The sequence below is a fragment of the Listeria sp. ILCC797 genome (assembly GCF_900186185.1).
GTDB lineage: Bacteria > Bacillota > Bacilli > Lactobacillales > Listeriaceae > Listeria > Listeria goaensis.
In genome coordinates this window covers 57,672-115,342 of sequence record NZ_FYBS01000008.1, presented here as the reverse complement: position 1 = coordinate 115,342, position 57,671 = coordinate 57,672, and the positions used below count along the sequence as shown (strand labels likewise).

Below are 57,671 nucleotides of genomic sequence, written 5' to 3'. Positions count from 1 at the left end.
AATTGATTCTGGTAAATTTATTCACGAAAAGCTAAACGTGGAACTTACTAAATTTATCCAAAAATATCGTTATAAAAGAGTAATTGCGTTTGGTTCGAGTAAAGGCGGGACTGGTGCGCTGCTCTATGGCTTATTGAATCCACTGGTCACGGATGTTTTTTCGCTCGTGCCCCAAATCCACGTGGCGGACTATATTAATATTCTTTGCCCGACAGAGAAAAGCCTATTTTTTGCGGATAATACGATTTTTGAGGAGCAAGTCAACGAGGTATTTTATTCAGCGCCACTTTATGCCGAAATTTCACCAACAACGCTTTATTTTTATACGGGGCTAGAAGATATTCAGTTTTCCGCACTTTTAACTTATCGCCATTTTTTACAAGAAAAAGGCATTAAGAGCCAACTTTTTTTAAATAGGAGTAACGAACGGCATACACGGCTTGTTAATCAATATACCCCGTTTATTTTTGGTGTTTTAGAAGATATGATTTACCGTGAGACGAAAAGAACAAGTGAGCATGCTGTTCAAATTGGAGTGGACAGCTACATTTTGAAGGCGGATTAGAAAGGTGGGTGCTTGAAAATTGGAAATTAAGATGAGCGAACTGAAGTATGAGCAGGACGAGCTGCGATTGACATTCAAAATGAAGAAGCGAGAATTAGGAAAAAATTATGAGTATGCCTATTACATTTATCAAGACGGCCAAGTCATTGAACGGATTTGGTACGCGGATTTTGAGCAACAAGAGCAGCTCACATTTAAACCGATATATAGCGGCGGCTATCAAGTTCGTTTATTTATTCGGGAAAACGAGACGGTTATTTTTAATCAATTATCGAACATTTTATGGATTGATACGCTGCATAAGAAGCAAATTGAAACCACGCTAGCGGCGGAAAAAGTGTTCTTTAGCGACCACCCTGTTAAATATCTTTTTCAAGCTGGCAATAATGATGCGCACTACTTAGTACTTTCTTTTTCAGGACTCTATTCCACCGAGTTTCAAGGCGGGCCGCCCGTCTATAATCACATGCGCACACTTAAACCAGTCGCAGCACATAAATTATTTATTTTAGATTCCTATCAAAATCAATTTTGCTATTATGTCGGTTTTGGCGGCGAACAACAATTTGAACGGAGCGTCATAGCGCTCATTATGATGGTTGCTAACAAGTACGGCATACCGGCTGAAAATATTATTGCGACAGGCTCAAGTAAAGGCGGCGCCGCAGCGCTTTATTATAGCTTCAAATACCATTTCGGCAAGGCGATAATTGGTGCCCCGCAAGTCTATATCGCGAAATATTTGGAGCAGCGTGCGACTTCTGCATCTATGCAGGAACGGTTTAACCGTTTCCTCGGGCAAGACCCATTTTTTGGCAAACGTTTTTGGAATGGGCTAATTTTAAATCAAGCGCTTAAACAGCAATCGTTTCCCGAACTTCACTTCCATGTAGGAAAAGGCGATTTTCATTACTCCAAACACCTTCAGCCACTACTTAAACGGCTAGATGAGAAATCGGTTCCGTATAAGCTCGACCTCGGAGAGTACGAGAAACACAGCGATACCGGCATTTATTTCACGCCATTTTTGCTCAGGAAAGTTCAGGAAATCGTCATGAGGGAAGAGGAAAAACATTGAAATCTTTATTATCCTGGGGAAAAATTCAAGTTTCAAATTTAGACAAAGTCATTCTGATTGCCCGCTTTGACCAGAAAGCGACCCACCAAAATCACGTTTTCGGACTTCTTTGGGAATTTTTAAGTCCAGCCATTCAAATTATTATCTACTACCTAGTTTTTGGGATTCGTTTAAATGGTCAAACCGTCATACATTCAGATATTCCTTATATTTATTGGATGCTGACGGGGCTTATTCCGTGGTTTTACATAAGCTCAAGTATTGTTTCTGGTGCAGGATCGATTACACGAAATTTAAATTTAATTGCTAAAACGCATTTTCCGGTCGAAATTTTGCCAACAATTGCAGTTGTAAAAGGTTTAAATGGCTTTTTTGTCATGCAAAGTCTGTTTTTAGTTTTATTCATTAGCCAAGGTTTCTTGCCAACGCTTGAATGGCTCCAGCTCATTTATTATTTTCCTTGCATGTTGTTGTTTTTACTTGCGCTTTCCGTATTAACATCAGCAGTTACGGTCATTTTTCGCGATTTACAACTTTTTATTACGTCTGCTATGCGCTTATTATTTTTCATTTCAGGAGCAGTGGTCAATGTAGCCGCGCACCCAGACTCACTTTTTACCAAAATATTAACGTTGAATCCATTTGTTTACATTATCGAAGGTTTTCGCGATGCACTTCTTTCAAGAGGCTGGTTTTTTGATGAGCCTTTTCGGGCGGTGTACTTTTTTTCATTCGTACTCATTATTCTGCTGACGGGAATTTATATCACAAACAAATACCGAGCCAATTTTGTCGAGTACATGTAACAGAAGGAGGACGCCATGCGCAAGAGAAGAAAAACAAGAACTAAACGCTATCACTACCACTTTCCGCCAGATATTGCGGTTCAAGTTGACAATGTCTCCAAGCTATTTTCGTTAGACCAAAAAAAATGGTACCACTTCTCACTCCCGTTTTCCAAAAAAGAGGAAGTTTCCTATTTTCAAGCTTTAGAAAAAATCTCTTTTGAAATTAAAAAGGGAGAGTGCATAGGGCTAATTGGATTAAATGGATCTGGGAAATCAACATTAGCGAGCCTTATAGCCGGCCATTTAGCGCCAACAAATGGAACCATCAGACGAAACGGGGCTGTTTCCCTTTTAGCCATCAATTCTGGACTAAAACCCAATTTAACTGGCATTGAAAACATTCAATTAAAGTTGCTTTTGATGGATTTTAAGCAAGCTGAAATTAAAAAACGAATGCGGCAAATTACCGAGTTTGCCGAGCTGCACGATTTTATTCACCGTCCGTTAAAACAATATTCAAGTGGCATGCGTGCCAAACTAGGTTTCGCTATCGCCATTCAAACGAATCCTGAAATACTAATCATTGATGAGGCGCTCTCAGTTGGAGACCAAACGTTTTACCAAAAGTGTCTTAAAGAAATTGACCGCTTTAAAGAGGACGGTAAAACCATTTTTTTCGTGAGCCATGCAATCAGTCAAGTAAAGGAAATTTCGGACCGAGTGGCGTGGCTCCATTATGGTCAATTGAAAATGTTTGGAGAAAGCGAAGAAACCTGTTTAGAATACAGCAAATTTATTCATCATTTCAATAAAAAAACGCAATCTGAACGTCAAAAAGAGCAGCAAACAATGATGGCAGAGCAAAAGCGGAATATGAAACGGAAAAATGATGTTCAAGCGAATACTAAAATCTGGCACCGCATTGCAACTTTCACCATACTATTTATCATCTTAATTGGAAGTGCATGGAAAATTGTAACGGGATAAATGCCAATCTGCTTTTAAGTGAGTTTATTATAAGTTAAAGCGATAGAACCAAACTGGTTTTATCGCTTTTTTTAGCTCTTAAAGAAGCAAATAGAAAATTGGGGATAAGGGGACAAAAAATGTGAAAGTTTTCATAAAATCTTTACAGTATTTTAGTGGGATTTTTTCTACAATTGTAGAGGTAATGGAAAGGAGGGGGAAAAATGGCGAGTATTTGGGAATGGCTTACTAGCACGAAGCTTTTTGAAAATGGAGAGCTTAACTGGTCTGTACTTAAGGAATTATTCAATTTTCTTTTTTAAAGGAATTGAAACTTTGTTAAAGGAGGTGTAAGGACATGCAATTTTTTCTAGATCTTATTAAAGCTATTCAACAATTTAAAGTGGATGTTTTAAATTATATTGATAGTTTGTTCCAATAGTACAAAACAAGTACAATGTCAAGCGTTTTTTTTGGTTTTTGTATCTGTAAAACGTAAAATTGTTCACTTTCCTTCTACAGATTTACAGTACACAACAGTATAGAATGTTAATGTACAGGAGGTGAGCACGTATGCTTTGGTTACAAATGTTACAAGAAGTTTTAGCATATTTGAAAAAATTTGCTGATATGAATGCATAATTAAAAAAAAGGAAAAATTTTAAGGAGGTGAAAAAACATGGGATTCATTCAAGGATTTGTTGCTTGGGTTGGTTTAGCCGTTATGGGCATTAAATATGCTGTCGAAGGCATCTGGAATATTTTAGTATAATTTTAGCGGAGAGATAAGTGCAAATTGTGTACTTATCTCTTTCATTAATCAAAAGGGAGAAATGATATGTTATCGTTTTTTATTGCTTGGCTTGGTCTAGGAGTTGCAGGAATTAAAGAAACTCTAATTGCGTTAATCAACATTTTACTATAATTCTTACTAGAAATTGCACTTTTAAATATTAAACTCGAAGAAACTGTATACAAATTAATTTGTATACAGTTCTTTATCAGGGAGGAAAAATGAAGAGTCAAGAAAGTCATTACAGCTGGAAAAAATTTGGAAGTTTAATTTCACAAAAGACGGTTTCTAAGCCGCTGTTCGCTACTGCGATTGTTTTCTCTGTAATCTCAACAATTGTTTCGCTATTTGTACCACTTTTTGCTAAAAATTTTATTGATGGTTTCATGGGTAAAGATTTCGATTATAATATTGTTTTTTACTTACTTATTTTATTTGCTGTACAAGTAGTTTTAAGTGGTTTTGCGATTTATATGCTAAATTTAATCGGCTTGAAATTAGTTCTTGCGATACGAGATAAATTATGGAACAAAATTCTTTATTTACCCATTCGTTTTTTTGATAATACAAACTCTGGTGAATTTGTTAGTCGAATGATTAACGATACAGGGCTAATTAAGTCGCTTGTGTCCGACCAGTTTCCACAAATTATTAACGGCACAATTACGTTAGCCGGTACAATAACAATCTTACTTGTTATGGATGCAAAATTAACAGTTATTTTATTTATTGCTATCCCAGTTCTCATTTTGTTTGTAGCACCTTTAGGGAAGAAACTATTCGTTATTTCAAAAGGATTGCAAAAAGAGACGGCAGCATTCAGTTCGAAAATTTCGCAGGTTGTGGGCAATGTTCGTCTAGTGAAAGCAACGACTTCTGAAAATTTGGAAGTTAAAAATGGACATAATGACCTTATGAAACTATTTCATTTTGGGAATCGAGAAGCCAAAATTAATGCGATTATTAGTCCGATAACCGTGTTTGTCGTTATGGGAATTTTAATCGGTATTATTATTTATGGTGGTATTCGTGTCAATGCTGGAACACTAACGATTGGGACATTGATCGCCTTTTTAATATATGTTTTTCAACTTTTATCTCCAATTACTTCATTCGTGACATTTTTCTCTCAACTTCAAAAAGCAAAAGGGGCTACGGAGCGAATTTATGAGATTTTAAATGAAACGTCGGAAAACTTGACGATAGGAGACAGTGTTTCATTTTCTAATAAAAGCATCTCAGCTAAAAATTTATCATTCTCTTATGACGATGAAAATAAAGTGATTGACGATGTTTCTTTTGAAAGTAACCCGGGCGAAATGATTGCATTTGTTGGCCCAAGTGGCGCTGGTAAATCGACTATTTTTTCACTGCTTGAACGATTTTATCATCCGACTGAAGGCAATATTTTTATAGGTGAACATTCAATGAAGCACATTTCATTAGAATCTTGGCGTTCACAGTTTAGCTATGTTTTACAAGATAACTTATTGCTATCTGGTACGATTCGGGAAAATTTAGTTTATGGCTTAAAACATCAAGTAACAGATGGAGATTTGTGGCAGGCGCTTGAACTTGCTTACGCAGACAGTTTTGTTGATGCGTTGCCTAAAAAATTAGATGCTGAGGTCGGCGAAAATGGCGTGAAACTTTCAGGCGGGCAAAAGCAACGTATTACAATTGCAAGGGCATTTTTAAGTAAAGCACAAATTTTACTTTTAGATGAAGCTACCGCTAGCCTAGATGTGAGGACGGAGCAATATGTACAGAAATCATTACTGCAATTAATGAAGCGCAAAACGATTTTTGTTATTGCCCATCGCATTGATACAATTAAGCATTCCAATAAAATTATTTTTGTAGATAAAGGACGGGTAACTGGGCAGGGCACGCATGATGAGCTGATTAAAAGTCATGAGTTGTATGCTTCTTTTATTCAAACGCGCTTTATCAATGACGAAATAGATGAGGAGAAGGCATGAAAAAGAAATTATTTTGGACGCTTGGAATTATTGTTGTAATTATTATCGTCGTACTGGTAATAGGTGTTTATTTAAGCGGCAATAATTCAACCGATTTAGCCAAAAACAGTGATGTAACAACGAAAGTGAAAGAAAGTACGGTAGAAGTGAACGCAAACGGAACGGGTACGATTGTGCCGAAAAACGAACAATATCCGGATTATAACGATTTAGAGTTGAACCTGCAAATTGATGAGATGGATATTCCGCAAGTGAAAAAAGGACAAGAGGTGGAGATTGATGTTACGGCTTTTCCTGACGAAACTTATAACGGAACGGTCGAATCGATTTCTGAAAAAGGAAATGTAGAAAATAATGTGGCTGTGTTTACGGTGATGGTTACCTTGAAAGATACTACTAAGTTAAAGGCGGGGATGACGGTGTCGGGCTCGATTCTCGTGAACAAAAAAGAAAATGTGCTAAATATCCCGATTGAAGCGGTGCAAAAAAACAGTGCCGGAAAATATTATGTGTTAGTGCCGAAAAAAAATAAAGAAAACCAAACGAAAAAAGTGAAGCAAGTTATCGAAACTGGTATCCGTAATGATAATATCATTGAAGTTAGGAAAGGCTTGCAAAAAGGCGAAGAAATATTATTACCTTCAACGTCTTCAAATTCTGAGTAAGCAGAGGGGAGAAATTGTTGTGTTAATTGATTTAAAACATATTTCTAAGTCCTATCAAATGGGAAATGAAACTTTGCAAGTGTTAGATGATATTACTTTTAGTGTAAAAAGTGGTGAATTTTTGACGATCACGGGGCAATCGGGTTCCGGAAAGTCGACACTCCTTAATATTATCGGCTGTCTAGATTTACCGGATAGTGGTGATTATTATTTGTCAGGTGAAAAACTTTTAGGTATGTCTGATAACAAATTGGCGGCAGTACGAAATAAGCAACTCGGCTTTATTTTCCAGCAATTTAATTTGCTTACGAATTTATCTGTTTTGGAAAATGTCGAGCTTCCTTTAATTTACCGGGGAATTGGGCGTTCTGAACGGATAGAAAGAGCGAAGCATTATATTTCGCAAGTTGGCCTGGCAGATAAATTTCATCATTTGCCTAATCAATTGTCTGGCGGACAACAACAGCGGGTGGCGATTGCACGAGCTCTAGTAGGTTCACCAGCAATTTTACTTGCCGACGAGCCCACTGGTTCCTTAGACTCTAAAAACGGTTGGGAAGTATTAAAGATGCTACAAACAATTAATCAAGAAGGTCGGACAATTATTATGATTACCCATGATAAAGAAATTGCAGATGAAGGTACAAGAACTTTAAAAATGCAGGACGGCAAGCTCATACAGGAGGTAGACGTATGCTGATTTTTCAAAGCTTGCAGATGGCTTTAAAACAAATTTTTGCTAGAAAGATGCGTTCTTTTCTGACGATGTTAGGAATAATTATTGGCGTAGCTTCTATTATTTTACTTGTTTCTCTTGGGAAAAGTGTTAGTTACGGAGTGAATCAGCAACTAGGTGATTTAGGTTCGAACTTAATTACGGTTTATAATAACTCCACAAGTAAAACTAACCAACTTGATTTAGAAGATGTTTCATCGTATGAGCAAATTGATGGTGTTTCGCATATTTCACCTGAAATTGATGGCAGTGCTAATGTATTAACTGATCAGGGGGGGGAAGTATTTAGTGTTGTCGGGACAAACGAACAATTTCAGCAAGTTCATAGCGTTAAGCTCGCTGAAGGAAGATTCCTGTCTGCGGTAGATATAGATAATAGCCAAAAAATCGCAGTAATTGGTCATGATATTGCCTCTGAAATATTTGGATTCGCTAACCCAATTAATCAAACGATAAAAATAAATGGTTTTAATTATCGTGTAGTGGGCGTTACTGAGAAAAGTGGTGAATCTTTGCTAGGTTCAACTGACAAAAAGATTATTATTCCTATTTCATCGGCGGAACGGCTTCTTAAAACACAAACGATAAATACGATTTATTTACAAGCGAATTCGCCTGAAAAAGTTAATTTTGTCATTAGCATTTTAAAAAGTCGTTTAGCACTAAAATTTAAAGATGAAACTAAAAATAGTGATAGTCCTGTTTTCCAAATTGTGAATCAAAAAGAAATTTTAGATACGTTTAACACGATAAATACGCTACTTACTAATACGCTAGGTGCTATTGCTGCCATTTCACTTATTGTAGGTGGCATTGGGATTATGAATATTATGCTCGTTTCTGTCCAAGAGCGGACGAAGGAAATTGGGATTCGCAAGGCATTAGGTGCAAAGCGCAGTACAATTTTGAGTCAATTTTTGATTGAGTCTGCTGTGATTAGCGTGACAGGTGGACTTATTGGGATTCTGATTGGAATTTCTGGCGCACTATTATTTGGTGCTGTTGCAGAGGTGCCGTCTGGAATTAGTATGGGCGTCATTAGTTTTGCCTTTATTTTTGCGCTTGTTATAGGTGTTGTTTTCGGTATTTCGCCAGCAAATAAAGCTGCTAAATGTAAACCTGTTGAAGCGTTAGCATCTATGTGAATTTGGACAACTATAGAAAAATAAAACTCATGTTTAAAACAAATAAAGAAGCTGTAGTAATCAATTGTGAATATTTATTAATAAAAATGTGAATAAACGTAAAATTTTTGTGTTTTTTACTCCGAAAATTAAGGTTAAGGTCACTAAATTATTCGATATGATTATTTGCAGGGAGGGATATTCTTTGTAACGAGGAGTGACTTGAGATGAAATTTTTTGAACTACAAGATTTATTGGAAGAAGATAATGTAATTATTGACTATATTTTAAATAAGTGCCCCCACACGATAAGATACATAAAAAAATATCAGCGCATTAAGTTTAAAGAAAATAAAATGTACATTCAGAAATCTGGTTATTTTCAAATCAATTATATAGATAATAAAGAGATGAAGAAAATTTCCTTTAAAAATGCTGTTTGGGTGGGACATTTTTATAATGCAAAAGAAAATTTTATTGTTGAGGCGTTAACGGAAGCTACTTTAATTGTTTTAGATATAGATGAAGTTTTTGACATGTTGGATCAAGATAATTTATTGTCACATCTATTTTTCCTCCTACTGGAGCAATTTAGAGCAGAAATTGATATGTTTGAAGTTCAATTTCAACTTCGCCCAAAAGAAAGGGTGGCACGATTTATTAAAATGGTGAGTGATAAGATGGAGTGGACGGCAGACCATACGAAAGAGCTACCAAGGTTCTTTTCTATGGACTTTATTGCTTCATGTTGTGGCTGTTCAAGAAAAATCGTATCGAAAGCGTTGAATGAGCTTGCAGAAGAAGGGGCAATTAATATCTCAAGTAAACCATGGGTAGTGTTAAATGTGGAAAAATTAGAAAAATATTCCAACGATGACTTGCCGCTTGTGACCTCTTCAGAGTAATCTTCAGACGTAAGGAAGCTATTAATAAGGAGGCAGATATGACGAAAAATTTGCGAAATGTAATGAGCATACTTCTTTTAGTAAGTGTGACCATAATAACAGGTTGCGGGGAGCAAGCTACTTCTAATAAACCGGTCAAAGATGAGGAGCAGAGGCAGACGATGAAAAAAGAAAATGTAACAGAAAATAATTCTGAAGAGCAAAGTGCTGAAAAAGTAGAACAAATCAAGCAAATGCTAAAAGAGGGTCTACGTGATGGCGCTGATGTTAGTTATCAAGATAAACAATTTACTGTGATGATGACAAATGATAAATTAAAAGAATCGCTCAATAAAATTAAAGAAAATCCAGCAGATAAAAAATGGAAAAAGTTAATTAAAGCGTTTGAATTATTATCAAAACAAATTGAAACTAATTTAGCAAAAGGCTACACGATAAGATTGGCTGATCCAGAAGATATAAATAAAACAATGTTAACAATACTTGATGGGAAAGTGACATACGATTTTTCAAAAGAATAAGCTAGTTCAGGCTGATGACAAACGGTAAGCTTTGAAGTTCTTGCCACTGGTGCGGCAATTCCAAAGAATCTCACTATTTGTCAGCAGCCTGATTTTCTGTGAATATAGAGTTTTCCTTCCAGCTAAACTAAGCCGAGACTAGTTTAGCTTTTTTGTTTCTGAGCTAGGCGTAATTTTATTTTTTGACCGCCTGTTATAAACGAAAGGCATTCATGATAGCGTTCATCGATTTGGCCGATTACATTGATTTTTTCGTTTGCAGGTAAATCAAATTTGGCAATATCAATTTCACCAGCGTAACGGCCGTAGTTTTGATTATCCATTGTGATGGCGCCACGTTTTCTTGGGGAAGTATTCTTCGGTGCGGGGGCTAAATTGCTAAGGGAGATGCGGCTTTCTTCAAGGCGGATTAAATCGCGGGCCTCGTCCATTCGGTTTTGGTCGCCGCGCTCTAAATGCGCACGAATTTCGGCAGAGACTTCGTCAGCTAGGATGCCAAGGAGGGACACTGTTTGGTGCTTTGAAAGCTCACGCCAAAATTCAAGATGGGTCGAATCAAGCGCGGGGTCGCCCACGTAAACATCATCGATTCCAAGGGAGAATAGTTCGAGTGTCGCCGCATATGGGGGCTTGTAGCGGTGCTTTTCAAGCGTCGGCAAGCCTTCGAAAAGCGGGTGGCGTTTCGCCGCGTCACCGGGTACAAAAGCGGAAATCCTCATCCCATTTTTCTTCAAAAACGTATTTTTCTCTTGAAAAAAAGCATCGCTAAGACCAGTTTCAGGCTTCGGGTAATAGTTGTGGAATGCTTCGATTTGTTTCATGTTGGCACCTTGTGCGTTTAGTTTGTCCAAAAGATCTTGGTCAATCGTGCTGGCATTTAAGTAAATGGCAATTTTGTGTGACATGGTGGCTACGGGGTGTGCGCCGATTCCGTAATCAATCCGCAAACCAGTGACGCCAAAGTCGCGAATTTGTTCGGCGGTTTCAAATTGCAGCCCAATTTTATGTAAAGCGTTTTCAGAAATGTCTAAAATGAGCTTCATTTGGTGTGCACTTGCGAGTTTCCCAAGTTCGGCCAGGCGTTCTCGGTAATCAATGTTGCTTTCCTCAGGGATATGTAGTGAGCTAAAAATTGTCGAAAAGCCGTTTGTGTGTGCTTGTGTAACAAATTCTGATATATTTTCGGTATCTTGTAAATAAATACTAATTCCTAACATATTTTCCCTCCGTTCTAATACGTTCAGTATACTTGTTTTGAAACAAAATTTCAAATGCATGTTTTAAAAATAAAATAAAGTATTGAAATTTTATTTCAGAACGATTATAATCAATTTGTGAGGAGTGATACTATGTTAGAAAATTTGTCTACAGAAAAACGAAATGAGAAAACGCTCAATTTAGATGAGCTTGATGTAAATGAAGTTTTGGCGATTATGAATGAAGAAGATAGTAAAGTGGCGGCGAGTATTAAGCCAGCTTTGCCTCAGATTGCTAAAATTGTAAGGGGTACCATTAATAGCTTTAATCTTGGTGGTCGCCTAATTTACATGGGTGCTGGAACGAGCGGACGCCTAGGTGTACTTGATGCTGTAGAATGTGTGCCAACGTTTGGCGTGCCGAAAGAGCAAGTGGTGGGACTAATTGCTGGCGGCGAAAAAGCGTTTGTGGAAGCGGTAGAAGGTGCTGAAGATTCTATTCAACTTGGCGAGGATGATTTGAAAGCGATTTCGCTTACGAAAAATGATATCGTTGTTGGGATTGCTGCAAGCGGAAGAACGCCGTATGTGATTGGGGGACTCGATTATGCGCGTAGTGTAGGGGCTGTTACTGCTGCGATTTCGTGTAATCAAGACGCAGCGATTTCAAAACATGCGGATATTGCGGTAGAAGTTGTACCGGGTGCGGAAGTTTTAACAGGCTCGACGCGACTTAAAGCTGGGACGGCGCAGAAGCTTATTTTAAACATGATTTCAACGGCTGCTATGGTCGGTGTTGGGAAAGTTTACGGCAACTTGATGGTTGACGTATTGCCAACGAACGAAAAATTGGAAGAGCGTTCGAAACGTATCATTATGGAAGCGACGGAATGCACGTATGAGGAAGCAAGTGAAGTATACTTAGGAGCAGATAAACATGTGAAAACAGCGATTGTCATGCTTCTCACAAACTCAACCAAAGAAGATGCAGAACAAAAACTCGTAGCTTCGAATGGTTTTGTAAGAAAAACAATTTAGGGAGTGAGTCAGATGTCAAAAGAAGCAGAAATTGGTAAAAAGATTTTTGAAAATGTAGGTGGCATGGACAATGTATCGCGAATCGCGCACTGTATGACGCGTGTTCGCTTAGGCATTAGAAATCCAGAAGAAGTAAATCTCGAAGATTTGAAAAAAGTACCCGGCGTTTTAGGTGTTGTAGAAGACGACACGCTTCAAATTATCGTCGGGCCGGGAGTCGTTAACAAAGTGGCTGCCGCAATGGCCGAAGATGCCGGTGTTAAAATTGGCGAAATGATTAATGAAAACTTAGACGGCGCTAAAAAATCTGGTAAAGAGTTAGTAGAAGAAAAAGCGGCCGCAACAAAAGCGAACATGAAAGCGAAACAAAATAATACGTCTGGTTTTAAACGTTTATTGAAATCGATTTCAAATATTTTTGTACCGCTAATTCCAGGTTTTGTCGGTGCCGGACTTATCGCCGGAATTGCCGCGATTCTAGCAAATAACATTGTCGCTGGGAACTTAGATGCCGGCACATGGACACAGTACGTTGATATTTTAAGCGTTATTAATAAAGGTATTTTTGCATTCTTATCTATTTATGTTGGGATAAACACAGCGAACGAGTTCGGCGGTACTCCCGTTCTAGGTGGGGGAATTGCTGGTGTGACAATGCTCATGGGACTTGCAGAAGGTCATGTCATTACAAATATTTTCACAGGTGACCCTGTTGTAGCAGGACAAGGCGGAATTATCGGCGTATTATTCGCCGTCTGGTTAATGTGTGTACTTGAAAAAGCATTGCGTAAAGTGATTCCGAATGCGATTGATATTATTGTGACACCGACCATCGTCTTACTCGTTATTGGTCTTATAACAATCTTCGTCATCATGCCAATTGCTGGGCTAATTTCAGAAGGATTAGTATCTAGTATCAATTGGACAATCGAAGTTGGCGGCGTATTTGCCGGATTTGTACTAGGAACATTGTTCTTGCCAATGGTCATGCTTGGTCTTCACCAAGTGTTAACCCCGATTCATGTTGAAATGATTGCTCAAACAGGTGCAACATTGCTACTTCCAATCCTTGCAATGGCAGGCGGCGGACAAGTTGGGGCATCCGTTGCACTTTGGATTCGTTGCCGCAAAAATAAACCTCTCGTTAATATGATTAAAGGGGGATTACCAGTAGGAGTTTTAGGAATTGGCGAACCCCTTATCTACGGGGTAACAGTACCACTTGGACGCCCGTTCATTACAGCCTGTCTAGGCGGCGGTATCGGCGGTGCCGTAATTGGTGCGTTTGGTAACGTAGGTGCCATCGCAATTGGACCATCAGGTGTCGCGCTTATTCCACTTATTGCAAATAATATGTGGGTAGCATATTGCATCGGCCTACTTTCAGCCTACATTGGCGGTTTCATTTTAACTTATTTCTTTGGAACGCCAAAAGATGCTATGGAAGCAGTAGAAGAATAAATTTGAAAGCCTTGCGTTCACGCCGAATCGAACGTAAGGTTTTTTTGACCAAAAAAGGGTCTGGCTGTTAGTTATTTGTTCACTTTTGTTGAAAAATAGGGTAAGGTAGCTTTGAGGAAATTGCATTTTAACGTCAATTTGTGTGAAAAAGGTGAGGAATATGAACAAGTTGTTAGAAGAGGCGCTACGGGATAGAGAAAATGGTAATTTGAAGAAGTCGAATCAGTTGCTGCTAAAGCTACTTGAAACCGAGCCAGAAAATCCATACGTTTTATACCAAGTTGCTTGGAGTTTTGATGTTTTAGAAAAAGAAGGAGAGGCGATTGCTTTTTACGAAAAAGCGATTCAAAATGGCTTAAGTGGAGCAGATTTAGCTGAGGCGTATTTAGGTTTAGGCAGTACTTATCGTGCGCTAGGGAAATATGATGTCGCGGAAGAGGTCATTCGAAAGGGCAGGCAACAATTTCCAAATAACTATGCGCTCAGCGTTTTTTATGCGATGGTGCTACACAATTTAGAAAGGCATTCTGAGAGTGCGGAAATTCTGCTTCATTTATTGGCCGAAACGTCGAGTGATGAAGCCATTATTGCGTATAAAAAGGCGATTGTTTTTTATGCGGATAAACTAGATAAAGTATGGAAATGATAACTTTTTTACGTTAAAAATTCCTTTTTGTAAAAAAATGAGTTAAAGTAAGTAGGAAAGGGGGCTTTTGCCAATGAAAGACTATCCAATTCCAGCTAGTATTATGTATAAAGCTTTGCGCTTATCCCCGTCTTCCGTCATCATCGCAGATCCTCAAATTTCTGGGACACCGTTTATTTTTGTGAATCAGTCTTTTGAAAAATTAACCGGGTACTCAAAAGAAGAAATAATTGGTAAAAACGGGGCTTATTTACAAGGAGCAGATACGAATCCTGAAGCTTTAAACCGAATTTCTGAAGCGATTAAAAATAAAGTGAGCGTTACGGAAATTGTGAAAAACTATAAAAAAAATGGTGAACCCTTCTATAATGAATTGACGATTCAACCCATTTGGGACGAAAATGAGCATCTTTATTATTTCGGCACGCAAAAAGATGTCACAGATATTGTTCGTCTGCGTGAGGAAGTTCAGCGCCATGAAGAAATTATTGAACTATTAAAACCGCCGACTATTTTATTAAGTAAACAAATTGCGATTCTTCCAGTGAGTGGATATGTTCGCGAAGAAAGTTTCGATTTATTATGTGAGAAAAGCAGTCAATGGCTGTACGATAAAGAAGTGGAAACGTTGCTGTTTGACTTTACAGGCACGCAAAAAGGTTACGATGGCTTTATTCAAGCGATTCACGCGTTTTGCAAGCAATTGCAACTTTTGGGCATTCAAGTGATTGTGACTGGACTTAATTCGGAGTTGGTGCAAGAATGGTCCTCTAATCAGGCTTGGCGCAAGGAAGTGAAATTCTATGCTACGGTTTATCAGGCGCTGCGCGAATTACAATTTGAAATGAAATAAAAGAAGCCGTCGGGATATATCCCGACGGCTTCTTTTTGTTTGGTTTATTGCTTGCGACGCAATGCGTAAACGGCTGTGCCAGTTAGGATTAGGCCGATAAGCGATGCAATTCCGACAAGGTCACCTGTTTCTGGCAGCTTGCTAGGTTTGCTTGCTGCATTTGCGCCCGTTTGGACGGTGTTTTTGTCGCCAGATGGGTTTTTGTCAGGGGTTACAGTTGGGGTGGTTCCATCTGGGCTTGGGTTTTCGGGCGTAGGTGTTATGGCGCCGTCACCAGGGTCTGTTGCTGCGGCAGCTACGGTCACGCTAAACGGTGTGCTGTAGCCAGATGTGTCTGTCACGACTACAGAAAGCGTATCGCGAGCTTTGAGGCCGAGTGCTGACACGTCAATTTGGAAGGCGCCATTTGCGTCCGCTGTCGCCGTCAAATCGTTTGCCGCACGTAGGTTTGCGTTACCGCCTTTTTGGACGGAGACAGTTGCCCCCGGAAGCGTCACGCCAGAAAAAGTTTTATCCTTTTCAGCCAAAGTGTTGAATTTTGTTGCCTTTTTTATAGCAGAAATGGCATCTTCTTCGAGTTGCGCTGCTGTTTTGTACGTCTTACGGCCTTCTTTTTCGGCTGTAATGACTTTTCCTTCTGCCGTTTGATTTTTAATGTAGTTGATAAATGTTTCGGTGTCGGGGTCAATCGCTGAAACAAGTTGCCCTTTTGTGAAAGCTTGGAACCCGTCACCCCCGCCGTAGAGGAAGTCGTTAATGATGACGGTGTATTCTTTGTTCGGGTCAAGTGGCGAGCCGTCGTCTGTTGTCGCGCTTACAACGCGGTAAGCTTGGTCTAGGTCAGCATTATCCGTGTACGTATATTTTAATCCCGAAATCTGAAGGAAATATTTTTCGCCGTTGCCATACTGCTGGTTGAGTGCTTCAAGAATGGTGGCGCCATTTAATTTGACGACTTGCAAAATATTTCCGAATGGTTGAACGGCTTGAGCCGCACCCCACGTGATTTCATTGTTGCCTGTTGTGATAAGGTCAGCGCGAATGCCGCCATTATTTGTCATCGCGAAATCGGCATCAACGCCGGCTTTTTTCGCCATGTAGCGCTGGGCATCGGTAATTAAATTGCCGAGTGCAGATTCTTTCGTATCAATTGCTGCGCCCTCCAAATTGGTTTCACGGGAAATGGTCCCGTTTGCAGTATGTCCAATTGGTTCGGTGATGGTGGACGCAATTCGGTCAGCAGCATCTTGAGTAATGGCTGCAACCGTCGCATCAGGCGTGCCCGTGCGGTAATTGTACTCGATTTTTGCGTTTGGTGTGCTAACAAAATCGCCCGTCGCCGGATCAAGTTCACCTGTTACATTTGAAAAGGCCTTGCCGTTGTTATAGCTTTGTACGATGCGTGTTTTCCCAACAACGCCGTTCGTGTATTGATGGTTATGCCCTGCGAGAACGATGTCGACTGAGTTGTTAGCATCCTTCTGGTTCACCGCTTCCATCATCGCCGCCGCGTCGCCTGACACAGTCTGATCCGTTTGATTCGTCGGATTTCCTGACGTAAGCGCTGGAACGTGAGAGAGCACGACAATCGCATTCACGCCTTGATCCCGCAATACTTTGGAATATTTTACGACTATGTCAGCTTCGTTTAGGAAGTCGTAGTCTTTTATGTAGTCGGCTAAAACAAGATTAGGAATTTCGGTCGTCACGATGCCGATGAAGCCAACTTTTACGCCGCCAATTTCTTCAATCACATAGGGACTAAATCCTTCTGCGACTGTGTCGGTTCCCTTGTTAACCACGTTCGCGGCAACAATTTGCATGTCGCTTTTAACACGCGGATAATTTTCAACAATCGGTCCGAATTTATTAGTGGAAACGCCGTCTAAAATCCGTTTGTATTCAGGGAGCCCTTCGTCAAATTCGTGATTTCCCAGTGTGCCAATTTTGAAGTTCATTTCATTTAAAACTTTCATCGTCGGCTCATCTTGAAGTAAGCCAGAAACCGCCGGACTAGCGCCCACCATGTCTCCAGCTTGAACACGAAGCGAGTTCACAGCTGATGCGCCCGGGTTATCCGCGATAAAACTAGCTTCCGCCTTATCAAGATTGGCCGAAAGATAATCTGCGCCCCCAATTGCTGCCCCGTTCACATCTTTTGAGGTCGTATTCAGCGCCCCGTGAAAGTCATTCACGCCAAGAAGTTGAATAGGTACAGTTGTTTCTGCCGCATGGGCATTTGTAGTTGCAACTGGTAAGCTAAAACTAAGTGTTAAGCCTGCTGCGAGTAAAACGTGTGATACTTTTCTCATTATTTTTTTCACAATCATACTCTCCCTTTTCCGCACTAGGCGATTTGTAAGCGCTAACTAAAAATGCGCTTAAATTTATTTTATCAAAGCAAAATCAAACCAACAACCGTAAAATGTATCATTTACGTCAATTTTTTGTTATTTGTTTTATAAAATCAGCTTTTAGAGTAGAATAGAACCGAAAGGAAGCGATGAAGTGGAGATTTCAACGAATGAAATTGTGAAAGCCGTGCGAAATGAAAAGTATTTAGTTTACTATCAGCCCAAAGTTGAGGCCACGACTGAAAAAATCGTTGGCTTCGAAGCTTTAGTTCGCCTGCAAACAGAAAAAGGCATTTTGACCCCAATTGATTTTTTCAGAGAAGTGGCGAAGCAAAAGGCCGAAAGAACCATGCAAAATTTCGTTATAAACACTGTTATGAAACAAATTGATGCTTTTGAAGGAAAATATACGATTTCGGTCAATGTTATTTCCAGTGATGTTATCGACGATGCTTACATGGATGCGCTCTATGACCGGATTAGGCTGACCATGAAACACCCCGGGGCACTTAATCTCGAAATTGTCGAACGCACAGAAATCACCCACCTCACCGAAGCATGCCACAACTTAATGAAAATTAAGTCGCTCGGCCCAACAGTTAGCCTCGATGATTTCGGCAAAGGCTACAGCTCCCTCACCTATTTGCGCGCCTTACCAGTTGACTTCATTAAAATCGATCCAAGCTTCATCTCTCTGATTAAAACGAACGAGCGCCAGCGAATTATCATGCGTGCGATTGTCAATCTAAGCCACGACCTAGGCTGCCCAATTATCGCCGAAGGAATCGAAACCGAAGCGGAAATTGCCATTTTACGTGAAATGGGCGTCGATTATTTCCAAGGGTATTATTACGGGCGACCGATGCCAATTAAGAAGTATATGAAAAAGAACTAACCTACGATAGATTAGTTCCTAATTTTTTTCAATCTGAAGAGGTCATTTGTCCTCTTTTTTTTCTTGTGAAAGTTCATATAAGTTTTGATTAAGCATGATAATATTTCTAAAAGTTAGGATGCGATTTATAAAAGCTATCCGAACTTGTTTATATTCAGGACCATCTCGTGGAAGCGTAATATTAGTTAATAAAATATCTCCATGATTACTTTCTGACGCATCAAGAAATTCAATGTTATAGCTATCTTTAAATACAGTTGAAATTCTTTCTTTTAAACGCAAGTTAACAAGGAAGGGTAAATCAGTGGAGATTTTTATTTTAATTAAGGGTTCAAAAGAAGTTTGGGCATTTAGAAGACTAAACAGCAGACCGTATTTTGAAATCAAATAATTTTCTTCTTGAAAAAGAGAAAAATTTGTTTCTGTGCGTAGTTCTTTAATCAACTCTTGAATATTGCTTTTCAAGTGAGTTAGGATAGGGTTGCCGAAAGGAGAATCAATGATAATAGAGTAGTCATAGCCATTTAAATCTGTTGAAAAATTATGGAAGATATGTGCAAAGAGGTGATAGGAAAAGGCATTTAGTAAAAATACCTTGTGCAATTCTTCAGGCACGGGCGCAATATATTTTTGTAACTTTTCCTCAAGTTTTTCAGTAGCCCTATAGACTACGGTATTATTTTTTTTATTCTCTTCAAAATTTTTCTCAAGGAACTTAATAATTTGAATATTTTCGCTTTGAATGATAAGTAAGAAAAATAAAAATGCAATTTCCCCAGGATGGCTCTCGCTAAATGAAGCAAAAGGAGATATCAATGTTTTAAAATGAGTAAAACTTTCATTATTTTGAATTAATTCGTGCCAAGATTCCTTACACTCAATAAAATGATTATTTCTTCTCCGAATGATGCCAATTGCAAGCAAGAAAACGAGCTGTCTTTTTTGAATGGGCGTAACGTTTAAGTCTGAATGAGTGAGGATATTTTCTGCGATGTATTCCATGCGTTGTTCGCTGACCCCTTCAAATGGCCATCCTTCACCAGCGTAAATTTTCCAGAGGGCCATGTTTAAAAATAATCTAATTTGTGTTTCTTCTCCTGTTAATATTGCGTCACTCCGCGATAAATCAAGTCCAAGAGGTTGAATGGAAGTTCTGAATTTATTAAGTTGACGCCGAACAGTTGCGTCACTAACAAAGTGCTCCATAGCGAAGTTTGATGCAGAGGTATAATCTTCATTGTAAATAGCTGTAAACAAATTAAAACCAATAGTTTCTTCAACCAAAAAAATAAGAAACTTTCGAGGGTTGGCATCAGCGCGCTTAGTAACGAACCTAGCACCTTTTCCTTTTGAAAAAAAGACTTCCATATAATCTGTTCCAAAAGCTTCCATATCACTAATCAGTCGCTTAAGGATTTTTAGTGTTTGTGTAGTGTTAAGTTTTGAAAGCTCGCTAATTTCTTCAGTAGTAAACCAACGATTTTCACTTCGAAGGATTCTTAGCACAGCTAATTCACTTTCCACAGTCTGGTCGAATATCTCAATACCGATTTTCATAAATTAATCACTCCTCCCTAATATTGTGTTTACCCACTAAAAGTAGGAATGAAATGTATCTTCCTGTTTTAATTGAAATTTTGCAAAAAGCATGGTTTGAAAAATGGAAATCTGATTACGGTTTAAACATAAAGCTTGTAGAATAAACTATAGACAAACGGAAAAGAGGGTAGAGATATGTTTAAAAATTATAGTTTATTTGTACAGGAGATTCATGATATAGACAAAGATGAAATTATCATGTATGAGCTGCTTTTAAGAAAATTCGAAAAAGGAAGATGGGGATTTCCAGAAGTAATTTTCCAACAGGAATTTATGGAAACAAAGTATTCGTTTTTTGTGGAGTGGTTTCAAAATGAAGTCGAAAAAGCACTGAAAAATTTAAACTTCGCCCCAGTCTCCATAAATATCAATTCTACACAATTTTTTTATATTGAAACTTTACAAATGTTGGAACGGTTACGTAAATACTCCGATAATATAACAATTGAAATCACTGAAGATTTAATGCTAATACCTGAGCATAAACATCACCTTACATTGAAAGAAATTGATGCCTATTTATACGGCAAAATCTCCTCTTTAAAATCTATGGGATATAAGATTTTGCTGGACGATGTTAGTTGCGGCATTAATAGTCTTGAGCGAGCTACTTATTATACACCAGTTGTTGATGGATTTAAGTTTTCAGTGCGTAATCTTAAACTATCTACGGCTAAATTATTTGTAGAGGCATGGCAAAATTTTGCCGTGCAAAGCAAAAAGCAATTCATATTAGAAAATATTGAGGATTTTAGTATGTCAGAAGAATTCCAAAGCATCGGTTTGAACTTGCAGCAGGGATATTTCCTGGATAAGCCGGCCAATCTTCACGAATGTGTTTCATAAAAAGATTTTAGCATCGCTAAAATCTTTTTTTTTTACATTATTCATTCTGATGCGAGAAACCAAATTCCGTCTTTTAAAAAGCGTAATCTTGGCTCCTAATTGTATTGAAACTTTAATAGAATAACATTGATTCTATTAATATATAGGATTGTAATTGATGAAAGTTAAATTACAAAAAGGAGATGAATAATGTGAGTAAGAAAATAGCAATGATAGTGATAGCGTGTCTTGTTATGTTTTCTACGTTTCTTTCAGGGACTGGTATCGCAGCGCAGAATGATACAGAAGCTGATTTCCAGAATAAAGTGGGAAATATAGGGATTTCATTAGATGTTAATGATCCGATTGGTAGTCAAGAGCAAGTAAACTTACAAGTAACATTAAGTGCGGATGCAGGAGCGATTGTAGATGAAAATGGTCTTATTGCAGTATCGATACCTAGAGAAATATTTTCGGCAGGTGATGTGGAGGACTTACATTCAGAGGAAGGTGCCTTTGAATTTGTTAGTTTAGAAAACCCTTCAGCAAGCGATTCGGATTATATGGTAGTTTATGTTAGACCTAACCCAGAATTTAGTGAAAATGGTGCATGGTCTGCCTCGTTTAATATAGTTTTCCAAGCTCCGTTGATGAGGCCAGATACGACAATTAACCCAGAGCAAACATTTAAAGTAGAATATAATGGGCAAGAGGTTTCTAAAACAGTTTCTATTAAGCCAAGTGAAGGCGGAGAACCGTCTCCATTTGAGAAATGGTGGAAAGGGTCTGTCGATTCGAACGGTGTGGGATTACTTAATACGACGCAATCACGTTATAACACATATCATTTAGCAGTGAATCCTTTTCAGACTGCTGAATTAAACAATGTTACAGTTAATGATACAATCCCGCAAGGTTTGCAGGTGGATCCAAATCCACGATTAACAGATGGGGTTATTGCAACGGATTCATCAACTGTAGATGGTATTAGGATTATTCGTGTTAATGAGGATGATTCAAGAACATACGTAACGAGCCAATTTAAAGATAATATTTCATTTAATGCAAACACTCAAGAATTAAAAGTCACATTTAATCATGTTGGTATGGCTGACTCATATTTGATTGAATACAAAGTTAATGTCACTGAAAATCTAGATATTTATAAGAACACAGCTACGCTTACTAGTGATGAAGTCACAAAATCAGATACAGTTTTAGCTAGACTTAATGGGAATGATAATTTTAATAAAGTCCTAAATAAATCTGTGGATAAAACAGTAGTAACTAAGAACGATACAAAACTTACCTATACATTGACACTCGCTTCTATTACAGGAACAATCAAAGCAGGACAAACGTTCACGGATAAATTAGATGATCGTTTAGTGTATGTTGGGATTACGGAGAATAGTGAGATGTTTGAAATTACAGAGCAAGATAACCTCCTGACACTAACTGTAAAGGAAGATATTCCAATTGGTGAACGCCAAAGTGTAAGTTTTGAAGTTAATACCTCTGCTTTAAATCCAGGTGATAGTGTATCTAATACGGGACAAATAAATCTAAATGGAATTAATTATAATTCAAATACAGTAACCACAAAGAAAATTGATGGAACAGTCATCTTGAAGAAAGTCGGAGAAACTGGCAACCTTCTTGCAGGAGCAAAATTCAACTTGTTTAATAGCGATAATCAGCTTATCCAAACTGGTATAACAAATGAAAATGGAGAATTAACTTTTCTTGATTTATTGCCAGGAAACTATTATTTAGTTGAAACAGAGGCGCCGGATGGCTACGAGCTAGATAGTACACCTATCAATTTTGAGGTGACAAATAATAGCATTACCCCTATAGAATTACAAAAGGAAAATAAATTAATAAAAGGGGCACTTAAGGTCATTAAGCAAGACGGAGCTACTGGTGAAAAATTAAAAGGTGCAGAATTTAAACTGGAATCTGAAAGCGGAGAGGTTTATACAGGAACAACTGATGAGAATGGAGAATATCTATTTGAAAACCTCTTGCCAGGAAATTATGAATTGATAGAAACTAAAGCGCCTGATAACTATGTATTGGATGAATCTGCACATAATGTGACTATTAGTAGTGAGAAAAGTGAAACGGTTGAAATCACTATTGATAATACAGAAATGCTCGGATCCGTTCAACTAACTAAAAAAGATAGCCGGAATAAAAAAGAATTGAGTGATGTAAGCTTTAACTTAGTGGACGAACAGGGCAATGTGGTACAAGAGAACCTAGTAACAAATGAACTTGGCCAAATTTTTGTAGAGAATCTAAAGCTAGGCAAATATTCATTTATTGAAACTGAGGCAAAAGATGGATACATTTTAAATAGTGAGCCTGTTGAGTTTGAAATTACGAAAGACAATTACGATACGACAATAGAACTTATTAAGCTGAATGATGAGATGTTAGGTACAGTTCAGCTTGAGAAGCTCGATAAGGATACAAAAGAAGCATTAAGTAAAACACATTTTAAACTGTTGGATGCGGACGGAAGAGTTGTAATTAGTAATCTCGTTACAGATAATGATGGGAAAATTCAAGTTAAAAATCTGGCTCTAGGCAAATATTCATTTATTGAAACAGAGGCAAAAGATGGATATATTCTTAATAGTGAACCTGTTGATTTCGAAATTACAGAAAGTAACTATGAGACTGTTATTGAATTAGTCAAGTACAATGAAAAAGACTTAGGAACTAAAGAACCGTCTAAGCCAGGGAAACCAGATGAATCAGGGAATAATAAGCTTCCGAGCACAGGAGATTGGATTGGATTTTCAGTCATTCTTGGTGCAATCTTAATTGCCATAGCTATCCAAATTATTAAGAGAAAACGTGCGTAAAAACAGTAAGCCTGAATAAGGCTTACTGTTTTTTTATAAAAATCCCCCCTTTCTAAACTTAAAAAAAGGGGGGGGAGTAATTATTTCTTATTGATAAGGGCTTTATATTTTCGCTCATTCATTTCCATTGCTTCGTTTGTAAAATAAACATTTTCAACGCGGGTTTCAGGAAATACACGAAGCCATCGTTTAGTTATTGTTTCTTCATCAAACAAATCTTTTTCTATAATTGTTCGAGTGAAAAGACGTTCTGGCTGGCTAGGGAGAGTGAACTGAATTTTATAAATGAATCGTTCATCCCAAGGGTTAATAAAAGTCATTTTTTTACTCCTTCTATAATATTCTTCCAGATTTTATTATAAAACAGCAAGATGTCTAGAAAATGTCAAAAAGACAATTATAGGAGTTGTTTTTTTGATTTTAGTTCAGTTTTTCTAAAGCGGAATTGATTAGAGTTAAATCACGGGGCGCTAGTTTACGATGAATAGAAACAATTTTTGAGTGGACATGATGATTTATCAATCTTTCAAGTGGAATATTCGTTAAAATCAAGTCAGCTTCTTCGTCACTTTCAACCTCAATAAAACGCAAATTAAATTTATTTACAAATGCCGCTTTTAGTTCGTGAATGATACTTTTGTTCATAATATATGACATATCTGTTTCAAGCCGCACCTTAATTTCACGTTCGAAAATATGTAAGGATGAAAATAAATTTAAAAGAAGGGCATATTTAGGTGCTAAATATTTCTTTTCAAGAAAAATAGAGTCATGACTTTCTTCGTATAATGTATCAAGTAGATAATCGATTTTATTTTTCAAATTAACTAACTTATTTTGCGTATAAGGTAAGAACTTAGAACCACTGATTCCTGTTGAAAAATTAGTTGTGAGACTTGCGAATAAATGGTCGGAAAAGGCAGTTAACGTAAATAATCTCTTTTTAGCATTGGGAATGGGGGAAAATTCAGCCTCAAACTTTTCAATGAAAAGTTTATTTGCTCGAAACAAGCGGGAGTTGTTTACATGATTGGTTCTATAATTTGATAGAAGCAAAGGTGTGATTTGGGGTGTCTTACTTTGGATAATCATCAAGAAGTAAAGAAAAGCGATTTCTCCATCGTGTAATTTAATAGTAGGTGTGAATTCTGAAATATGCTTTTTGAAGAGGGAATAGCCGCTATTGTTTGTTAGAAGCTCCTCCCAACTAGGATTAAAAGGAATATAATGCCCATTCCGGCGTCTTATAGTACCAATAGCAAGGAAATAGATAATTTGCTGCTTCTGTACAAGATTTAATTCAAGATTTATTTTTTGTAGCAGTCTAGTTACTACATATTGTAAATGTTTCTCATCAACTTGTGAGAACGGCCATGCTTTTCCCGCAAACAGTCTCCAAAATGCCATATTCATAAAGAAACGGATTTGAATTTCGTCACCAATAACATTAACTTCGCTTCGAGTAAAAGAGAGGTGATAGGGCGTAATAGCTTCACGCATCTTTGTTATCTGCCTTCTAACGGTAGTTTCGCTCAGGAAATTTTCGTACGCAAATTTTTTAGTTGAAATAAATGTCTCAGTAAAAATACTGTAAAATAGCTTGTACATCGTTGTATTTGAAGTTAAATAGATTAGAAAAAGCCCAAAATCTATATTGCTCTCTTGTATCTCAAGATAGACTCCTCGTCCTTTTGATATATGTAGTTGAATTCGATTGTTGTTAAAGTCTGCAAGATTATCTTTCAGAAGAGAGATAGATTTAAGTATTAAAGCAGGTGTTTTTTCTAACTTTGCGGCAAGCTCTTCCGTAGTAAACCACCTATCTTCCTTTCTAAGAATTTCCAATAGATTCCATTCAAGTTCGATATTCGCGTCAAATAAATCTAATCCAATTAGCATGTTAAATCCCCCTCGTGAAATATTAGCTGTATCATGTATTAAAACATAGTGAGTAAGTGGGAAAAAACAAAATTCGAGAAATAAAAAGTGCCTTTTTGTTTGTTTTGATATTTTTTTTATGGTAATGACAAAGGCTTCAAATTAGATTTATAAACCTTAGTAAAATTTTTTACGCAAAAAGTTGCTTTTAATATTTGATTTTTTGATTTTTTAGAGACTAGATTTAGAATTATACTAATAAACGTTGAGTCGCCAATTGGTTATTGCTGCAGCAAATGGAAACTCAAGCACTAAGTCATTTTACTGACTCAAAAAATAAGTTTACATCTAAGAGTTCTCAAAAAGAAAGATTCGGTAATTATTGCATCTTGACTATATAACTTCAAGACGATATATCTTGGGAGTTAATTGGACAAATGATTGCTGACAAAAAACTTACATTCAAAGGAGAAGAATTAATGAAAAAAGGTTTAATCAAAGGGACTGCAATTCTCTTAGTTGCAGGTCAAGTTATCACAACAGCATTGCCATTAGCTGCGAGCGCAGAGGAAGTTCTAGATGAAAATATCCAAGTAACAGCGGATAAAGAAGCAACAGCAAATGACGGCATTCAAGTCTCTGAAGGATCTACTAGCGAAAAAGAAACATCAGCAGAAGACAATAAAGCAACAGCTACTGAGTCAAATGAGAAAAGCCAAGCTATAAAAAATGAAGAAGCAACAGAAGAAGATGAAAATAATGCATCATCACGTTCAGCAAGTCTTTACTATGCAGCAAGCTTTGATGGAGCTAGAAACATCGGAAAAACTAGTTTAAATGGTAATTATTTAAACCTACACACAGCTGCATGGACTGCTTTTTCAGATTCATTAGCTACTGAACGTATTAGAATGCACAATGAAATCACTTTAGATCCAGCATTCTACGAATTCTTCGATAGTGACGATTGGTATGACTATTTAGTTTATGATGGTACAGAAGGTTCTGATAGTCCTCAAATGAGTTCGATTTCTAGAACAACAACGATTGATGAGGGTTGGTTACTTTGGAATCGTGAAAGATATTCAACACAAAATGTAAACTATTATATTATTGAAAGTGGTCAACTTAAAGAAGTGAAACACAACACGCAAAAGCATTACACATATTTGAATTCTTGGAAAGACAAAGAATATGATGATGCAATAGTTTACAATAAAGACAATAAAACATTAATTTACCGTACAGCAAATTATGATGGAACTTTTTCTGCTCTATGGAATACACTAGACTTAAGATTTGATATTCAAAAATGGCAACAAGATACTGGAAAACAAATTGAAAAGAAAAACAAATATAAATTCTTAGTTAAAGGTTATGAAACTAAGAAGGATAGATTATCGTCTAGTCTTTTGAGCGGTGGTTCATTACTTCCAATTAAGAGTAAAACTATCTCTTGGGATAACCGTCCAGGTGCTAACGAAGGAGATATGATTCAAACAACTCTTAATGATTTGACAACTACTTCTACAAAAGCAACTGGTACAGCTGAACCAAATGCAGATATTGAAATTAAAGTAGGCGACAAAGTTATCGGTTCTGGAAAAGTTGATAGTAATGGTAATTTCAGTATTGATATTCCTACACAAGAAGTAGGAACAGTAGTAGAAGCTGTAGCAACTTTAGGTGATCAATCATCAAGCGATACTACAATCGTTACTGAAGAAGTAGTAAATTTAGAAAAACCAACTATTGATGATTATATTGTGAATGATGGATTTGTTACAGGTACAGCTCCAGAAGGCGCAACAGAAATTTGGATTTATGATTCTGCTGATACTTCAGGAAATCCAATTAATAAAGTACCAGTTAACGAAGACGGCACATATAGTGCATATGTAAACAATAGCGATAAAATGCATAATGTAGGGAATGTATTTACGGTTGTAGCAAAAGCAGGTTCAAGTGAAAGCTCTGAAAACTCTGTTGTATTACCAAGAAAACTTGGTGCGCCAACTATCAATCCGTATCTTGTAAATGCAGGTTATGTAAAAGGTACAGCTCCAAAAGGTGCAACTACAATTACTGTATATGACCACGAAGGTAAAAAAATCCGTGAAGTTCCAGTTAATGAAGACGGAACATACTCCGTATATGTCAATGATAATGAATTAATGCATACAGTGGGTAACTATTTCACAGTTGAAGCATCTGATGGACACGGTGGAAAAGGCTCTAATCGTGATACGGTAAGAGAACGTAAAAATCTTGCAAAACCAACAATTGATCCTTATTATGTTGGGACAGGCACTGTGACAGGTACTGCTGTTGGTGCGCAATATGTAACTGCATACGACAAAGATAATCAATTCATCAAACAAGTTCCAGTGAAAGCAGACGGAACATATGCAATTTATGTGAACGACAATAAAAATATGAATGTTATTGGTAATGCCTTTAAAGTAGTTGCTAAAGATGAAAACTGGACTACAAGTGAAGCAACAAGCACAGTTTTAGGTGAAGAAGTAGTGTTGAAACCATTAGATTATACTATTGGTGAAGGCTTAGTTACAGGTAGTTATGAAGGTACTGGTGTAACGAAGATTGAGCTAATTGTCGATGGTCAACGTAGAAATGGTCAAGTAAACACTGCGGATAAAACGTTTGAAATCTGGGCACAAGACATTGTAACAAGTGTTGATCAAGATGTGTATGTTTTGACAACAGTAGGTGGCATTGAGTATAAACAAAAAGTTAATGTTATCCAAAAATCGACAATTACTGCTAAAGATTTCGTAGCAACAGCGAATGAAGGCTGTGTTATTGGTTCATTTGATGGTGGAATCCAAAAAGTAGTATTGTTCGTAGATGGCAAAGAAACACGTAACGGTCAGGTTGATCTACAAAATGGTACATTCAAAGTTTATGCGGCAGATTATACAGGGCGTAAACTTGAAGTGTCTGGACAAACTTCAAATGGTAAAGAATTAGCTCGTGCAACAGTTAAAGAAACAAAATAATTTATAATAGAATCCCTTCTTCTTTCTAAAAGAAGAAGGGAGGATATTTTTAATGAGTGAGGAAGGAATAAAATGAAAAAAGTTTTAAAATTTTTATTTACAACAATGGTAGTAGCGATGCTAGCAGTGACAGTAGTAGGATGCAGTTCTACTAATAATAGCAGTGATTCAGCAACTGATAAAACAGCTGATGCAAAAACAACTTCTACAAGCAAAAAGACTACAGAAAAAAGCGCTTCAGAATTAAATAAAACAAAAGTTATGCAAGACATTGAAATGACGCCTAAGAAATTTACTTACAAACAAGATGATACTTTTAATGAAAAAGGTAAAAAGTTAACAGTTATCGAAATGAATATCAAAAATAAAACGAACATGAGCTTTGGTGTTGGTGCAGGGGACTTCTATTTACAAACTGGAAGTGGCGATAAAATCAAGACTTACGGCTACCACGATAGCTTTGGAGAAATGATTGAAGCAGGTAAAGAATTAACTGGTAATGCATACTTTGCAATCCCTGAAAATCAAACAGATAACTATACACTAGTATATAGCCCCATCAACAATGATAATAATGTGAAAATCGAATGGAAGTTGGGCTCAGTTTCTAAATAAAAAGGGAAGGGAAAAATGAATGGTTAAAGAAAATAAAGTAATGATGTTCAGTTCGGTTCATGTTTGGAATGATACGCGGATTTTTTATAAAGAAGCACTATCTTTAGCAAAAGCTGGATTTGAAGTTGATTTCTTTGCAATTGATAATGGGATGCAATTGCAAACATATCCGGGAATTAATATTCATGTTTTACCAGAAAGCAAATCGAAATTATCACGTGTTTTTAGGTGGCGTAGGCTGTATAAAGCGGCGAAGCAATCTGATGCTAAATATTATCACATCCATGATCCCGAACTGCTCATACTTTTTCCAAAGTTAAAGAAAGTTAAACCCATGGGTTCAAAGTTCATTTATGATATGCATGAAAACTTCCCTAAAGATATTGAAACAAAAAGCTGGATACCTGCTTTTTTGAGAAAGCCTTTAAAAAAGCTGGTTTTAGGCATGGAAAAATATACCATGAGCTACTGTGATCATATCATTTTAGCTGAAGCATCTTATCGTGATGACTACGTTCATCTAGAAGAGAGGCGTGTCACTTCTGTTTATAACTTTCCGGTGTATGTTGAGCGGATAGGAAAAAAGATTGATATAAAGCCGTTTACATTGATTTATGTAGGAAGTATAACCGCTGAGCGAGGAATTTGGGAGATGTTAAAACTTATGAATGCTTTGGAAAATGGATCTCCAAGCAAGTATCGTTTGGAGTTATTGGGTCCAATAACTAAAAGTCTACAGATGGAAATTAAAGAATATTTAAAAAAATGCAATTTAGAAAAAGTAGTAACGTTGTATGGTCGAGTTCCCTATCCAGAGATTTGGAAAGCATACAGTACAGCTGATTTAGGACTATGCCTATTACATGACATTCCGAATCATAGAAATTCGATGGCAACAAAATTATATGAATATATGGCAGCTTCCTTACCGATTTTGGCTACTAATTTGCCAGACTGGGAAAGTTTTATAGAAAAACATCAATGCGGAGAAACTAGTTCACCGTTCAATATTAAAAAACTAGTGAACATTGTAGAAAAACGAGCTGAAAATAGAGAAAAATATTTGCAAGAAGGTTTGAATGGCCGTCATGCTTATGAGATGAACTATAACTGGGAGATGGAAGCGAAAAAATTATTGGTAAATGTTTATCAATATAAAGAGATGGAGAATTAAGAAAATGATACATGTAAAATCGATTAATCAGTTCTTCGACAGTTTAAAAAAATTGTGGTTCTGGTTTATTATCATCCCCCTAGTTTTAGTTGCTTTAACATTTTTAACTACGCATTTTTTAGTGAAACCTACTTATTCAACTTCTACACAATTATTAGCTACACCAGCAAATACTGAAAATGCATCTCAAACGTCAGATAATGTAAGATCCTCTATTCAGTTAGCTGATACGTATAGCACAACAATTGCGAGTAGTCGTACATTGCAAGAAGTCATTAAGATGAATAAATGGGATATCTCTACTGCGGAATTAGCAGATAAAATCACTATTAAAAGTAATACAAATTCATTGGTTTACACAATTAGTGTTACTGATGGTGATCCAAAAGTGGCTCAAAAAATTGCAAATGGTATAGCCGAAGTTGCGCAGAAAGATTTTCCAAAGCTTTTTAATGGTACTAATATCATCATCTTAGAAAAAGCTGATACAGCGCAAACCGTTACTAATGTCACTAAATATATTTTGGCAGCTGGGCTCGGTTTAGGTTTAGCCGTTGTCGTAGTTTTACTTCAAATTAGTTATGACAGTGTCATCCGCCATAAAGAAGCCTTAACGGATTTAGAAATAACTTTCCTTGGGGATATACCGTATATAGAAGGGATAGATAACTAATGTTCAACCAAAAAATTAAACTACATCCTATAAATCCAAAAGGTGACCTAAATGTTTTTAAGCCTAAAGAGAAATTATTGCTTTATAAACGGGGAGAGAAGACGTTTGAGGCCGAAAAGATTCGGGCTATTCAAGTAAGTTTACAACTCTCGTTTTTAGCTCAAAAAAAGCATAAACGTATAATGTTTACTTCTGCTAACAAAGGTGAAGGAAAGACTTTTTGTATAAGTAATATAGCCCAAGAAATAGCAAGACAAGGGAAAAAAGTACTCCTAATGGATATGGATTTGCATAGACCTCGTCTGACACGTCAACTATCATTTGATAGAAATAATGGACTGATGACGGTTATGCAAAATCCTGATTTGCTAAGCCAAAGTATTTTTGACATTGAAGATGATTTTCATTTTATGCCAACAGGTCCTTTGCCTCCTAATCCGCTTGAAATTATAAGTTCAGAGGGTTTTAGAGGGTTACTGGAAAAACTTGACGATATGTATGACATTATTTTAATTGATACACCTCCTATTCGTGTTCTAGCTGATGGCCGGATTATCGCCTCTCTCTGCGATGGTGTAGTATTCGTAGTGCGAGAGGGCGTTACGAAAATTGGAGAAATTGAAGAAATTAAAGCATATGTAGATAGTTCAGGAACGCCATTAATTGGAGCGATATTAAACGGTCACCAATATAACAAGAAAGATAAAAGCACCTATGCTTACTACTAATTTATGGAAAAATAAATTTCATTTAATGCTGTTGCTATTTATTATCGCAGCAATTGTAATTTTAGAGATTTGTATTTTCATGCCATATGGATATTTAATTTCGCTGTTATTTTTACTTGTTATTCCTGTGGTTTTCAAAATCAATTATGACAAAATAACAAATGTTTTAAGTTTTGTTATATTATTTGCTGGTTTTTTTGGGTCTTATTTAGGGATCCCCGGTAGTGAGAATATTTTTTTGTTTCGACTTCTAATTCCTGTACACTTTATCTTATTTTGTGTGACGCAAAAAAAAGATTGGCAACGATTGAAATATGTAAAATGGTTTTTTATAGCCTTTGTATTGTTTCTTTCGGGCATGACAATTACGCTGTTTTGGACACCAGATATGAGTTTAAGTATTCGGTACTTATATTTTACGTTTGAGTGGTTGTATGTCATCTTTCTCTGTGTGTATTACATTAATGATACTAAAAGGTTCCATCTGTTTAGTAACTTGTTAACAATTGTCTACATTGGTATTTTAGGTTTGGGAATCTTTGAAGTATTAACAGGAATTCATTTATCGCGTTCCGGAAGCTACTATTATGAAACTACAACCAGTCAATTTCAACCTACAGGATTTTTACTAAATACAAATGATTTTGCCTCCGAAATCACAATACTATTACCATTCGTAATTTTCACCCTCACGCGGATTAAAATGAGTTGGCTACGAATTACATCCATTGTTTTAGTGTCGTCGCTTGCACTATATCTTGTCATTATGACCTATTCACGACTTTCAATGGTAATTATTTTAGCTGAACTATTTATTTTCTTGCTTGCATGGTCGAAAGTGTGGTCACTAATAAGCATTTATGTTGGGTTAATGGCAGGGATGTTGTTACTTACATTCTCTCGCTCTGACTTTATTAGTAAGATTATATCTATCATTTCGAAAGCTTTTAATGAAAAAGGAGGGTCAACAAGCGACCGCATGGAGATGTATAAATTATCTTGGAAATTAATAAAGGAATCGAAATTCAATGGCATGGGGGCAGGGATTCTGCCAGTAAAACTAGACTATTACATGTATGGCTATGAACGGTGGGAAGACAATTATTTTTCAGCGCATAACTACTGGTTAGAGGCTTTGGCAAACGGTGGGTTGCTTACATTCATTCCTTTACTTATATTTTTCGGGCTTATTCTTTTTTATGGTGTAAAGTATATTTTAGAAAATGGCTTTAATCTAGTGGGTATTGTTGTTCTATTAGTCTTAATGAGCTTTTTCTCAGCAAGTATTGGACTCAGTAATTCAATTGATAAGCGTCACCTTAGTTTGGGAATCGGTCTTGCTATAAGCATGCTGAATATTTATTACTTTAATAAAGGAGAATCAGATTTTGGTACTAGTTAGTATTATTATGCCGGCACACAATGCAGAAGAACATATCGAGTCTTCCATAAATAGCGTCATGCTCCAAACCTATCAAAATTTTGAGTTATTAGTTATTGATGATTGTTCACAAGATCAAACAGTAAATCTTGTGAGGGGCTACCAAGACGAACGAGTGAAGGTAATTGAATTGAAAGAAAATGTTGGTGTAGCAGCCGCAAGAAACCAGGGGCTTAAACAAGCTTTAGGAAAATATGTCGCTTTTTTAGATAGTGATGACTTGTGGAAAGTTGATAAGTTGGAGAAACAAATTCAATTTATGGAAGATAGGGAACTAGCACTTAGCTATACAGCTTATGAAGTGATGGATGCTGCGGGTGAAAAGGTCACCGGGCGTGTGACTATTCCAGAGAACATTTCGTACAGACAACTACTCAAGAATACGATTATTGGTTGTCTTACGGTGATTATTGATATAGAGAAAACAGGAAAAATAGAAATGCCAAATTTAGGGGGAGCGGAAGATACTGCAACATGGCTTTCTATATTAAGAGAAGGTCATAAAGTGGCAGGACTTACAGAATCGCTTGCCTATTACCGAAAAGGTAACACCTCTTCTCTGTCAAATAACAAATTACACATGGCTAAACAAATTTGGTTAGTTTATAGAGAGAATCAAAAATTATCTTTTTTACAATCGTTAATTTATTTTCCTTGTTACGTATGGAATGGATTTTTTAAGCATTTGCGTACAGGGGGATCAGTGAAAACAATAAGATAGGAAGGGATTTCATGGCATATAAAACAGTTGAGCACTTAAGTAATTTAAAACAAAAAGAAAAAAGATTATTAGATGTATGCTTGTCACTTATTGGGCTTATAGTCTTATCACCGTTTTTCTTATTTACTGCCATACTTGTAAAATTTGATTCACCAAAAGAGAAGGTGATTTTTACTCAAACTCGAGCAGGTAAATTTGAACAACCATTTCAAATCTATAAATTCCGCTCTATGCGTAGCGATGCTATAGTTAGCCCTAAACAGAGCACTATTTATGATTGGGAGAACGGGGTTCCAGATGACTTTGTTTTTAAGTCTATTTCAGGAGATCAACCTAATGTTTCTAAAATAGGTGCGTTCATTCGTAAATTTAGTTTAGATGAACTTCCACAACTCTGGAATGTTCTAAGAGGTGAGATGAGCATAGTGGGACCAAGACCCGAAATATTGGATATAACGAAATGCTATTCTCCTAGTCAAAAGAAAAGGCTAGCAGTACAGCCAGGAATAACGGGATGGGCTCAAGTCAACGGACGCAGCAATATGAATCATGGTCAAAAGATGAAGTTAGATTATTATTATGTAGAAAAATTTAGTATGAAGCTGGATTTATTGATTATTTTTCTCACCATAAAACAGGTTCTAATTGGTAAGGACGCAGTATAAAAAATGAATAAAAAAATAACCGTTAATTATATTTTCGTTTTGCTTTATCAAACGTTACTCATTATTACACCCATATTTACCATGCCCTATGTTATCCGAGTATTACAACCAGAAAATATAGGTATAGAAGCTTATGTAGGTTCAGTAGTGCAGCTTTTTATTGCGTTTGCTTCGCTAGGCATTGGTGACTATGGAAGGAAAGAAATTGCCGCCGTTATAGATAAACGTAACCTGAAAACAGAATTTTTCAGTTTATACACAATACAATTTGTGTTTTCAACATTAGTACTAGTTGTTTATCTGGTCTTTGCGTTTTTAAGTACAAGCTATACACAATTATTTTTGATAAACAGTCTAACGATTCTGGCGTATGTATTAGATGTGACATGGTTCTTTACGGGGCAAGAAAATATGAAAAACATTATGATTCGTAATATGGTTGTCCGCATTGTGTCGATTATAGGAATTTTTATGCTAGTGAAAGAACCAGACGATTTATCAATATATATTCTTATCAATGCTTTATCTTTATTGCTGGGACAATTAGTTACGTGGATTCCACTTTTAAAACAATTACGAGGTTTCAGTATTAGCTTTCAATTAGTAAAAAAACATATTTTTCCTATATTAATTTTTGCTGTTGTTCCAATTCTAACACTCATTCCGACAGCGTTAAATAAAGTTATTCTAGGTAATGTTGCCGCTGAAGTAGATGTAGGGTTTTACAACCAATCATTCAAGCTAATTACGTTGTTCGTTGTCTTTGTAACAGCTCTTTCAACTGTAATGAGCCCGCGAATGGTTAAACAATACAATTCTAGGAGCAGAGAAAGCTTTGAAAGTTCATTTTATTTTTCTGTTCAATATGTGTCATTCAGTACTTTACCTATCGTAACAGGATTAATTGCGATAGCCCCGTCCTTTATACCTTGGTTTTTAGGTCAAGATTTTCAGGCCTCAGTCATTAATTTACAAATACTAGCTCCGAGTTTATTCTTTTCTGGCTTGGCAGGGGTTTTTGGGATTCAAGTACTTATCACTTCGGGGAAAAATAAAGCCTATACGAGTTCCGTATTAATTGCTTCTGTGTGCAGCTTTATCACGAACCTTATTTTGATTCCTCACTTGAAAAGCATAGGAACATCTATTGCTTATCTTATATTTACAATGGTGTTGTGTATACTACAGGCTTATTTTGCTAGATCATTTTTCGATGTAAAACAGACAATCAAGAAAATGAGGCCGTATGTATTGGCAAGTGGAGTTGCGTTTTTAGGAGAGATAGCCATTTCGTACTTCCGAATAGGATTAATGTATACAATGGTTTTGCAAGTTGTTGTAGGCATAGTTGTTTATGGTGCATTTTTAATTTTAAAGAAAGATTCCTTTGTTGAAAAGATAAAGCAAATTATTGTTGCGAGACAAGGAATGCGTCGATACAAAAGAAAGGAGTCTTAATATGTTTAATTTTAATAGTATCCAAAACATGCATAATCTTTTAAGGAAGAAAGAAGAACTGCTACAGGAAATATCTGGAGAAAAGATTGTTGTAGCTGGTGGAAGCAGTGTTTTATATAGTTTCAACACAGATGAAATTACTGAGGTTCTTGGGAAAGAAGTTATCAATTTTGGAGTTAATGTTGGGCTAGGATTTTCATATTTAGCCGAGTACATGGAGAAACATTTAAAAGAAGGAGATAGAGTGATTTTACCACTTGAGTTCAATCAATATACAAACCCTCCATATTATGTTTTTGGTTTCGGTATTGATATGTTTCTAGAAAAACAAATCCGTAGAAGACGAAAAAGATACAAGCAGAAATGGAAATTATTTTTACTATCTTTAAAACATGCATATAGTTCTTCAAATCCTGAAAAGATGGCTCGTCGAAAGCAAGCGAAATTTGGCAGAACAGGATGCTATCTAGAGTTAGATTCACAAATTTGTGAACCAGATAAGAAAAAACAAATTGCTTTTCCGAGCCACTATACCAGAACTGCAGCTATAGATGAAATTTTAAAGTTTATTGAAAGAATGGAAAAAAATAAAGTGAGTGTAACAATTCTGCCACCTGCTTTCTTCGCAAATGAAATTAATGAGAGCTATTTAGAACAACTCTATACGGAATTTAAAATATATTTACCAACAGGATTTAATTTTGAACTATTTCGTTTAGAGAAAGAAGAGGTATATGACTCGGTGTACCATGCTAATTCCAAAGGACAAAAGAGAGTAACAAACGCTTTAATTCACTTATTGGGAAAGGAACTAAAATGATATGTTATCCATTTTAAAAGAAAAATTTTTAAGTAAAGATGCAAAAGTTGCCATCGTGGGGCTTGGTTATGTGGGATTGCCACTTGCAATGGCTTTCTCTAGGAAAGGCTTCCAAACAATTGGGTTTGACATTAGCGAAAACAAAATTAATACCTTGCAAAAAGGTGAGTCTGATATTGCAGATATCAGTGATGAGGTGCTTAGAAAAGAATTGGCAAGCAATTTTAGTGTGACAAATGATGCCATAGCAATTAGTGCCGCGGATGCCATCATCATCTGTGTTCCTACGCCATTAACTGAAACAATGGAACCAGATATGAGTTACATTACAAATTCAATGGAAATTATTAAAGCACATGCCAAAAAAGGAGTCTTAGTATCGCTTGAAAGCACAACTTATCCAGGAACCACAAGAGAATTTATTTGCAAAACAATGGTAGATTGCGGCTTTGTTTTGGGAAAAGACTTCTTCGCTAGTTATTCCCCTGAACGTGTTGATCCAGGTAATAAAAAATATGACACATTAAACACACCTAAAGTAGTTGGTGGTGTGGACGAACCTTCAAAAGAACTTGGAGAAATCTTATATAGTCAAGTTATTGAGACGGTAGTTCCTGTTAACTCAGCGGAAGTTGCTGAAATGAGTAAGCTTCTTGAGAATACTTTCCGAAGTATCAATATTGCTTTTATTAATGAAATGGCTCTCTTAGCTGAAAAAATGGATATAGATATTTGGGAAACAATTGAGGCAGCTAGCAGTAAACCATTTGGTTTCATGAAGTTTACTCCTGGTCCTGGTATTGGAGGACATTGTATCCCTCTTGATCCTATGTATTTATCTTGGAAGGCTAAATCAAAAAATTTCTATAGTCGTTTTATCGAATTAGCTCATGAGACAAACCATCTAATGCCTGAAAAAATGGTAGAGCATGCTGCTGTTGCTTTAAATAAACACCAAAAAGCTATTAATGGGTCACGTATATTACTTGTTGGTATGGCTTACAAGGAAAATAGTAATGATTTGCGTGAATCTCCTGGATTGCATATTTACGAGGAGTTAAAAAAACAAGGTGCTCAAGTAGACTTTTGTGATCCTGAAGCGCCAGCTTTTCAAGATGTAAATGGAGACATCAAACATTCAATTAACCTAGAATATGGCACTTTTAATAACTACGATTTGGTTGTCTTATTAACCGGGCATAACATTTTTGATATGGAAGCCATTGGACAAAACAGTAGATTAATATTAGATACGAAGAATCTATTGAAAGATGGATTCGAAAATAAGAAAGTATCTTATGGAAAAATGGAAGAAAGAAAGTATTTGACCTATGAAAAATAAAAAGGTGCTGTTTTTTGTCACTGAATTTCCAACGTTATCAGAAACCTTTATTTTAAATCAAATAACAGGAGCAATTGATTTAGGCTGTGAGGTGCAAATTTTAGCCCTGAAACAGGGGAACATAGAGAAAGTGCATGCTGATGTCCAGAATTATAAATTACTAGAAAAAGTGACGTATTTGAATATTCCGAGCTCCAAAAAGGAACGGTTGAAACTAACTTTAAAAGGGATATTTACTAAACCTGCCATTGCTTTAAAAGGTTTAAACCGAAAAAGATACGGTAAAATTGTTTGGACGCTCGCACCGACTATATGCATGCAAAAAGTTCGTGCTTCAGCAGACTTAATTGTGTCCCATTACGGGAACGTCGGACTCATTGCGAGTATATTGCAAGACACCGGTTTTTTGAAGGGAGAGCAGGTGACGTTTTTCCATGGCTACGATTTAACCCGTACAATAAATCAAAAAGGTAAACAGTATTATAAATTCTTGTTCAAAACAAATACAAAATTATTACCCATAAGCATTTACTGGCGGCAACAGCTAATTAAGTTGGGCGCAAATAAAGAAAAAATTCAAGTACATCATATGGGAATTGATACTAAAACATTTGATTTTTATCCAGCAGTAGAAACTTATTCGGATGTTCGTTTGTTAATTGTTGCACGCCTTACACCTAAGAAAGGTATAGCAGATGCTATTAAAACAGTAAAAATTTTAAAAGCAAAAGGTATGGATGTTGTACTGAATATTTTAGGAGATGGCGATGAACGATTTGTATTAAAAGAGTTAGCTGAGAAATTAGATGTTATGGAGAATGTTAGATTTCATGGATTTAAGGAACAAAAGGCGGTCAAAGAGATGTTCATGCACAGTGATATTTTTCTTTTACCAAGCATTACAGCACCTGATGGCGATATGGAAGGGATACCTGTTTCGTTAATGGAAGCGATGGCACAGGGTAAACCAGTCATTTCAACAGTTCATAGCGGAATACCGGAACTCATTGATGATAAGAAATCAGGGTTCTTAGTTCCTGAAAATAGTCCTGAAGAAATTGCGAATGCTATTATTTGCTACACTGAACTTGATGAGCAAAAGAAATTAGATATGCTTACTGAGGCAAGAAAAAAAGTTGAAACTGAATTTAATATTCACATGTTAAATGAAAAACTATTTTAAAAATATGAGGTGGAAAATGGATAATTTATCACAGAAAGAGCAATTAGATATTTTAAACCAATACTTCCTATCAACCGCTGAAGCGATGGAGATATTAGCTATATCTAGACAAAGTTTTTATTCGCTTATAAATAGAAATAAAATTACAAAGATAAAAAAAGGTGGGGCAGTATTGTTTTTTAGAGATGAAATTTTAGGGAGAGCTGAGAATCAAGTTATACTCAGGAAAAAATATCGCCCTTATGACCGTAAATATTAATCAAGGAGGAGTTATTATGCAAAACACTATCTTAGTAACAGGTGGAGCAGGATTTATTGGAAGCCATTTAGTTCAAGAGTTAGTTAAAGAAAACAAAGTTGTTGTAGTGGATAATTTAAGCACAGGAAAGCTCGAAAATTTACCAAGTGAAGCTGTTTTTTGGGAAGGGGACGTATGTGATCTTCAGACTATCGAAATCTTATTTGAACAATACACTTTTGACTATGTCTATCATCTAGCTGCTATTGCAAGTGTGGCAGAAACAGTCAATCGTCCAATATCTTCTCATTATGTTAATACAGACAGTACAATTTTCTTATTAGAAGCATGTCGAAATCAAGAGGAACCAATCAAAAAATTTGTATTTGCCTCTTCGGCAGCAGTGTACGGGGCAGAACCTACTTTACCTAAAACAGAAACATCGGCCATTGATCCATTAACGCCATATGGCATAGATAAATATAGTTCGGAAAAATATGCCGTATCGTATGGGAAATTATTCAATCTCAATGTATCTGTAGCTAGATTCTTTAATGTCTATGGTCCTAGGCAAAATCCAAGCTCCCCTTATTCAGGTGTATTATCTATAATGGCGAATACAGCTATGCAACTAAAAGAAGGAGTGAAGACGAATTTTAATGTATATGGAGACGGGGAACAAGTTAGAGATTTTGTTTATGTAAAAGATGTTGTACAAGGGTTGAGACTTCTTGGGGAGAAAGAAAGTAGTAATGGTGAAGTATTCAATATTGCTTCTGGCGAAAAATATACATTAAATGAAGTTTTAGAAGTGTTTGAGAAACTGATTCATGTTGAAATTCCAAGAGAATATTATCCTGCTAGAAATGGTGATATTAAGTACTCTTTTGCCACGATTGCCAAGATTAAAACTTTAGGGTATGTACCTAAGTTCAGTATTCTACAAGGTTTGGAAGCATACTTGGATACAGAATTAAGTGTCTTAGTGTAATTAATCAGAAATGAGAATATCTTAAAAGCAATCAAATGGAGGAGAAATTTTTGAAGAAACATATATATTTTCTTGATTCTTTGAGGGGAATAGCAGCAGTAACAGTTGTCTTAGCACATTTTGCAGAAACCTATAGTACAAATCCGATTTTCAAAGAATTATTTGAACCGCTTGGAAGGAGTGCGGTGATTCTATTTTTTGTCTTAAGTGGAATCGCATTAAGTTTAAGTTTAGAAAAAATGAATGAGCTAAGATTTAGGACTTATTTTTCATATCTAATCAAACGATTTTGTAGAATTTACATCCCGTTTTTTGTCATTATTTTATTAGCAGAGGTTATTTTTGCAATCCTTCAACCAGAAGGGATTAGTGGTCTATCGGCTTGGTTCAATAATGTTGGGAGCCGGTACAATGATATGCATACAGTAGTTTCCAACTTATTGATGCTGGGACAAGATGTGGATAAAATTGATCCAGTTATTTGGTCGCTTATCATTGAGTTGCGAATTTCTATTATTTTTCCAGTGCTATACATTTTTGTGAAGAGAAATAATATTTATGTATCAATGGTGGCACTATTTGCCTCATTCTTTATAGGGCTAGCTCTTCTCATGTTGCTAAATTCTAAATTATTAATTGGAGCGACGGTATTTAATGTAGGATTCTTTATTGCTGGAATTTTATTAAGCTTACATTGGCAAAATATAATGGCGTTTAGTGCAAGAGTTAAAATTTTTCTTTTGAGTTTAGCAATAATCCTCTACTTGCATGTTAGCATATTTAATTTGCTCGGGGTTACACAGAAACAGGCTATTTCTGATGTTGTGATAGGAGTTGCTTGCGTTACAATTTTACTTCTATGTTATCAAACGGAGAGGGCGCAAAAGTATCTGGAGAACAAAGTCTTTTTATGGTTAGGAAAAATATCGTTTAGTGTATATCTAGTACATTGTGTAGTGTTCATACCAGCTATCTATATATTGACTTCTTTCGGAGTATCAATAGGGTTCATACAATTAATTAGCGTGCCATTTATTCTAGGAGTGGCGACTATTTATTATCAGCTTATTGAAAAGCAGTCCATTCATATAGGACGTTATTTGAGTAACAATCTGAAATCAGGTAAAGAAGAATATGTAGTTCATAATGGATAGCAAAAAAGGCAGCTTTGAGTGATATGCCCGCTAAGATTAGACTCTTAGGGGCATATCATTCGTAAGCAATGCCTTTTTTACTGCATCAAATTATTCGTTGCGTCTTTCACGACAACGTCATGGGCGCCGCCTTCTACGATGGAAGTCGCCGAAACGAGCGTGATTTTAGCTTTTTGCTGAAGTTCGGGAATGTTTAGGGCGCCGCAATTGCACATGGTTGAGCGGACTTTGTTCAAACTGATTTCCACGTTGTCTTTTAGCGAGCCGGCATACGGCACGTAGGAGTCTACGCCTTCTTCAAAGGACAATTTTTTGTCGCCACCCATGTCATAACGTTGCCAGTTGCGCGCGCGGTTAGCGCCTTCGCCCCAGTATTCTTTCATGTAGGTGCCGTTTAAATTGACTTTGTTAGTTGGGCTTTCATCAAAACGAGAGAAGTAGCGGCCTAGCATGATGAAGTCGGCACCCATCGCGAGCGCGAGCGTCATGTGGTAATCGTAAACGATGCCGCCGTCAGAACAAATCGGAATGTAAATGCCGGTTTCCTCGAAATATTCGTCGCGCGCTTTGGCTACATCGATTACCGCGGTTGCTTGGCCGCGGCCAATGCCTTTTTGTTCGCGCGTAATGCAGATGGAGCCGCCGCCCACACCGACTTTGACAAAATCGGCGCCAGCTTCTGCGAGAAATCTGAAGCCGTCACGGTCAACGACATTTCCAGCGCCCACTTTTACGGAATCGCCGTATTTGTCGCGGATAAAATCAAGCGTCAGTTTTTGCCATTCGGAGAAACCTTCCGAAGAATCGATACATAAAATGTCGGCGCCAGCTTCTACTAGAGCGGGCACTCTTTCCTCATAGTCGCGCGTATTAATCCCCGCACCGACCACATAACGCTTGTTTTCATCCAAAAGTTCTAGTGTATTTTCTTTGTTCGAGTCATAATCTTTGCGGAAAACGAAGTAGGCGAGGTGATTCGTTTCATCTACGAGTGGAAGGGCGTTCAGCTTGTTATCCCAAATGATGTTGTTTGCTTCTTTCAAACTCGTCGTGTGGCTTGCCGTAATTAATTTTTCAAACGGCGTCATGAAATCGCGTACGAGCTCCGTTTTGTCCATGCGCGTTACGCGGTAATCGCGGCTTGTGACAACGCCTAGTAGCTTCCCGTGAGCGGTGCCATCTTCTGTGACCGCCATCGTGGAGTGACCGCTTGCTTCTTTCAAATCCAAAACGTCCTGTAAAGTTTGGTCAGGGCGAATATTCGAATCGCTAATGACAAAACCAGCTTTGTGATTTTTGACGCGCGATACCATGCGAGCCTCACTTTCAATGGATTGTGAACCGTATATAAACGAAACGCCACCTTCTTTAGCGAGAGCAATCCCCATGTTGTCGTCTGAAACAGCTTGCATGATTGCCGAAACGAGCGGAATATTCATCGTAATCGCAGAAGTTTCTCCGCGCTTGAATTTCACAATCGGAGTCTTCAAACTCACTTCTTTCGGCACACACTCCTTAGAGGAATAGCCAGGGACAAGCAAAAATTCACTAAATGTACGAGATGGTTCGTTAAAATAAAATGCCAATGCGAACACTCCTTTAAATGATATTATAAAATACTTTAATTATTTCAAGAAGTGGGTGGAAAGTCAACGCCTAAAATAGATTTAATCAAAATGAAATGTTTTTTCCAATTGTTCGCGCAGAAAATTAAAAGAAATGCCCGCTCGGGGCATTTCTTTTAATTTGCCACTTTCACGAATTTATAACTATACGGTGATCCGAAAGCGTGTTTTTGAACGCCAGTAATCTTTTTGTTTTGCAAAACCGCCGTTTGATGTTGATAAAGAGGGAGAATGGCCGCGTCCTCGTCTAAAAGTACTTTCTCCGAAGCCACAAAAGCATTCCAGCGTTTTAACGGTTCATTCGCCAGTTCCGCATCCGTCGAACGCACAAGTTTATCATATTTCTCGCTATGGTAACTCATCGAATTGTTGTAGTAATCCGATAAAAACAAACTGCTGTACGTCCATGGGTCTTTAAAATCGGGCATCCAAGCGGCTAGAGATAAATCGTAATCGCCTGTACGCGTGAGTTCTGACGCAGCTTTTGCTGGCATCGTTTTCACTTGAATCGTAAGACCAGGCAGGCTCGTTTCAAGCTGGTCTTTCAAGAATGCAAAAATCGTTTTTGTTGTATCTTGGTCATCGCCAAGCAGCTCCAGCGTAATTTTATCCGTCCCAAGCTCAGCCTGCGCCTTCTTAAAGTAGGTTTTCGCACTCGCTAGGTCATACACTAAATGGTCGCCGCTATCCGTTCTAAAATCGGCGCCCGTTTCTGGGTTTTGGACAAAATCTTTCGGCATCAAGCCATTTGCAGGGAATGAACCATCGCCGAGGACATCATTTGTGAGCAGTTCCTTGTTGATGGCTAGGTTAAGCGCGTGCCGCAAATTGTTATTCGCAAGCGGAGTCGCTTTGCCGTCGCGCTTTTGATTGAGCTTCAAATAGCTAATGAGCGCATCTTTTTCGCTAACAAAATCGTCGCGGTCTTTAAATTGCTTCGCATATTCACCAGAAAGTGGCGCGCGATCAGCGCTATTCGTTTCATACAAATTTACCCCAGCATTAATATCTTTCGCCACATTCACGTGAATTTCATCGACCGCCACGTTTTTCTTATCCCAGTAATGGTCATTTTTCGCGTAAGTCCAGCTTTTGCTCGTGTTCCCGTCCCACTCCTTCATTACAAAAGGCCCGTTGTAGAGCGTATGCGCCGCATCAGTTCCGTATTTATCACCCGTTTTTTCAACAAAAGATTCTTTTTGGGGGAAAAATGTCTCAAATGAGAGCAGTGAAATAAAATAAGGAACCGGCTTTTTAAGCTTTATTTGCAAAGTGTGGTCGTCCACCGCAGTAGCTGCCAGTTCTGTTGGCGCAAGCTTCCCGTCATTGATTTCTGCCGCGTTTAATATCGAGTCTTTAAAAAGCGCGGCGTACCCGGGAGCCGTTTTTGGATTAACTGCGCGCTGCCACGCGTAAACAAAATCGCGCGCCGTAATGACTGACCCGTCTGACCATTTCGCATCGTCTTTTAGTTTAATCGTATAAGTCATTTGGTCGTCGCTAATTTCTGGCATTTCAGCTGCCACGCCTGGTACAAAATTATCTTTTTCATCCAATGTATATAAACCTTCAAAAACTTGATTTTGTGCGGTAAAACTCGTAAAGTCTTCTTCGTTTGTCGTATTTAGCGTCAAAAGTTCACTTGTTTCAAGAAAATTGACTTTTTTAGTCGCTGTTTCATTCGCCGAACTGTTTCCGCAAGCTGCAAGCACCAAAAATGATAAAATCGAAAAAATGGCAATCCCTTTTTTTATGTGAATCATGCGTGACCCTCCTATTTTCATATGGTTTATTAATTATAAGTATTCCGACAAGATAAGTCAACATTAGTTTCTTGAAAATGAATTTGTTTTTGTGAGAACATACATTCTATGGTATTCTGTAATAGAGTGAGGGGTGACGATGATGGAAACAGTAAGGATATCTGTTAGAAAGCTTGTTGAATTTCTGTTGAAATCAGGAAGCGTTGACAGTCGTGGTATGGGCGCTGAACGCGCACAACTTGGAACAAAAGTACATCAAGAGCTACAAAACAGTGCGGGCGAAAACTATCAAAAAGAAGTGCCACTTCAAATCGAATATGTGTATCAAGATATCCTTTTTAAAGTTGATGGCCGAGCTGACGGGATTATTGCTGAGTCAACAATTGATGAAATCAAGTCAACCTACACGCCGTTTGGGGAAATTGCAGAAGATGGTCAGGAAGTTCATTGGGCGCAGTTGATATGCTACGGTTATTTTTATGCGAAACAAGAAGAAAAAGCAACTCTCACTTTACAATTAACCTATTATCATTTAGATGAAAAACAAGTAACGCGTTTTGAACGCACGATGAGTTTTGCGGAAATGGAAGCCTTTTTTCAAGATTTAATCGCCGAATACGCGGTTTGGACGAAACTTCGCCTTGATTTTGAAGCCAAAAGAAACGCTTCGCTACAAAAATTGCAATTTCCTTTTGAAAAATATCGTAAAGGTCAGCGTGAACTTTCCATTGCGGTCTACCGGACAATTAGCAATCAGGATAAATTGTTTTGCGAAGCTCCAACTGGAATTGGTAAAACGATGTCCACTATTTTCCCAACTTTAAAAGCAATGGGCGAGAAAAAGGTGGATAAAATTTTTTATTTAACAGCTAAAACAATTACGCGCCAAGTGGCAGAAGATGCCGTGGAAGGTTTAAGAAGGCAAGACATAAATTTGCGTACTGTCACGATTACAGCAAAAGATAAAATTTGCTTTTTAGATGAACGCCGCTGTGAACCAGCTTTTTGCCAATATGCTAATGGCTATTACAGCCGCGTAAATGATGCCATGATGGACCTCGTGCGAAATGAGCAAACTATTTCCCGGGAAATAATTGAAAAATATGGGCGCAAACATGTCGTTTGCCCGTTTGAATTATCATTAGATACCGCCATCTTTTGTGATATGATTATTTGTGACTACAACTATTTGTTTGATCCAACAGTATATTTAAGACGTTTCTTCTTAGAAAACAAAGGAAACTATGCGTTTTTGATTGATGAGGCACATAATTTAGTGGAACGTGCAAAAACCATGTATTCAGCGGAACTTTCCAAACAGCTCATTTTAAATGTGAAAAAAAGTTTATCCAAATCAGATAAAGCAATTTATACGGCGGTAAACGAATTAAATCGCGATCTCATTCAATTTCGCAAGCTGTGTGATGAAAAAACGCGTATTTTTATTCAAAAAGAACCCGCGACCGAATTTAATCAACATGTCAGTGATTTTGTGGACGCTACTAAAGAATGGCTACCTATGAATGCCGCAGCAAACAATTATGACGAAGTATTAGAATTGTTTTTTGAAGCAACACATTATCTGAAAATGACGGAGTTTTACGCTGAAAATTACAATACACTAATAGAAACTAGCCGAGATACGCGCATTAAGCAAATTTGTATTGATCCCGCAGAAATTTTACGTGGAAAAATGGATTTAGGTGTTGCCAGCATTTTGTTTTCTGGGACGTTAAATCCGTTGGGGTACTACAGTGACGTGCTTGGCGGGGAAGAAGACACAACCAAATTGACGTTTCCATCTCCTTTTTCACCCCAAAAATTAAAAATCATTTCCCCGACGTTTGTTCGCACGCGCTACCATGTTCGGGCGTCTAGCTACGAGCGGATTGTGGATTGCATCGCGGCGCTTCGTAAGGCAAAAGCAGGGAATTATATGATGTTTTTCCCGTCCTATGCTTATATGGAGGCTGTTTATGAAGCGTTTATCGCGCGCTTTCCTGATGTTGCGGTAATCAAACAAGCCACAAATATGGCTGAAATGGAGCGAGAAACCTTTTTAGCGGAGTTTCAAGAACAGCGCGAAATGCTAGGATTTGCGATATTAGGCGGAATTTTTTCAGAAGGTGTGGATTTAAAAGGCGCGCGTTTAATCGGCGTCGGCGTTGTCGGAGTTGGCCTCGCGCAACCGTCTGAAGAGCAAAACCTCGTGCGAGACTACTACCAAATGAAGTTGAACCAAGGCTTCTATTACGCCTATCAAATCCCCGGATTAAATAAAGTCCTTCAAGCGGCAGGGCGCGTCATTAGAAGTGAAGGGGACAAAGGTGTCGTGCTCCTACTTGATGACCGCTTTCAAGAAGCCAGATACCGAAAGGAATTCCCGGCCCACTGGCAGCATATTTGTTTTGCCACAAATCAAAATCAGTTGGAAAATGAATTAACCCATTTTTGGAAAAAACAGGAGGAAAATCATGATTAAATTAGTCGCAATCGACATTGATGGAACACTTTTAAATGATGAGCATGAAATAACAGAAGGCGTCAAAAAGGCGATTTTAGCTTTACGTGAAAAGCAGGTCAAAGTAGTTTTATGTACAGGTCGCCCGCTTTCTGGAATTGAAAAAAGCCTGAAAGAACTTGATTTGTTCCATTCAGGCGATGTAGCCATTACAATGAATGGCGCTGTTACGCTAGCGACCGAAACGCGTGAAGTCATTGTGGAAACAACACTTGAAAAAGCTGATTTGCAGCGTATCTTTGATTTTTGCGCCCCGTTTCAAGCGCATGTCACCTATTTTGATACGACTAACATGTATGTGCCGCATGAAGAAATTTCGATTTTAACTTGCCAAGATTCGCTACTCCTAAATACGGCACTTTACTACCAACCCGTTGAAAAGGCGGCAAACGACATTCAAATCCCTAAAATTATGCTACTCGACGAACCCGAAAAAATCGTTGAAGTGATGCAAAACTTACCAGCGGAGTTGAAAAACGATTATTATATCGTGCGCAGTGTCCCTTACAACCTTGAATTTCTTCATAAAAATGTTAGTAAAGGCGAGGCGCTAAAAACACTTTCGGCTAAACTTGGTATAGATGCGCGTGAAGTTTTATGTCTCGGCGATGCTGAAAATGATATCACGATGATGGAATTTGCCGGAACCGCTGTAGCGATGGGGAATGCCACACAACATGTTAAACAATTAGCGACATTCGTTACAAAATCCAACAATGAAGATGGCGTTCGGCACGCACTGGAAAAATTCATTTAAACGCACATTTTGGTTGGTGCAAATCATTTAGTATACTTGTATCTTTTAGGCAATTGCCCTTTAAACGAGGTGGATTTAATCATGAGTTTTTTTATCGGGGTAAAAGTATTGGAGTCTTCACGCAAGAAAATGGATTTCGGTGCAATGCCATTTTTCTGACGTGTAGTGATTGTGTTTTTATAGAAGGTAGCAGAATCAATGGTTGATCTGCCTTTAAACGCGAACAGTTTTTGGTAGGTTGCCAGATTTTGCAGAATGATTTTGTTATTGGTAAACGAAAAAGTTTTCACATTTCCAAAAGGGAACACATCAAAATTGCTCGGTGCGGTGTCAAGATTGAACGAATTATCGCGAATATATAGCCTTGTAACAAGTGCTCGCTCTCGTCCTGGACGCCACGTAATGGCACTAGGGCGACTTTTTTTAGTAGCCAGATTTGTGACAACAGAATTGTAAGCAAAGTCTATTGATTGCACGCTATTGTCAACGGCCAAAAATTTATTCCGAACATTCGTCGCCTGATTACTTTTGATGTTAAACGTGCCGCCTGAAATAACAATGCCCTCATCTGCCGAGTTTAGGAAAACGTTGCTGTAAATGTCTGCTCGTCCAATAGTAAGCAAATAAAGCGCGTTATCAACAATTTGTTCAAAGCGATTTCCCTTTATAAGAAAAGAATTGACACCAGTACTCATCGCAACAACCGCCTGATTAACCTTGTAAAATTTGTTGTTCAAAAGCTTAAATTGATTACTAGAATTGCCTTGAATGGTTACCGAGCGGTTCAAGTCACCATCTCGATTTGAATATTCAAAACCATTGTTAATAAAATTGTTTCGCTCTATCGTTACATTTTTGGAGTTCTCAAGTAAAACCGAACTATCCGTTTTATAATACCCATATTTTTTTGAATAGCCCGTAAATGTATTGTTAGATAAATTTAAGTTTTGGACTTTCGAGAAATAAAGGCTACCTCGACCTCGTTTAGCCAAATCAAACGTAATATTTTTAATCGTAATATTTTGTTTGCCAGTTGCATATGAGATGAGGTAAGGCGTTTTATTTCGTCCCGTCCCGTTAAAATTTGCTTTAATTTCAGAACCAGCAGCATGCCCAATCAAATTCACTTGCACGTTCGTGATGGGCTTGTCCACCGTATACACAGCCTCTTTTTTACTTTTTAAATAAATCGTTCCCGTTTTCCCTGTTATAACAGATTCAAGTGGAATGGTTGACCTCGCGAACGCATTTTTGCTTGGAAATGCCGCAAAAATACAAATCGTCAGAAGACTGACAAGGAAGATCGTGACATAGAAAATCCCATTTTTTCTCACTGAAAGCTCCTCCTTCTTTCGAATTTGAATGTGAACTATCCAACACATTCTTTAAACCATACCCGTTTTTAGGAAAGCTAGTTTAAGCGTTTTTCGAATGAAAGGCGCTGTTTTCAGGCGATTACCGCGATTTAGTAGAGCTTGTAAGGAGGATTTAAGCGAAATGAAAAAACCATGAAACATTTGCTCCATGATTTTTAAACCTTATCTTTTAGAACTTCCTTTAGCGAATGATAGGCAGGAATGTCGACGCTTTGGTTAAGCTGTATCATTTGCTGCGCCATTTTTGGGGTGATGCCTGATAAAACGAGCTCGATGCCAAGTAGTTTTAAAACGCTAGCTAGGTTAAACAGCATTTTGACGAGTGTAGATTCGAAAGTGGTGATGGCCGATAAATCGATGCATAGGTAATCAACATTTAGCTGGCTACAACGCGTTGTTGTGGTTTCCATCAACTGTTCAGCACGTTCATGGTCGACGCGGCCAACTAAAGGTAAGATGGCGATATGGTCGGTAATGGAAATAATCGGCGTGCTAATTTCTGCAATTAAATGTTGTTGCGCGTTTAGGTGTTGCATGATTTGTGTGAAATATAAGTCGGTGAATTGTTCGTTAATCGCATCAAAGGCAAAGTTTATCGATTGAATTGCTTCTGAGTATTGCGCTTTCGAAATCGAATCGGTGGCAATCGCAAATTTTCCCGTCCATTTTAGAAATTGATACCGCAGTTTATCCAAAGTCATAAGCACTTCGGGTAGTGGAACTTCGTTTTCCATGCGACGCTTGTACATGTGGTCGAGCCATTTTGTAAGCGAATTTTCGAATTGGCTTTTATCCGGGTTAAAAAAATCAATAATCAAATTGGCAGTTTGTTTACTATCTGCGCGTAATTCCTCTTTGTAAAGCGGTTCGTACACGAAACTTGTGTACGGTTTTTTCATGGAGTAGATGGAATCAAGCCAGTCGGAAATCATATCAGCAGTGTGCGTGCGCAAAAAATCAGTAATGCCTTTTTGCGATTCTTGCATAGGTGATGCCCCCTTTGAATAGCCGCTTTTCTTCTTCCTTATTCTATTCCGAAAATAGTGTCTTGTCTATCGTATTTGGGAAAAATTTAACTTTTTTTAGGAAAATAAAAAAATCACGCGAATTTTTGTCTGTCATGTTATAATAGGAAAGAATGAACTTGAAAGGGAGTTTTTTGTGGGACTACAAGAGGAATTACGCACTTTGCAGCCTGTTGTTATGGATCTTTTTACGCAATCAGTAGCCTCTAACCGCTTGTCGCATGGCTACTTATTTGCTGGGGCAAGAGGCACTGGAAAAAAACAAATGGCGCTTTGGCTCGCAAAAAGTTTATTTTGTTTAGAGCAGACAAAAGAGTCACTTGTTTGCGGGAAATGTGTCAATTGTACCCGAATCGAAAATCATAACCATCCAGACGTTCACTTTTTAAAACCTGACGGATTAAGCATTAAAATCGACCAAGTTCGTGAGCTGAAAATGGAGCTTACGAAACGAGGTATGGAATCCGACAAGAAAGTACTTATTATTGAAGAAGCCGATAAAATGACGCTTCAATCGGCAAACAGTCTTCTTAAATTTATTGAAGAACCAGAGCCGGGCATGCTCCTTTTATTTTTAACCGAAAATCAAAGCCAAATTTTACCGACAATTGCTTCGCGTTTGCAGCCCGTCCAATTTAAAGAATTGAACTTTAATCAGCTGGTCGAGCGACTTGTTGCTACGGGAATTGCGGAACAGAAAGCACGAATATACGCAAGTTTAACCGGAAGTATCGACGAAGCCATGCACTTTGAAGAAGATGAATTTTTCGCAGATGCAAGAAGTGCCGCCGTAAAATTATATGAAGGTTTGTATCATTCGGGCCCAAATCCACTTATTTTTATTCAGGAAACATGGATGCCGTTATTTAAGGAAAAAGAGAATCTTAAAATCGGGCTAGATTTGTTCATGCTTCTGCTCCGGGATGTGCTACATATGGCGCTTTCTCCGGAATATCAACTGATTTGTGTGGGACAAAAAGACATGCTAAAAAACGATGCACTTAAATTTTCGTTAACGAAAATTACCCGTGATATCGAACTAATTTTGAGTGCTAAAACAAAACTGGATTCAAATATGAATCCGCAACTTTTAATGGAGCAACTTGTATTAAAAGTTCAGGGAGGTCATTCAATTGATTAAAATTGTTGGTGTCAGATTTAAAGACGCTGGTAAAATATACTATTTTTCGCCTGGCGATTTAGACATTGCTGAGGATCAGGGCGTTATTGTAGAAAATGCGCAGGGGATTGAATTTGGGCGCGCCGTCATTGAACCTAGGTTTGTCGACGAAGAAGATGTGGTCTTACCACTTAAAAATGTTGTGCGAATCGCAACGAAGGCAGACTATAAATGCGTAGCAGAAAACCGTGAATCTTGTAGTGAAGCGCTCAGTCTTTGCGCAGAAAAAATTATGGAACACAAAATTGATATGAACCTAGTCGATGTTGATTATACGTTTGACCGAAATAAAATCATTTTTTATTTTACAGCAGAAGGTCGTGTGGATTTCCGTGAGCTCGTGAAAGATTTAGCTTCCGTATTCAGAACGCGTATCGAGTTGCGGCAAATTGGTGTGCGAGATGAAGCCAAATTGCTTGGCGGAATCGGACCATGTGGACGCATGCTTTGCTGTTCCACTTTCCTAGGTGATTTCGAACCCGTATCAATTAAAATGGCGAAAGACCAAAATTTATCGCTTAACCCTACAAAAATTTCAGGTTTATGTGGACGCTTAATGTGCTGTTTGAAATATGAAAACGATGAATATGAAGTTGCAAAACGAGAAATGCCAGATGTCGGAACGGTCATCACAACGCCAGAAGGAACTGAAGCGAAAGTAACAGGCATCAACTTGTTACAACGTCTTTTGCAGGTACGCATGCCTGAAGAAGAAACGATTCTTGAATACACATTAGATGAAATCCGTCCGTTTAACTCATTTCTAGCAAAGTCTTGAGGTGAAAATAATGGAGAAAAAAGCACTTTTTGATTCAGTAAGCAACATGGAAGAACAAATTGGTGAGCTTTATCAACAGCTTGGCGAACTCAAAACGAGCTTAGCCCAAATGATTGAAGAAAATAACCGCCTAGAATTCGAAAATGATCTTTTGCGAAAGCGCCAAGGAGAGTCGAGCGAAAAATTGCAAGACTTACATGAAAAAGGCGTCATGGCAAAAGAACGCAAAGAAGCGATGCAACAAATGATTGAACAAAACGCCGGCCACGAAAATTTAGTGAAGCTTTATAAAGAAGGTTTTCACGTCTGCAACGTTCACTTCGGCAGCCCGCGCGGCAATGACGAAGATTGCTTGTTTTGCCTATCATTATTAAATAAAAAGTAAACATGGCCTTTCTCTCGGAAAACGGGGAGAGGCCTTTTCTAAGGAGATGAAACGATTGTTAAGAGATGACGAACGACTTGATTATTTACTTGCAGAAGAAATGCGGATTATTCAGAGTCCATCTGTCTTTTCGTTTTCTCTTGACGCCGTTTTGCTAGCCCATTTTACATACATTCCCCGAAAAAAAGGCGATATCGTGGACCTTTGCAGCGGAAATGGCATTATTCCTCTCCTTCTTAGCAAGCACACGGAAGTTCCCATCACGGCTGTTGAGATTCAACCACGACTAGCCGACATGGCGCGCCGAAGTGTTTCATACAACCAATTAGCTGCCCAAATTACCATTTTAGAAGCGGATCTTCGTGAGGTCACAAAAACGCTTGGTAAGGAAAAACATCAAATTGTGACATGCAATCCGCCGTATTTCAACACGCCCCCATCTAGCAAGGTGAACGCCAATGAGCACTATAAAATTGCGCGCCATGAAGTCATGTGTACCCTTGAAGACACCGTCCGAGTGAGCGCAGAGCTTCTCAGACAAGGCGGCAAAGCAAGCTTTGTTCACCGTCCTGACCGCCTCGTTGACATCATGGATTTTATGCGCAAATATCGCTTGGAACCAAAGCGCGTGCAATTTGTTCACCCCCACCTAGACCGCGACGCCAATATGGTTCTTGTTGAAGGGATAAAGGATGCGAAATCAGGCGTGCGCTACTTGCCACCCATTTTTGTGCACGAACAAAACGGCGACTACACCCCACTTTTAAAGGAGATTCTATATGGCGAAGGCAAGTGAACATTTTTTTTACGTATTAAAATGTAACGACGACACATTCTACGGCGGCTATACGACTGATGTTTTGCGCCGCGAAGCCGAACATAATGCCGGCATTCGCTGTAAATACACCAAAACGAGGCGTCCCGTCAAGGTTATTCACACGGAGAAATTTTCAACCAGAAGCGAGGCGACCAAAGCGGAAGCTGCGTTTAAAAAGTTGTCGCGGAAGCAGAAGGAAATTTATTTGAAGGAGGGGGAAACGGGTGAAATCACAGAAGAGTTTTGAACGAGAGGCCGGCGCGCTTTATTTGGTCCCGACACCAATTGGCAACTTGGAGGATATGACTTTCCGTGCGATTCGCATGCTTAGTGACGCCGATTTAATTGCTGCGGAGGATACGCGAAACACGATTAAACTGCTTAACCATTTTGATATCCACACAAAAATGGTGAGCTACCATCAATACAGTGAGCTTGGTCGCCAAAATGAACTGGTCAAACAAATTGCAGGCGGCATGAAAATCGCGCTCGTAAGTGACGCCGGAATGCCGTCCATTTCCGATCCCGGCCACGAACTTGTTGCGGCGTGCCTTGCCGAAAATTTGACAGTCATTCCACTCCCCGGAGCAAACGCCGCTTTAACCGCACTCATCGCGTCAGGCCTTGCCCCGCAGCCGTTTTATTTCTATGGTTTCCTGCCGCGACAAAATAAAGAGCGAAAAGAAGCACTCCTTGAACTATCCGAACGCCGCGAAACATGGATTTTATACGAATCCCCACATCGCCTCAAAGAAACGCTCAAAGCGATGGCGAAAATCACGGGTGAATCGCGCAAAATCACGCTCTGTCGCGAACTCACGAAACGCTACGAAGAATTTCTCCGCGGCACAATTTCGGAAGCACTCACTTGGGCTGAAAACGAGAACGTCCGTGGCGAATTTTGTCTAATTATCGAAGGAAACGAAAATCCCACGTCAACAACCGCCGCCTGGTGGACCAACCTAACCATTAAAGCGCACGTTGAAAGTGTGATGGCACAAAATGATCTATCTTCAAAAGAAGCAATTAAAATAGTCATGAAAGAACGCGAACTCCCAAAACGTGAAGTTTACGGGGCGTATCATGAGCTGGATCAAAAGAGTGATTGATATGGACAATTTCAAAAGAGATTAGAAAACTTGCTGTCAAGCAGCAACGGAAAAATCCCCAGCAACTCTTGATTTGCTGGGGATTTGTTTTGTGTTTATCATTCATTGAGTATGGCGTGAAACGTTTTTTCTGCCGAACTTTTTGTTTGAATCACAAGTTTTTCAACATTATTTTCCAGATAAATGACTTCAATGACCCTTCCCGGTTGGATTTGGTCGAGTGCTTCATTAAACACCGTTTTTTCAACAGTAACGAGCTTTGTTGTGTAATCTTTTAGCGCTACTTCCAGGTCTAGAGAAACGGTTACTTTGGCGTCAGACATGCTGTTTAGAGGTCGCATTCCAGTTACTGTAGCATAACTTTTGACACCCTCTCTACCAATTTTAACGGCTTCCGCATCCATGAATCCTTGTTTTATCCCGAATTCTTCAAATAAATGTTGTGTTTCATCTTGTGAAAGCGTTGGGTCGCCATTTTTAGGAAGTCCGACTTTTCGCGCATCATTTGTTACAACTTGGATTGGAGCGCCAATTTGTAAGGCTGCTAATTGTGTCAGGGGAACAATGGTTGTCACCTGTCCTTGGAAATTTTCGCCAGAGCGTTTGACGACATCTAATTGGATTTCGACTTGTGGCTGTTCGTTCACGTAAGTTCCTGTTTGGGTGAAGTTACGAATGATGCCTAATGCGGCTTCCCCGTTTTTCACCTTTGCGCTTTTGAGTCCGAAAAGGGAAAGTAGTGTGGAACAAACGATTAATGCAATACCGCCGTAAATTCCAATTTTGAATAGAGAACTTTCAACGGTGACACTTAAGTCATCGTTACTCAAAAAGAATATATAAATCATTGTTCCGACAATTGACAGAGATCCAAGTGTTGATAATAAACGAGATAATTTTTTCATTTTTATTCTCCTAACCTTCTTTTAGTAAATAGACAATTTTTTTATACATATCTGAAGACTTTTTATATTGCCTTTTTTTCTCGGCGCAAATGCCAAGGGTTTCATATAGCGGGACTAGTCGCTCGATAATCGGGTTCTCTTCAAAATACATTATGCAGGATTCTGCTTCTTCTTCCGCGAGTTGATAGTCACCGTTTGAAATAGCAAGCATCGCTTTGTAAAATCGCAATGCATAACCTTGGTCGCTATTTTTAGGAAGTTTTTCGAGTTCTTCAATCAGTATAGCAAGCCTATCGAATTGTTTTCCTAATAAGGCGATATCGGCCCTGTAGATTTTTATTAATGTAAAAAATGTTTCTTCGACTTCTGAAGAGTGTTGTAAAAACGTATTAAAACGTTCGCTTTCTGACTCAGCCTCAACCAACTTTCCTGTTTTAATAAGCATGACGATGCGATTGTTAAAAATGGTAATGAGATAAGTTCCTTTTATTGTTAAATCCAAATGAGCTACATTTTCTTCGGCTTTCGATAGACTAATCAATGCTTCCTCGGAAAAACCTAAATAAAAATAATAGTTGCTTTGTAAAACATAAAAGCTTGGGAGATGATAATTTAAGTTCTTTAGTTGAATTTTTTGCATTGCCTCATCTAAACTCTTCTTTGCCACCTCAAATTTTCTCAGTGTAAGCAGAATTTCAACTTCTATTTTTTTTACGGCAAGCCAAGGCTCGACATCTTCCGTAAGAAGTGGGAGCAGTAACTTACAATAGCTATAGGCGAGTTCAAAATCATTTTTCGACCTAAAAACTTGGATTTTATAAAAGTAAAAAGCTTTTTTTAACGGGCTTGGAAGGTCTTTGATATCGTCGTCCGAAAACTCTTTTAAATAAAAGTTTAAATAGTTTTATGTAAAAAAGCATAATTTTTGTTATCCCCGATTGATTGATAATAACAAGCTGCCATAAGTTTAGAAGTTAATTCAATCACAAGTGGGTTGGAACAGTTCGGAAGTGTGGTGACATATGTTTCATCAATATCAATGAAAACAATCATCTGGTTTACGATATCATTTGCGCCTTGCAATATATGGTTAGATATATCTTCGGCTTTAAGCAGATAATCTGCGGGTACCTCAAGTTTTTCAGCGAATTTAGATGCTAAATCTTCAGCGAGGATATAACGCCCTTTTAAAATATTTGAAAAATGGGGTAAAGTGATTAGTCCGCTTACAAGTTCTTTTCGTGACATCCCTTTTTTGTCGAGTAAAAAATTAATTCTTTCTTTGAGCATTGTCCTCCTCCTTGTTGAGTCATTTGCTAGCGATATGTATACTTTAACATATTAAAAAACACAAATATAGTTGCTGAAAGCAATACAAAAATATTTCTTGATAGAAGCTATGAAGCGTATTTCTTTAAATTTTGTATTGTAACAATTAACTAATTAAGACAAAATATGACGAG

The 57,671-nt window shown here is 37.8% G+C and carries 52 protein-coding genes (1 of these 52 only partly in view); 40 read left to right on the top strand and 12 right to left on the bottom strand.

What is annotated here, in order from left to right:
* The 10 genes from BN1609_RS09640 to BN1609_RS09595 all read left to right on the top strand — a co-directional run.
* On the top strand, nucleotides 1–565 hold the 3' portion of the coding sequence (locus tag BN1609_RS09640) for a hypothetical protein (RefSeq protein ID WP_088840797.1). The gene continues 233 nt to the left of window position 1, outside the view; the window shows 565 of its 798 coding nt (coding positions 234–798); its start codon lies beyond the left edge, outside the window; it ends in the stop codon at nucleotides 563–565.
* Nucleotides 566–584: 19 nt separating this feature from the next.
* Nucleotides 585–1,643, top strand: coding sequence for a hypothetical protein (locus BN1609_RS09635; RefSeq protein ID WP_088815933.1), 1,059 nt, complete (start codon nucleotides 585–587; stop codon nucleotides 1,641–1,643).
* Complete coding sequence (locus BN1609_RS09630; RefSeq protein WP_088815932.1) at nucleotides 1,640–2,449, top strand: ABC transporter permease; 810 nt, start codon at nucleotides 1,640–1,642, stop codon at nucleotides 2,447–2,449. Before BN1609_RS09635 ends, BN1609_RS09630 begins: the two co-directional genes overlap by 4 nt.
* 15 nt (nucleotides 2,450–2,464) lie before the next feature.
* Nucleotides 2,465–3,418, top strand: a complete 954-nt coding sequence (locus BN1609_RS09625; protein ID WP_088815931.1) for an ABC transporter ATP-binding protein — start codon at nucleotides 2,465–2,467, stop codon at nucleotides 3,416–3,418.
* A gap of 993 nt (nucleotides 3,419–4,411) precedes the next feature.
* Entirely contained in the window at nucleotides 4,412–6,172 is a 1,761-nt protein-coding gene (locus BN1609_RS09620; protein ID WP_088815930.1) for an ABC transporter ATP-binding protein, read from the top strand.
* On the top strand, nucleotides 6,169–6,837 hold the full coding sequence (locus tag BN1609_RS09615; RefSeq protein WP_088840796.1) for an efflux RND transporter periplasmic adaptor subunit: 669 nt from the start codon (nucleotides 6,169–6,171) through the stop codon (nucleotides 6,835–6,837). Before BN1609_RS09620 ends, BN1609_RS09615 begins: the two co-directional genes overlap by 4 nt.
* Nucleotides 6,838–6,895: 58 nt before the next feature.
* A complete protein-coding gene (locus BN1609_RS09610) occupies nucleotides 6,896–7,537 on the top strand; it encodes an ABC transporter ATP-binding protein (RefSeq protein ID WP_179946581.1) in 642 nt (213 codons plus the stop codon).
* Entirely contained in the window at nucleotides 7,531–8,718 is a 1,188-nt protein-coding gene (locus tag BN1609_RS09605; protein ID WP_088840795.1) for an ABC transporter permease, read from the top strand. The genes BN1609_RS09610 and BN1609_RS09605 overlap by 7 nt, the downstream gene beginning before the upstream one ends.
* Before the next feature lie 206 nt (nucleotides 8,719–8,924).
* Entirely contained in the window at nucleotides 8,925–9,602 is a 678-nt protein-coding gene (locus tag BN1609_RS09600; protein ID WP_088815926.1) for a Crp/Fnr family transcriptional regulator, read from the top strand.
* Nucleotides 9,603–9,640: 38 nt separating this feature from the next.
* Nucleotides 9,641–10,123 (top strand): hypothetical protein, encoded by a 483-nt coding sequence (locus BN1609_RS09595; protein WP_244169952.1) that lies wholly within the window; start codon nucleotides 9,641–9,643, stop codon nucleotides 10,121–10,123.
* A gap of 143 nt (nucleotides 10,124–10,266) precedes the next feature.
* On the opposite strand, the gene BN1609_RS09590 is transcribed toward BN1609_RS09595, so the two are convergent.
* Entirely contained in the window at nucleotides 10,267–11,340 is a 1,074-nt protein-coding gene (locus BN1609_RS09590) for a MupG family TIM beta-alpha barrel fold protein (protein WP_088840794.1), read from the bottom strand.
* A 132-nt stretch (nucleotides 11,341–11,472) separates the two neighbouring features.
* Here BN1609_RS09590 and murQ point away from each other — a divergent pair, with 132 nt between their 5' ends.
* From murQ to BN1609_RS09570, 4 genes are all read left to right on the top strand, one after another.
* Nucleotides 11,473–12,357, top strand: coding sequence for an N-acetylmuramic acid 6-phosphate etherase (gene murQ, locus BN1609_RS09585; RefSeq protein ID WP_088810825.1), 885 nt, complete (start codon nucleotides 11,473–11,475; stop codon nucleotides 12,355–12,357).
* A 12-nt stretch (nucleotides 12,358–12,369) separates the two neighbouring features.
* Complete coding sequence (locus BN1609_RS09580; RefSeq protein WP_088840793.1) at nucleotides 12,370–13,818, top strand: PTS transporter subunit EIIC; 1,449 nt, start codon at nucleotides 12,370–12,372, stop codon at nucleotides 13,816–13,818.
* Between the two features lie 160 nt (nucleotides 13,819–13,978).
* Nucleotides 13,979–14,464: a tetratricopeptide repeat protein gene (locus BN1609_RS09575; RefSeq protein WP_088839204.1), complete on the top strand. Its 486-nt coding sequence runs from the start codon at nucleotides 13,979–13,981 to the stop codon at nucleotides 14,462–14,464.
* Between the two features lie 73 nt (nucleotides 14,465–14,537).
* Complete coding sequence (locus BN1609_RS09570) at nucleotides 14,538–15,317, top strand: PAS domain-containing protein (protein ID WP_088810822.1); 780 nt, start codon at nucleotides 14,538–14,540, stop codon at nucleotides 15,315–15,317.
* A gap of 44 nt (nucleotides 15,318–15,361) precedes the next feature.
* On the opposite strand, the gene BN1609_RS09565 is transcribed toward BN1609_RS09570, so the two are convergent.
* On the bottom strand, nucleotides 15,362–17,647 hold the full coding sequence (locus BN1609_RS09565) for a bifunctional metallophosphatase/5'-nucleotidase (protein ID WP_088840792.1): 2,286 nt from the start codon (nucleotides 17,645–17,647) through the stop codon (nucleotides 15,362–15,364).
* Between the two features lie 178 nt (nucleotides 17,648–17,825).
* On the opposite strand from BN1609_RS09565, the gene BN1609_RS09560 reads away from it, so the two are divergent.
* Complete coding sequence (locus BN1609_RS09560; RefSeq protein ID WP_088815920.1) at nucleotides 17,826–18,566, top strand: EAL domain-containing protein; 741 nt, start codon at nucleotides 17,826–17,828, stop codon at nucleotides 18,564–18,566.
* 42 nt (nucleotides 18,567–18,608) lie between these two features.
* Here the strand turns inward: BN1609_RS09560 and BN1609_RS09555 are convergent, their stop codons facing one another.
* On the bottom strand, nucleotides 18,609–20,123 hold the full coding sequence (locus BN1609_RS09555) for a helix-turn-helix domain-containing protein (protein WP_088810819.1): 1,515 nt from the start codon (nucleotides 20,121–20,123) through the stop codon (nucleotides 18,609–18,611).
* A 177-nt stretch (nucleotides 20,124–20,300) separates the two neighbouring features.
* On the opposite strand from BN1609_RS09555, the gene BN1609_RS09550 reads away from it, so the two are divergent.
* Together BN1609_RS09550 and BN1609_RS09545 are read left to right on the top strand one after the other, a co-directional pair.
* Nucleotides 20,301–21,011, top strand: a complete 711-nt coding sequence (locus BN1609_RS09550) for an EAL domain-containing protein (RefSeq protein ID WP_088810818.1) — start codon at nucleotides 20,301–20,303, stop codon at nucleotides 21,009–21,011.
* A gap of 191 nt (nucleotides 21,012–21,202) precedes the next feature.
* The gene (locus tag BN1609_RS09545) at nucleotides 21,203–23,866 is read left to right on the top strand and encodes a collagen binding domain-containing protein (protein ID WP_088810817.1); all 2,664 of its coding nucleotides are present in this window, start codon (nucleotides 21,203–21,205) and stop codon (nucleotides 23,864–23,866) included.
* Nucleotides 23,867–23,946: 80 nt separating this feature from the next.
* On the opposite strand, the gene BN1609_RS09540 is transcribed toward BN1609_RS09545, so the two are convergent.
* Both BN1609_RS09540 and BN1609_RS09535 read right to left on the bottom strand, forming a co-directional pair.
* A complete protein-coding gene (locus BN1609_RS09540) occupies nucleotides 23,947–24,186 on the bottom strand; it encodes a hypothetical protein (protein WP_088810816.1) in 240 nt (79 codons plus the stop codon).
* A 100-nt stretch (nucleotides 24,187–24,286) separates the two neighbouring features.
* A complete protein-coding gene (locus BN1609_RS09535) occupies nucleotides 24,287–25,765 on the bottom strand; it encodes a helix-turn-helix domain-containing protein (RefSeq protein ID WP_088810815.1) in 1,479 nt (492 codons plus the stop codon).
* A 416-nt stretch (nucleotides 25,766–26,181) separates the two neighbouring features.
* Between BN1609_RS09535 and BN1609_RS09530 the strand changes: the two genes are divergently transcribed.
* From BN1609_RS09530 to BN1609_RS09460, 15 genes are all read left to right on the top strand, one after another.
* On the top strand, nucleotides 26,182–28,764 hold the full coding sequence (locus BN1609_RS09530; protein WP_088810814.1) for an Ig-like domain-containing protein: 2,583 nt from the start codon (nucleotides 26,182–26,184) through the stop codon (nucleotides 28,762–28,764).
* 72 nt (nucleotides 28,765–28,836) lie between these two features.
* On the top strand, nucleotides 28,837–29,379 hold the full coding sequence (locus BN1609_RS09525) for a DUF4352 domain-containing protein (RefSeq protein WP_088810813.1): 543 nt from the start codon (nucleotides 28,837–28,839) through the stop codon (nucleotides 29,377–29,379).
* A gap of 19 nt (nucleotides 29,380–29,398) precedes the next feature.
* Nucleotides 29,399–30,553, top strand: a complete 1,155-nt coding sequence (locus BN1609_RS09520; RefSeq protein WP_088810812.1) for a glycosyltransferase family 4 protein — start codon at nucleotides 29,399–29,401, stop codon at nucleotides 30,551–30,553.
* A 4-nt stretch (nucleotides 30,554–30,557) separates the two neighbouring features.
* Nucleotides 30,558–31,226 carry a YveK family protein gene (locus BN1609_RS09515; protein ID WP_088810811.1) on the top strand — a complete coding sequence of 223 codons (669 nt, stop codon included), beginning with the start codon at nucleotides 30,558–30,560 and terminating at the stop codon, nucleotides 31,224–31,226.
* Nucleotides 31,226–31,954, top strand: a complete 729-nt coding sequence (locus tag BN1609_RS09510; RefSeq protein ID WP_088810810.1) for a CpsD/CapB family tyrosine-protein kinase — start codon at nucleotides 31,226–31,228, stop codon at nucleotides 31,952–31,954. The genes BN1609_RS09515 and BN1609_RS09510 overlap by 1 nt, the downstream gene beginning before the upstream one ends.
* The gene (locus BN1609_RS09505; RefSeq protein WP_088810809.1) at nucleotides 31,941–33,356 is read left to right on the top strand and encodes an O-antigen ligase; all 1,416 of its coding nucleotides are present in this window, start codon (nucleotides 31,941–31,943) and stop codon (nucleotides 33,354–33,356) included. The genes BN1609_RS09510 and BN1609_RS09505 overlap by 14 nt, the downstream gene beginning before the upstream one ends.
* Entirely contained in the window at nucleotides 33,343–34,116 is a 774-nt protein-coding gene (locus BN1609_RS09500) for a glycosyltransferase family 2 protein (RefSeq protein WP_088810808.1), read from the top strand. The genes BN1609_RS09505 and BN1609_RS09500 overlap by 14 nt, the downstream gene beginning before the upstream one ends.
* A gap of 11 nt (nucleotides 34,117–34,127) precedes the next feature.
* A complete protein-coding gene (locus BN1609_RS09495; RefSeq protein WP_088810807.1) occupies nucleotides 34,128–34,781 on the top strand; it encodes a sugar transferase in 654 nt (217 codons plus the stop codon).
* A 3-nt stretch (nucleotides 34,782–34,784) separates the two neighbouring features.
* The gene (locus BN1609_RS09490) at nucleotides 34,785–36,239 is read left to right on the top strand and encodes a polysaccharide biosynthesis C-terminal domain-containing protein (RefSeq protein ID WP_088810806.1); all 1,455 of its coding nucleotides are present in this window, start codon (nucleotides 34,785–34,787) and stop codon (nucleotides 36,237–36,239) included.
* A gap of 1 nt (nucleotide 36,240) precedes the next feature.
* Nucleotides 36,241–37,059 (top strand): hypothetical protein, encoded by an 819-nt coding sequence (locus tag BN1609_RS09485; protein ID WP_088810805.1) that lies wholly within the window; start codon nucleotides 36,241–36,243, stop codon nucleotides 37,057–37,059.
* A gap of 1 nt (nucleotide 37,060) precedes the next feature.
* Nucleotides 37,061–38,401, top strand: coding sequence for a nucleotide sugar dehydrogenase (locus BN1609_RS09480; protein ID WP_088810804.1), 1,341 nt, complete (start codon nucleotides 37,061–37,063; stop codon nucleotides 38,399–38,401).
* A complete protein-coding gene (locus tag BN1609_RS09475) occupies nucleotides 38,391–39,584 on the top strand; it encodes a glycosyltransferase (protein WP_088810803.1) in 1,194 nt (397 codons plus the stop codon). Before BN1609_RS09480 ends, BN1609_RS09475 begins: the two co-directional genes overlap by 11 nt.
* Nucleotides 39,585–39,600: 16 nt before the next feature.
* A complete protein-coding gene (locus BN1609_RS09470) occupies nucleotides 39,601–39,843 on the top strand; it encodes a helix-turn-helix domain-containing protein (RefSeq protein ID WP_240310386.1) in 243 nt (80 codons plus the stop codon).
* 16 nt (nucleotides 39,844–39,859) lie between these two features.
* Nucleotides 39,860–40,813 (top strand): NAD-dependent epimerase/dehydratase family protein, encoded by a 954-nt coding sequence (locus BN1609_RS09465; RefSeq protein ID WP_088810802.1) that lies wholly within the window; start codon nucleotides 39,860–39,862, stop codon nucleotides 40,811–40,813.
* A 50-nt stretch (nucleotides 40,814–40,863) separates the two neighbouring features.
* Entirely contained in the window at nucleotides 40,864–41,967 is a 1,104-nt protein-coding gene (locus BN1609_RS09460) for an acyltransferase (protein WP_159457906.1), read from the top strand.
* Nucleotides 41,968–42,044: 77 nt separating this feature from the next.
* Here the strand turns inward: BN1609_RS09460 and BN1609_RS09455 are convergent, their stop codons facing one another.
* Both BN1609_RS09455 and BN1609_RS09450 read right to left on the bottom strand, forming a co-directional pair.
* Complete coding sequence (locus BN1609_RS09455; RefSeq protein WP_088810800.1) at nucleotides 42,045–43,553, bottom strand: IMP dehydrogenase; 1,509 nt, start codon at nucleotides 43,551–43,553, stop codon at nucleotides 42,045–42,047.
* 155 nt (nucleotides 43,554–43,708) lie between these two features.
* Nucleotides 43,709–45,355: a peptide ABC transporter substrate-binding protein gene (locus BN1609_RS09450; protein ID WP_088840791.1), complete on the bottom strand. Its 1,647-nt coding sequence runs from the start codon at nucleotides 45,353–45,355 to the stop codon at nucleotides 43,709–43,711.
* A 142-nt stretch (nucleotides 45,356–45,497) separates the two neighbouring features.
* Here BN1609_RS09450 and BN1609_RS09445 point away from each other — a divergent pair, with 142 nt between their 5' ends.
* Nucleotides 45,498–47,837 (top strand): ATP-dependent DNA helicase, encoded by a 2,340-nt coding sequence (locus tag BN1609_RS09445; protein ID WP_088840790.1) that lies wholly within the window; start codon nucleotides 45,498–45,500, stop codon nucleotides 47,835–47,837.
* Entirely contained in the window at nucleotides 47,830–48,633 is an 804-nt protein-coding gene (gene yidA, locus BN1609_RS09440; RefSeq protein ID WP_088840789.1) for a sugar-phosphatase, read from the top strand. Before BN1609_RS09445 ends, yidA begins: the two co-directional genes overlap by 8 nt.
* Nucleotides 48,634–48,656: 23 nt before the next feature.
* On the opposite strand, the gene BN1609_RS09435 is transcribed toward yidA, so the two are convergent.
* Together BN1609_RS09435 and BN1609_RS09430 are read right to left on the bottom strand one after the other, a co-directional pair.
* A complete protein-coding gene (locus BN1609_RS09435; protein ID WP_088810796.1) occupies nucleotides 48,657–49,967 on the bottom strand; it encodes a right-handed parallel beta-helix repeat-containing protein in 1,311 nt (436 codons plus the stop codon).
* A 197-nt stretch (nucleotides 49,968–50,164) separates the two neighbouring features.
* Nucleotides 50,165–50,995, bottom strand: coding sequence for an STAS domain-containing protein (locus tag BN1609_RS09430; RefSeq protein ID WP_088839210.1), 831 nt, complete (start codon nucleotides 50,993–50,995; stop codon nucleotides 50,165–50,167).
* 175 nt (nucleotides 50,996–51,170) lie between these two features.
* On the opposite strand from BN1609_RS09430, the gene holB reads away from it, so the two are divergent.
* The 6 genes from holB to rsmI are packed head-to-tail and all read left to right on the top strand — an operon-like array spanning nucleotide 51,171 to nucleotide 55,303.
* Nucleotides 51,171–52,175 carry a DNA polymerase III subunit delta' gene (gene holB / locus BN1609_RS09425; RefSeq protein WP_088840788.1) on the top strand — a complete coding sequence of 335 codons (1,005 nt, stop codon included), beginning with the start codon at nucleotides 51,171–51,173 and terminating at the stop codon, nucleotides 52,173–52,175.
* Nucleotides 52,168–52,992: a stage 0 sporulation family protein gene (locus tag BN1609_RS09420; protein ID WP_088840787.1), complete on the top strand. Its 825-nt coding sequence runs from the start codon at nucleotides 52,168–52,170 to the stop codon at nucleotides 52,990–52,992. Before holB ends, BN1609_RS09420 begins: the two co-directional genes overlap by 8 nt.
* A 10-nt stretch (nucleotides 52,993–53,002) precedes the next feature.
* The gene (locus BN1609_RS09415) at nucleotides 53,003–53,377 is read left to right on the top strand and encodes an initiation control protein YabA (RefSeq protein ID WP_088810792.1); all 375 of its coding nucleotides are present in this window, start codon (nucleotides 53,003–53,005) and stop codon (nucleotides 53,375–53,377) included.
* 46 nt (nucleotides 53,378–53,423) lie between these two features.
* The gene (locus tag BN1609_RS09410; RefSeq protein WP_088810791.1) at nucleotides 53,424–54,173 is read left to right on the top strand and encodes a tRNA1(Val) (adenine(37)-N6)-methyltransferase; all 750 of its coding nucleotides are present in this window, start codon (nucleotides 53,424–53,426) and stop codon (nucleotides 54,171–54,173) included.
* Nucleotides 54,157–54,441 (top strand): GIY-YIG nuclease family protein, encoded by a 285-nt coding sequence (locus BN1609_RS09405; protein WP_088825832.1) that lies wholly within the window; start codon nucleotides 54,157–54,159, stop codon nucleotides 54,439–54,441. Before BN1609_RS09410 ends, BN1609_RS09405 begins: the two co-directional genes overlap by 17 nt.
* Nucleotides 54,419–55,303, top strand: coding sequence for a 16S rRNA (cytidine(1402)-2'-O)-methyltransferase (rsmI, locus tag BN1609_RS09400; protein ID WP_088810789.1), 885 nt, complete (start codon nucleotides 54,419–54,421; stop codon nucleotides 55,301–55,303). The genes BN1609_RS09405 and rsmI overlap by 23 nt, the downstream gene beginning before the upstream one ends.
* Nucleotides 55,304–55,401: 98 nt before the next feature.
* Here rsmI and BN1609_RS09395 read toward each other — a convergent pair whose 3' ends face one another.
* The 3 genes from BN1609_RS09395 to BN1609_RS09385 form a co-directional block, all read right to left on the bottom strand.
* A complete protein-coding gene (locus tag BN1609_RS09395) occupies nucleotides 55,402–56,208 on the bottom strand; it encodes a hypothetical protein (protein ID WP_088840786.1) in 807 nt (268 codons plus the stop codon).
* Nucleotides 56,209–56,218: 10 nt separating this feature from the next.
* Nucleotides 56,219–56,848 (bottom strand): lipopolysaccharide assembly protein LapB, encoded by a 630-nt coding sequence (locus BN1609_RS09390; protein ID WP_088840785.1) that lies wholly within the window; start codon nucleotides 56,846–56,848, stop codon nucleotides 56,219–56,221.
* A 254-nt stretch (nucleotides 56,849–57,102) separates the two neighbouring features.
* Nucleotides 57,103–57,498: a helix-turn-helix transcriptional regulator gene (locus BN1609_RS09385; RefSeq protein ID WP_088840784.1), complete on the bottom strand. Its 396-nt coding sequence runs from the start codon at nucleotides 57,496–57,498 to the stop codon at nucleotides 57,103–57,105.
* Nucleotides 57,499–57,671 lie beyond the last annotated feature (173 nt).

Excerpts from the sequence above, each read along its gene's own strand:
- BN1609_RS09625 (WP_088815931.1), top strand. The coding sequence starts at position 2,465 with ATGCGCAAGAGAAGAAAAACAAGAACTAAACGCTATCACTACCACTTT.
- BN1609_RS09620 (WP_088815930.1), top strand. The coding sequence starts at position 4,412 with ATGAAGAGTCAAGAAAGTCATTACAGCTGGAAAAAATTTGGAAGTTTA.
- BN1609_RS09615 (WP_088840796.1), top strand. The coding sequence starts at position 6,169 with ATGAAAAAGAAATTATTTTGGACGCTTGGAATTATTGTTGTAATTATT.
- BN1609_RS09610 (WP_179946581.1), top strand. The coding sequence starts at position 6,896 with ATGGGAAATGAAACTTTGCAAGTGTTAGATGATATTACTTTTAGTGTA.
- BN1609_RS09605 (WP_088840795.1), top strand. The coding sequence starts at position 7,531 with ATGCTGATTTTTCAAAGCTTGCAGATGGCTTTAAAACAAATTTTTGCT.
- BN1609_RS09600 (WP_088815926.1), top strand. The coding sequence starts at position 8,925 with ATGAAATTTTTTGAACTACAAGATTTATTGGAAGAAGATAATGTAATT.
- BN1609_RS09595 (WP_244169952.1), top strand. The coding sequence starts at position 9,641 with ATGACGAAAAATTTGCGAAATGTAATGAGCATACTTCTTTTAGTAAGT.
- BN1609_RS09590 (WP_088840794.1), bottom strand. The coding sequence starts at position 11,340 with ATGTTAGGAATTAGTATTTATTTACAAGATACCGAAAATATATCAGAA.
- murQ (WP_088810825.1), top strand. The coding sequence starts at position 11,473 with ATGTTAGAAAATTTGTCTACAGAAAAACGAAATGAGAAAACGCTCAAT.
- BN1609_RS09580 (WP_088840793.1), top strand. The coding sequence starts at position 12,370 with ATGTCAAAAGAAGCAGAAATTGGTAAAAAGATTTTTGAAAATGTAGGT.
- BN1609_RS09575 (WP_088839204.1), top strand. The coding sequence starts at position 13,979 with ATGAACAAGTTGTTAGAAGAGGCGCTACGGGATAGAGAAAATGGTAAT.
- BN1609_RS09570 (WP_088810822.1), top strand. The coding sequence starts at position 14,538 with ATGAAAGACTATCCAATTCCAGCTAGTATTATGTATAAAGCTTTGCGC.
- BN1609_RS09565 (WP_088840792.1), bottom strand. The coding sequence starts at position 17,647 with ATGATTGTGAAAAAAATAATGAGAAAAGTATCACACGTTTTACTCGCA.
- BN1609_RS09555 (WP_088810819.1), bottom strand. The coding sequence starts at position 20,123 with ATGAAAATCGGTATTGAGATATTCGACCAGACTGTGGAAAGTGAATTA.
- BN1609_RS09550 (WP_088810818.1), top strand. The coding sequence starts at position 20,301 with ATGTTTAAAAATTATAGTTTATTTGTACAGGAGATTCATGATATAGAC.
- BN1609_RS09540 (WP_088810816.1), bottom strand. The coding sequence starts at position 24,186 with ATGACTTTTATTAACCCTTGGGATGAACGATTCATTTATAAAATTCAG.
- BN1609_RS09535 (WP_088810815.1), bottom strand. The coding sequence starts at position 25,765 with ATGCTAATTGGATTAGATTTATTTGACGCGAATATCGAACTTGAATGG.
- BN1609_RS09530 (WP_088810814.1), top strand. The coding sequence starts at position 26,182 with ATGATTGCTGACAAAAAACTTACATTCAAAGGAGAAGAATTAATGAAA.
- BN1609_RS09525 (WP_088810813.1), top strand. The coding sequence starts at position 28,837 with ATGAAAAAAGTTTTAAAATTTTTATTTACAACAATGGTAGTAGCGATG.
- BN1609_RS09520 (WP_088810812.1), top strand. The coding sequence starts at position 29,399 with ATGGTTAAAGAAAATAAAGTAATGATGTTCAGTTCGGTTCATGTTTGG.
- BN1609_RS09515 (WP_088810811.1), top strand. The coding sequence starts at position 30,558 with ATGATACATGTAAAATCGATTAATCAGTTCTTCGACAGTTTAAAAAAA.
- BN1609_RS09510 (WP_088810810.1), top strand. The coding sequence starts at position 31,226 with ATGTTCAACCAAAAAATTAAACTACATCCTATAAATCCAAAAGGTGAC.
- BN1609_RS09505 (WP_088810809.1), top strand. The coding sequence starts at position 31,941 with ATGCTTACTACTAATTTATGGAAAAATAAATTTCATTTAATGCTGTTG.
- BN1609_RS09495 (WP_088810807.1), top strand. The coding sequence starts at position 34,128 with ATGGCATATAAAACAGTTGAGCACTTAAGTAATTTAAAACAAAAAGAA.
- BN1609_RS09490 (WP_088810806.1), top strand. The coding sequence starts at position 34,785 with ATGAATAAAAAAATAACCGTTAATTATATTTTCGTTTTGCTTTATCAA.
- BN1609_RS09485 (WP_088810805.1), top strand. The coding sequence starts at position 36,241 with ATGTTTAATTTTAATAGTATCCAAAACATGCATAATCTTTTAAGGAAG.
- BN1609_RS09480 (WP_088810804.1), top strand. The coding sequence starts at position 37,061 with ATGTTATCCATTTTAAAAGAAAAATTTTTAAGTAAAGATGCAAAAGTT.
- BN1609_RS09475 (WP_088810803.1), top strand. The coding sequence starts at position 38,391 with ATGAAAAATAAAAAGGTGCTGTTTTTTGTCACTGAATTTCCAACGTTA.
- BN1609_RS09470 (WP_240310386.1), top strand. The coding sequence starts at position 39,601 with ATGGATAATTTATCACAGAAAGAGCAATTAGATATTTTAAACCAATAC.
- BN1609_RS09465 (WP_088810802.1), top strand. The coding sequence starts at position 39,860 with ATGCAAAACACTATCTTAGTAACAGGTGGAGCAGGATTTATTGGAAGC.
- BN1609_RS09450 (WP_088840791.1), bottom strand. The coding sequence starts at position 45,355 with ATGATTCACATAAAAAAAGGGATTGCCATTTTTTCGATTTTATCATTT.
- BN1609_RS09445 (WP_088840790.1), top strand. The coding sequence starts at position 45,498 with ATGGAAACAGTAAGGATATCTGTTAGAAAGCTTGTTGAATTTCTGTTG.
- yidA (WP_088840789.1), top strand. The coding sequence starts at position 47,830 with ATGATTAAATTAGTCGCAATCGACATTGATGGAACACTTTTAAATGAT.
- BN1609_RS09430 (WP_088839210.1), bottom strand. The coding sequence starts at position 50,995 with ATGCAAGAATCGCAAAAAGGCATTACTGATTTTTTGCGCACGCACACT.
- BN1609_RS09415 (WP_088810792.1), top strand. The coding sequence starts at position 53,003 with ATGGAGAAAAAAGCACTTTTTGATTCAGTAAGCAACATGGAAGAACAA.
- BN1609_RS09410 (WP_088810791.1), top strand. The coding sequence starts at position 53,424 with ATGAAACGATTGTTAAGAGATGACGAACGACTTGATTATTTACTTGCA.
- BN1609_RS09405 (WP_088825832.1), top strand. The coding sequence starts at position 54,157 with ATGGCGAAGGCAAGTGAACATTTTTTTTACGTATTAAAATGTAACGAC.
- BN1609_RS09395 (WP_088840786.1), bottom strand. The coding sequence starts at position 56,208 with ATGAAAAAATTATCTCGTTTATTATCAACACTTGGATCTCTGTCAATT.
- BN1609_RS09390 (WP_088840785.1), bottom strand. The coding sequence starts at position 56,848 with ATGCAAAAAATTCAACTAAAGAACTTAAATTATCATCTCCCAAGCTTT.
- BN1609_RS09385 (WP_088840784.1), bottom strand. The coding sequence starts at position 57,498 with ATGCTCAAAGAAAGAATTAATTTTTTACTCGACAAAAAAGGGATGTCA.